This window comes from Acinetobacter sp. TGL-Y2 (genome assembly GCF_001612555.1).
Lineage (GTDB): Bacteria > Pseudomonadota > Gammaproteobacteria > Pseudomonadales > Moraxellaceae > Acinetobacter.
This window is the reverse complement of record NZ_CP015110.1, coordinates 519,045-576,715: the sequence shown is the minus strand read 5'-3', so window position 1 is coordinate 576,715 and position 57,671 is coordinate 519,045. Positions and strand designations below refer to the sequence as shown.

The following is a 57,671-nucleotide window of genomic DNA, read 5'->3' as shown; positions in this document are numbered from 1 at the left end:
GGCCAGTGGATGCGGACGCCTTGAAGCGCTAAAACGTGCAATCAACTCTTGGTCTTTGGTGCTCAAATAAATAACATCGACCGAACCATGCTTTTCCAGTTGTTGGTAAACCTGATCAAACTCTTGTAAATCTGCCCGCGTGCTTCGAACATCTACCCCAAGCGCTAATTGCTCTAAATTGTTTTCTTGATCGAGTTTACCTACAATCTCAGGCAATAATGCCAAAGGCAAATTATCGATACAGTAATAACCTAAATCTTCAAGCACCTGCAATGCAGATGACTTTCCTGAACCCGATTGACCTGTAACAATAAGAATGCGCTTCATGGCATTAGCACCTTATATTTTAAATGATGAACTAAAATTGACCTGTAAATTATCAATTAAACGAGTTTTACCCAGTTTGGCAGCCACAAACAGTACAATGTCTTGATCGAACTGTTCTACTGTTTGTAGCATGGGACTACGTGCTTCCACATAATCCACTTCAAAACCATGCTGAGTGAGCTCATTTTTAATCTGCAGCAACACATCAGAGAGTAACGCACCTTGCTTTAAGTTGGATGCAGCTGTTTTTAAACTTTGATAAATCACTGGTGCTGTTTGACGATGTTCTGCTGATAAATAACCGTTACGCGAACTTAAGGCCAAACCATCTTCGGCACGTGCAATCGGTACACCCATAATTTCAATCGGCATATTCAAGTCTTGAACAAACTGTTTAATCACCGCCAGTTGTTGATAATCTTTTTGGCCAAAAAATGCAAAATGTGGCTGAACAATATTAAACAATTTGGTGACGACCACAGCCACACCATCAAAATGACCTAGGCGCTGTGCACCGCATAAATCATCGGTAATTTGACCTACGCTAATATTGGTCAAGCGCGGATACTTGCCATACATTTGTTCAACCGAAGGTGCAAAAATAATATCGCAACCGACATCTGCCAACAACTGACTGTCTTGATCTAATGTTCTTGGATAGCTATCAAAGTCTTCATTAGGACCAAATTGAATTGGATTGACGAAAATACTGACCACCACGACATCACAGAGTTTGCGTGCTTCACGAACTAAGTTTAAATGTCCTTGATGTAAGTTCCCCATGGTCGGAACGAAACCAATGGTTTTACGAGATTGGCGCGCGCTACTTAACGATGCCGTTAAACCTTGAATACTAATTTCAGTTTTCATTCTTCAACTCAATTATTTATAGTTCAACTGATATTTAAAGTTCAACTGATATTTAAAGTTCAACTTGGAACATATGTTCTTTCGCAGGAAAAGACTGGTCTTGCACAGCGAGGTGATAAGCCTTGAATGCATCTACAATGGCGGTTTCACCCGACTGCTCTTTCATAAAATTACGTACAAAACGTGCCACACGACCAAAAGTTAAGCCCAGCATATCTTGGCTGACCAAGACCTGACCGTCTGTATCCACGCCCGCGCCAATGCCAATCACCGGCGTGTGCGGGAACAATTCGGTAATTTCTTGACCCAACTGTGCAGGAACACATTCGAGTAATAATGCCGCAGCACCTGAATCTACCACAGCCTGACAATCTGCAATCAGCTGATCTGCTGCAGCACGGGTTTTGGCTTGTAGCTTATAACCCCCAAAAACATGCACTGACTGCGGGGTCAAACCCAAATGTACACAAACAGGAATACCATTACGGGTTAGCACTTGCACAGTTTCTGCAAGCCATGCACCACCTTCAAGCTTGACCATTTGAGCGCCTGCTTGCATGACTTTTTTAGAATTTTGTAAGGCATCATTCAACGTCGCATAACTCATAAAGGGTAAATCAGACATGATGAGTGCATGCTGATTGCCTCGACGCACTGCTGCCGTGTGATACACCATATCTTCAACGGATACAGGTAAGGTTGAGTCATGTCCCTGAATGGTCATACCCAATGAATCACCAATCAAAATCGTGTCAACTTCAGCAATTTCCATCGCCTTGGCCATGCTTGCGTCATAACACGTCAGGCAAGAGAATTTACGTCCTTGTTGTTTGAATTGTCTTAAATCACTTAGACTTATCATAAAGATGTCCTCTAACTCAGTTCCTTAGAACATGCTAAAATTAAATATTGACCCAAGACTCATCTACCAGCACAGTCAAATTACTCTGTTTGACCACATTAGTATCTTGTAAGTTCAGTCCATTGATTTGCAAATGTGGATCCAAATCCAACAACGGCAACAACACAAAATCTCGCTCTAGTACGCCTACATGTGGCACAGTCAGGCGTTCATTTTGAATCTGCTCTTGTGCATACAGCAGTAAATCTAAATCCAGTGTACGTTCACCCCAGTGCCGTAGGCGAACGCGTCCTGATTCTTGTTCAAAATTCTGTAACTGATCTAGCAAATCCAAAGGCGCTAAATCTGTCACCAGCTGCACCACTGCATTGTGATAATGCGGTTGATCTTGAGGACCCATGGGCGGGCTATGATATAACTTAGAGGCTTTGACTGCCCCTAAGCTGGCTAACTTATAAAATGCCTCAGCCATAATAGACTGAGAATCCCCTAAATTACTGCCCAGTCCGATATAGGTCACCTGACTCATTGCGTTGGACCAAAGACCACACTGTTTAAATCACGCTTTACCCGTTTGCGTTTTAAAATCGGATGATCTGCATGGATCGTTCCTGACTCAACACGTGCATGTGCAGGATTTGAACGCTTATTTTCATAGGGTTGGCTTGGCGCAGGTTTACGCGGACGTCGGCTGCGTGATTCTGACTCTTTGACCAAAGGTTCAATCATTGAACTGACTTTGCTTTCAGTCACATCCTCAACCACAGCATTTGACTTACGACGACTCTTATTGCGTTGACGGTTATATTGACCAATCACACGCTCTTTTTCGTCCATCGACATATTTTGATAGTTATCCCACCAACTGCCCATGCCTTGTGTACTTTCATCGCCTGACTTTTCGCGCAGCAACATAAAGTCAAAGCCCGCACGGAAACGCGCATGGTTTGAAAGCAACTCAATTTGCTGTGGTTTAGGATTTAAAAGTCGAGTTTGCATTTCCCAAACTTCGCGAATAAAGGTTTCGGCAAAACGTGGAATAATGGTGCGTGTTGCTTGACGTTTTAATACATCTAAGCCCGCTTGCGCGCGTGCTTCGGCGGCAACCACCCCTTTAGCTGCATAAATATCACAACGGGCTAAGAATTGTTCCCATAACAAAACAGCATAGAAAAATGCAGGATTAATGGTTTTACCAACCTGAATCCGTTGATCGGTATTTCGGGCCGCACGCTCGATAAATTGATTAATTTCAGCCGGCACTTCTGCAAACAATTGCTGCCAAATGCCAAATTCAATCAGCATAGGTAACACGCGGTTCAGATGCCCCATAGTGAACAGCTTTTGCGATTCATCATATAAACGATGCGGTGATACATCGCGCAGTAACAGGGTCGCTTCAGGCGTAAAGACCTTTAAAATTTCTGGATCAATACTGAAGTTAAGTTTTGCGGCAAAGCGCAAGGTACGTAACATCCGTACAGGATCTTCTTCAAAGCGTAATTTTGGATCACCCAACAGACGTAAGGTTTTGGTTTGAATATCGTCTATGGCATTACAAAAATCGAGGACCACACCTTTACGGGGTTGATAGTACATCGCATTAATCGAAAAATCGCGACGTACAAAGTCTTGTTCTATTGTGCCCCAGTTATTGTCACGCAGAATCATGCCGGCAGCCGATGTGACTGATTTTTTTGGTGGGGCTCTAAATGTCGCAACTTCAATCAGTTCACGACCTGAGTAGACATGAGCCAACTCAAAACGACGGCCAATAATTCGGCAACGACGGCCAAAGACTTCTTTAATTTGAGCAGGTGTTGCATTGGTGACTGCATCAAAATCCTTTGGGGTTAACCCAAGCATCAAGTCACGTACACCACCACCGACAATATAAGCTTCATAGCCAGCTTTGGTTAAAGAATCAATAACATCTAAAATGTAAGAAGGTAATTGAGTAGTGGATAAGCCACACTTAGACGCGTGCAAAGTTTGCAAAAGACGCTGTCTCCTACGTCAGGACGTAAAAATCATAATTATGCTAATCATAGCTCTATCACAATCAAAGGGCAATTTGAATCTCTTGATCTTGGATGCTTTCTTTTAATTTTTTCGTATCCTGTGAGGGGGTTATTTCGATCAAAATGATCCTCGCAAACTCAGTGCTCATAGATCATAAACTGAGTTTAGCCTTGTTTTTTTCGAGCAATTTAGGACCAATCCCTTTTACATTTTGCAACTCATCAATCGATTTAAATTTTCCATTTTGCTGACGATACTGCACAATCGCCTGTGCTTTTCTCTCACCTACGCCATTTAATTGCTGTAACTCTGTAAGGCTCGCGTTATTTAAACTGATTTTCATGCCTGCATTTGCAGTATTTTGCGCGGATGAATTCGAGGCTTTGTTCTTAGAGGCATTGTTCTTCGATGATGAATGGGCAACAGAAGGTCTGGATAAATAATAGCGATCATCAACTTTTTTCAATTTGGCATCTTGCGCTTCTTGTTCGGCCTTCCATTTCAAATAGGATTGGTCAAATTGTTGAGCGCTGACAGAACTGCCCATACTGAACAAAATCATCAGCGCGCTCATATATAAAACATCAAATATAAGACTGAGTCTATTTTTGACTATTTTTCTTATTGTGGTGCTGTTCATCATGATTCAACTCGATTTATTTTAGTTGATGTTTAGCTTGCTCCCAGAAATAATCCATGTCTTGCAAACTCATCTCTTCGATATTAAGCCGTTGTTTTACAGCTTGATCTTCAATATACGTAAAGCGTGTTCTAAATTTATGGATCGTGCCCAGCAGTGCCCTTTCACTCGACACACCCAGTTTACGTCCAAGATTGATTAATGAAAATAAACAATCACCCAATTCATCCTGAATTTCATCGGAATTATTATGAAGTACAGCTTCATTTAACTCTGCCAATTCTTCTTCTAATTTCACGTAAGCATCTTGTGCAGTTTCAAAATCAAAACCAATTTTAGCTGCATTTTTTTGAATCTCCTGCGCTTGAATGAGTGCGGGTGCATGCTTAACCTTATCTAAACGTGATGACTTTTGAGCTTTCTTTTCCTCTTTTTTAATCTTCTGCCAAAGTGTAGCAACATCCTCTTGAGTCAATTGGTCAAATTGCTTCGCCTGAAAGACATGCGGATGCCTACGAATCAGTTTTTCTGAAATTGTATTGACCACATCCTGAAAATCAAATGCACCGCGCTCACTGTACATTTGTGCTTGGAACACCACTTGTAACAGTAAGTCTCCCAGTTCTTCTTTGACGTGCTCAGGATCGCCCTGACGTACCGCATCCTCAACCTCATAGGCTTCTTCAATGGCATATTGGGTCAAACTTTCTGGGGTTTGCGCCTGATCCCACGGACATTGATCTCTAAGTTGTTGCATGATGTCCAGTAATTTTTGCATGGCAATACCTGCGCCTTAAAACGAGTGAAATATAAAAAGGAATTACTTGAATAATCTGTATATTTTGTGCTCAACTGCGTTATATCAGGATCATTCAAGAATGATATAACAAGGAATCATACATGTCGCAGAGTATTTTTATTAGTGGTGCAGCACAAGGAATTGGTGCAGCCATTGCAGAGCTGTTTTATCACAAAGGCTATAAAGTCGGTATTTATGATATTAATACTGAGCAAGCAGACCACTTAGCACAGCGACTGGGCGAGCGCGCCCAAGCAGGCAAGCTCGATGTCGCAAATTATGCCGATTGGCAACAGGCACTTCAAGATTTCAATACTTGGGCAGGTGAAATTAACATTGTGGTTAATAATGCCGGTATTTTGTACTCGGGCGCTTTTGAAAACACCAATATCGAAGCACATCATCGCACCATCAATATTAATGTCAATGGGGTCTTGAACGGTTGCCATGCCGCATTTCCTTATCTCAAAAATGCTTCATTTTCCCGTATTATTAATCTCTCTTCTGCCTCTGCTATTTATGGTCAAGCAGATTTAGTGTCTTACTCCGCCAGTAAGTTTGCTGTGCGCGGGATCACTGAAGGCCTAGATGTAGAGTGGCAAAAATATGGGATTCGTGTTTTAGATATCATGCCACTTTTTGTACAAACTGCGATGGTGACAGATATGGATGCAGGCAGCATTCAGAATATGGGCGTCAATTTGAGTCCACAAGATGTGGCCAAGCAAATCTTTAAAACGGTTCAAGCCAAAGACACTTTTCTCACCGCTACACACCATACCGTGGGCATGAAAGCTGAAATGATGTACCACCTCTCTAGAATGAGTCCGCAGTGGATGAATCGGGTCAGTAATTTATTTTTAAGCAAAAGGAAATGATTTGATTTGATTTGCAAAACTTTGCTTGACTCACTTGTATTAAACCCTTGTATTAAAACCCAATTTAATCAGAATGCTGTTACAACAAATCAAGACGGCGGATTAAGCAAACATGAACCACATTGCCATCAAGTAAAGCGCTTAGCAATGTAAGATCTGACAGATCCAAGAAATTTAAAATCTAAGTGTTTTTTCTGAGCCATAAAAAAGCCTGCTTATGCAGGCTTTTTTATTTGAGACAATGCTTTAAAGTTAGTTTCCTTGCACCAAGCGTCTTGCGCTAATGATTCCCGGTTGCTGCTCTAAGCGCGCCAATAAACGAGACAATTGCGACAAACCTTTGACTTCAATCAATAGCTTCATATTGGCAATACCATCCATTTCCGAAATGGTATTCACTTGACGAATATTGATCTGATCTGAAAAAATCACTTGGGTTAAGTCTTTGAGTAGACCACGGCGGTCATAGGCTTCAACCACAATTTGCACACTTTGACCACGCGTTGGCTGCATTTCCCAATCGGCTTCAACCGCACGTTCAGGCTCTTGGCTGATCATCCGCACATAGTCAGGACAAGCCACCTTATGAATACTGACCCCACGGTTTAGCGTAATATAACCCGCGATCGATTCACCATGAACAGGCTGACAGCACTGCGCAATATGCAATTCAACATTGTCTAAGCCATCAATCAAAATACCATGTGCAGATAAAGTATGACTGGCACGTGGATTCAAGGTCGGTTTCAACACCAGTTCAGGTTCATCCTGATCCAGATGCATGTGACGATTAACTTGATTCATCAAGGCATGCAAACTAATGTCGCCACTGACCAAGGAGACCAAGATATCTTCACCCGTTTTGACATTGAAATGCGTGCAGTAGTCATTCAAATCAATACTTTTTGGGTGAATCGCCAAACGTGATAATTCTTTGGTGAGTAACTCACGTCCCACTTCTAGGTTTTTACTGCGGTCTTGCTGTCTAAACCAATGGCGAAGCTTATCGCGTGCACGCGCAGTTTTAATATAACCCAGCGAGTGTACCAACCAATCACGATTGGGCTCACGGTCTTTTTTGGTTAAAATCTCAACCTGCTCACCGGTTTTCAGCGTATAGGTCAGCGGCACATAGCGCTGATTAACCCGCGCGGCATAACACTTATTGCCCACTTCGGTATGCACGTGATAAGCAAAATCGAGTACGGTTGAATTGCGCGGTAATTCTTTAATATCACCATCACGACTAAAGACATAAATCTTTTCAAAGTCTTCAAAATCTTGAAGTTGTTCAAAGTTTTCTGCTTCATCTTCATTGGGATGCGCGCTACTCTCATTGCGCTCTTGATAATGTTCAAGCACAGAACGTAGCGAATGCAGACGATGATTAAATGAATAATCGGTATTCTTCGAGCCTTCTTTATAGTTGAAGTGCGAGCATACACCCAGCTCCGCTTCTTGATGCATTTCATGGGTACGAATCTGAATTTCTAAAGATTTGTTTTCAGCAATGACCGCGGTATGTAAGGAGCGATATCCATTGGCTTTCGGATTGGTAATGTAATCATCAAACTGATGCGGAATATGGCGCCAAATCTGATGCACAATGCCCAAAGTGTGATAACACTCAGGTACTTCCTTCACCAAGACACGTAAAGCACGAATGTCATATAGCTGATCAAAGCTCAAATTTTTGCTTTTCATTTTTCGATAAATCGAATAAATGTGCTTTACTCGTCCTGAAATTTCCGCCTCAATATCATATTCAGCCAGCTCAGTTTTGAGCTTATCGACCACAAACTGGATATAATGTTCACGCTCTAAACGCTTTTCATTCAGCAACGAAGCAATTTCTTTGTAGCGCTCTGGGGCCAAATAGCGAAAGGCTAAATCTTCGAGTTCCCACTTCAATTGAGCAATGCCCAACCGATGAGCCAGTGGTGAGTAAATGGTTAAAATCTCGCGTGCGACACGTTCCTGACGCTCACGTGAGGCGTGTGCAAGTTCACGTAACGAATAAGTACGTTCTGCAAGCTTGATCAATACAACACGTACATCTTCAGTGACTGAGATCAGCATTTTATAAATGCCAGTCAAATGTTCACGTTGATTGTTATTAAAGTGGTCTTCTAAACGTTTGTTTTTTTCAATCAGCTCTGAGAGTTTACCCATCGCCAAAGTGCCTTTGACGAGGTTATAAACATTCCCACCAAAGGATTTTTTAATGTCTTCAAGGGTGGTAATGCCTTCACGAACACTTCGGTAGAGCATGGCTGCAGATAAGGTGTCTTCATCTACATGCAAATGCGCCAAAATATCTGCCATCCCAAGCCCTGTTGCAAAGGTATGGGTTTTAAGATGAATGGTTGAAGCTAACTCTTTATTCAGTACCGTTTGAGCCACTTGTTCTAATTGTTTCAGTTCTGCACCGTCTAAAATTGCACGCGCACGGTCTAGCCAAGTTGCTAGTCCCAGTTGCGCTTCTGCGGCATGCTCTACAGTCGTTTCCTCAGACAATTCGTTGAATCGTCCAGGTAACTGCTCACGTACTGTGACCATACCCTTCTCCTTTCAATCTACTCTTCATTATATTCAATCAACACTTAGCATTCGCTTTTTTCAAATAAAGCAATCGACTCGACATGTCCTGTATGGGTAAACATATCCATGACGCCTGCTTTTTTGAGTTGGTATCCATGTTGGACTAAAATTCCAGCATCACGGGCTAATGTAGCAGGGTTACATGACACATAAACGATTTTTTTGGCATTAAAATTAGTCACATAGTGCATGATTTCTTCAGCTCCTGCGCGTGGCGGATCAATTAATAGTGCATCAAAACCTTGCTTTGCCCATACATGTTGCGAAAAATCCTGAGTTAAATCTTGCGCGTAAAATTTAACATTGGATATGCTATTTTTCAGTGCATTTTCTGTACCACGTCGTACCATCCCCTCGCTTCCTTCTACCGCGACGACTTCACCGTCCAAGCCTACTTTACGCGCCAAAGGCAAAGAAAAATTACCTAACCCACAGAACAGATCTAACACTCGTTCTCCACCTTGCAAACCTAGCAATTCACATGCCAGTTTCACCATCTGTGGATTGACACTCGGATTGACCTGAGTAAAGTCTGTGGGTTTAAAACCAAATTCAATTTGAAAATCATCTAAACGATAATGCAAACGCATCGCTGCATTTTCATCATCTACACGGTGCACACTGTCCGAACCTTGAGGTTGCAAATACAACTGCCAGTTCTTCTGTAACGCAAATTGCTTTAATAAGTTGACATCATTTTTATTCAATTTATTGATATGGCGGATCAATAAAGCAATCTCACGATCGCCTTTTGCCAATTCTACATGACCTAGGTCTGCTTTGCCTTTTAGACTTTCGAGTAATGCCTTGAGTTCAGGCAAAGCCTCATCTAAATCTTGCGCTAAAATTTTACAGGTGTGAATGTCGGTTAAACGATTGCTTTGCGCTTCACGAAAACCCATGATTAATTTGTCTTTATTGGGAATGTAACGCACCCCAATCCGAGCTTTATGTCGATAATCCACACGGGTCGAACGTAAGGGCTCAAGCCAGACCTCAGGCTGAATCCGAGCGAAATGCTCTAAATGTGACTGAAGCACGTCTTGTTTTAAGCGGATTTGCTCATCGGGTTGAATATGCTGCATATTACAGCCACCGCAGACGCCAAAGTGCGGACAAATCGGCTCAATACGATGCGGACTTGGCTCACCCACCAAACGCACACTGTCTGCTTCTTCGAGTTTTTTGGCTTGATGGGTAATCTGAGCTTCAACCGTTTCACCCGGTAAAGCATAACGAATGAAGACTTTTTTGCCATGCTTATCGCTGGGATGATCAGATCCTTCGGCATAGTGTGCGATCCCTCGCCCTTCATGTGAAAGTCTCTCAACTTTAAAAATATAACGGGGAAGCTGAGATGGGCGAGGAGATGCTCTATGTTTCAAAGAAATAACCTAATGTTGGGGTACAGGGAAATCTGATGCTGTAAAATCAGTTTGAATCGAACTTTCTTGCCAAACGCGCAAAAAATCTTTCTGCTGCGGCTGACCTTGTAAATAATGAATCGTGGCTTGAATCCATAAACGATGGTCTTCAGGCAAAATTTGCCCTTTGAGCAATAGGAAGCGCAAGTAAACCAACCACGTATTAAGCACATCACCTTCACAATAGCTGGTGAGTTCTAACCACTGCTGAGTGCGAACATATTCAGGAATATAATAGCCAGTCTTACCCCGTTTACCTGGATAACCCAGTAAGTAAGCAATGTCATCCAATTTTTGAAAATTACGCCCATTAAACATGGCCATTAAATCCATTAAATCGACATGACGATGGTGATAACGGTTCTGATAATTATTATAACGCTTTTGCGAATCAATTTCGCCTTGATCAAATAAACTCGGTGCAGAGAGTCCATGATACATGGCACGAAATAAAATCACAGGCAAATCAAATTGCGAACCATTCCAACTGATTAAAGTCGGATTGCGTTTATCAAAAATCGACAAAAATTTCTGTAAAATTTCAGCTTCAGACCACTGTTCTTGGCTAAATGAAAATAAGGTCATTACTCCTTTTTCATCAATCCACAGCCCTGAGATACAGACAATTTCATGTAAAGGTAAACGCTGAAACTCCGAACCAGATTCCTGACGGCGCAGCTTAGTTAAGGCACTGTCCAAACTCTCCTGAGGCAAATCTAAGCCGTATAAATGCGCTCCTGATTTGAGGTCGGTCAATGTTTCAATATCAAACACCAAAACAGGTAAGCGCATAATTTATTCTCTTTTCATTATTCTTCATCTTCAACAGAAAAAAGTCCTGTCGATAAATAGCGATCACCGCGATCACACACAATGCAGACAATCACAGCATCTGGATGCTGTTCAGCAATTTTCACTGAGGCCCACACTGCACCGCCAGAAGAAGTTCCGGCACTAATGCCTTCTTTTCGTGCCAGACTACGTGCGGTTTTCTCCGCTTCAATTTGCGGGATATCCATAATTTGATCAACACGCTTCGCATCAAAAATGGTCGGTAAATATTCTTGAGGCCAACGGCGAATACCGGCAATATTTGAACCTTCTGAAGGCTGTAAACCAATAATTTGAATATCAGGATTTTGTTCTTTCAAATATTTTGAAATCCCCATGATCGTGCCCGTGGTTCCCATGGAACTCACGAAATGGGTAATTTTACCTCCAGTTTGCTGCCAAATTTCAGGACCTGTGGTGAGATAATGCGCCTCAACATTGTCAGGATTTCCAAACTGGTTCAGTACCAAGCCTAATCCGTCTTTTTCCATCTGAAGCGCCATATCCCGCGCTTGTTCCATATTTTCAGCATCAATCAACTCTGCGCCATATGCCCGCATCGCGTCTTTACGCTCTTGGCTAGAACTTGCAGGCATGATCAGCTTCATTTGATAACCACGCATTGCTGCCACCATTGCCAGTGCAATGCCGGTATTTCCGCTGGTTGCCTCAATCAGTGTATCACCCAGTTTAATCTGTCCACGCTTTTCAGCTTGCATAATCATGTTATAGGCAGGACGATCTTTCACAGAACCTGCTGGATTATTCCCTTCCAGTTTTGCAAGTAGAGTCGCTTGAGTATGACTCGCCAGACGCTGCAGCCTGACCAATGGCGTTTTCCCGACATAATGGTCTAACAAAAATTCGTCTGCTAAGAAATCAGGTTGTGTGTTACTCATTATTTGCACCTAGATCGAGGTAGCGCTATTGTATGAAAAAAAGCACCCTTCTGCATTAACTTCACAGGCTTTTTATTGGATGTGATTAAAGCGCCGCCATTTTTATAAAGCATGCTAATATCCCCCAAATGGGGAATGGGTCACTCTACACATGTCGAATTTTAATAAAAAACTCTTCAATCGCTTAAAACTCAATCATGCGTATGGGCAACTTATTGCGCTCATTTTTGTGCCTATTGCGGTACTGGCAAGTGTGGGTTCTGCGCTGGTTTTAAGCGAAACATCCAATTCAGCAAAATCAGAACAAAAATTTGCAGCCAATGCGATTTTGAGTCGACATAAATACAGCACCGAACAAATTGTATTGATGCTGAATGCGTCCGAAGACCCGAAACAGCACACTTATGCGCAAAGCATTTTACAAAGAATGTTTAATGAAAAGTATTTAATCAGCGCTGCCATTTTAGATCAAAATCAAAAGAATTATTTAAGCTTTGGTTACCAGAGTGATCAGACTTGGCCTAAATTCCCCACTAAAAAAACATTTTTTGGTCCGATCCATGGTCGAAAAAATAATGTCTTTGGCATCAAGCTAGACACCCCCAATCAAAGCCCACGCTGGCTGGTGATTGAACTGGACAATCAGCCCTTGGCCATTTCACAATATCGTGTGTTTATCGTGCTGATTACCACCGGTTTACTGACGCTTTTACTGTTACTTTTGTGTTTAAATTTTTATTCAAGACGTTGGATTGCGCCGATGTACGAAATTCGTATGCAATTACAGCGTTTAAATGTCGACACGCTCGATCAGCATATGGTGATTAACAGTACTGGTGAGCTGAGACTGTTACAGCGTGACATTGCCAATGTGGTGAAACGATTACACTTTAGCTTTTTAGAACTCAAAGAACATACCGAACAAACTGAAGATGATTTACGTCGCACTTTAGATACGCTTGAAGTCCAAAACATTACCTATAAACAAGCCCGTGACCAAGCGATTTCATCCAACCAAGCCAAGTCTGTATTTCTGGCGAATATCAGTCATGAACTCAGAACACCACTGAACAGTATTGATGGTTTTATTCATTTACTGTTACGCCAAGACAATCTCAGCAATGATCAAAGTCTGTATTTGCAAACCATTCGAAAATCCTCTGCACATCTCTTGGCACTCATTAACGATGTATTAGACTTCTCTAAAATTGATGCAGGCAAACTTGAACTTGAAACGGCGCCATTCGATTTGGAAGAAGCCATTTTCGATGTCATGGACATGCTTTCTCCGCTGGCTGCACAAAAGCAAATTGATATGGCATTTTATTATGCTGACACTGTACCCAAACATGTCGTTGGTGATGCGCTACGCTTTAAGCAAGTGCTGACCAATCTGATTTCAAATGGGATTAAGTTCACCCCCGATGGTGAAATCATTGTGCGTGCGCGGATGGAACATGACGATATTGGACAATGTGTCCTGCATTTTAGTGTGCAAGACAGTGGTATTGGCTTAAGTGGAACAGACCGAAAACGTTTGTTTGAATCCTTTTCTCAAGGTGATGCATCCGTTACGCGTCAGTTTGGTGGAACAGGTTTGGGACTCGCAATTTCCAAACAATTGGTCAGCTTAATGCAGGGTCAAATTGGCTTTGAAGACAATCAAGAACGCGCACCCACTGAAAAAGGCTCCACTTTTTGGTTTACCGCTAAATTTAGCGTTGATGAAGAAGAAATTCTGCATCCAGTCTTTAAAGATATACACGTTGTCTCATATTTGGCACACCCTGCAACAGCCAATGTACTGCGTCATTATTTAGAAAACTATCAAGTACAACATACTGAATCGCCTTCTATTTTAGATTTATTCAGTCGCCTTAATTCGCAGAAACTTGATGCTGAAAACACATGGCTGATTGTGGATCACAGTGGCGATTCGGAAGCCTTACTCAAAGAAATTCGTGGGCGTTATCACGGTCATTTGGCGGTGTATGGCTATCAAATGGTATTAGATCTCAACATGCTCAATGAATACAAAGCGCGTCCATTGTATCAACCCTTAAGTCGCACTTCACTGATTCAACTGTTAGAAAATAAACCAGTCTTTGAGCTTGAACCCCATGATGATTTCAAAGCACTCGATCTCCACATTTTGGCGGTGGATGATCATTTACCGAACTTGATCGTCCTCGAAGCTTTACTCGGTGAAATTAATGTCCACACCACCAAAGCGCAAAGTGGGCAAGAGGCTTTACAGATCTTGCAAAAAGGAATTCAAAACAAAGAAAAACCGTTTGATTTAATTTTTATGGACATTCAAATGCCAGTGATGTCTGGAATTGATACCACCCGAGCCATTCGCTCACTAGAATCAACCATTGAAGGCATGCGTATTCCCATTATTGCGCTGACTGCACATGCTTTGGCTGATGAAAAACAAAAATTACTTAAAGTTGGCATGGATGACTATGTCACCAAGCCGATTCAAATGGATCAAATTATTCATATCTTGACGCAGTGGACCAGTGATAAATTTATCAGTCCACTGAAAACCCAAGACAAAGTGTTACGAATTGAAAGCTTAGACAGCAGTATTTTGGATTGGAATCAATCGATTCAATTGGCGGCCAATAAAGAAGATTTAGCCCAAGATTTATTGAAAATGCTAGTCGATAGCTTTCCGACCGAACTGCATGAAATTGAACAACTCATTGAAATGGAAGATTTCCCACAGCTCGAGCATGTTTTACATCGACTGTATGGCGCCACACGTTATGTGGGCACGCCGCAGCTGCAACAGATCACGGGTGAATTTGAACAATACCTATCAATTTTGCGTAAAGAAAGACGTAAAGCGGATGAGCATTTTATTCAAGGCACTTTCGATCGCTTGACTCAGCTACAACATGCGATTGAACAGGTTGAAAATGCAGCCAAGCATATCTTTAACGCATAAACCCGAATGTTCAATGTAGAAATGAATGCCTTGCCAAGCGGGCATTTTTGCGTGACTGCCCTGTCATGTCAGTCAGAAATACACATGCTATGCTTGACCCCCTGGAACAATAATCAAGAGTAGGAATCATGGCTTTACTGCGCATCGAAAAAAAGAATGGCATTGCAACGGTCTATTTGAACCGTCCTGATAAACGCAATGCGATGAGTTTTGCCCTATTACAAGAACTGGTGACCACCGCAAAAAAGATTCAAAAAGATCGAAGTATTCGCTGTGTGATTTTAACTGGTGAAGCATCTGTGTTTAGTGCGGGGATTGACCTTGCAGATTTAAACAATCCTAAGAATAGAGCCTATGCCGCTTGGGAGCTGATTAAACCCGGTCAGAGCTTATTTCAAAAAGCCTTTCTGATCTGGCAAGAACTTCCTGTTCCAGTCATTGCCGCAATTGAAGGTTACTGTTTTGGCGCAGGCATGCAGTTGGCACTGGCCGCAGATATTCGTATTGCCCACCCTCAAACGCAAATGTCGATTATGGAAACGCGCTGGGGCTTGGTGCCCGATATGGGCTTAACCCGTTCAATTAAAGGCATTATTGGGGTGGATTTAGCCAAAGAACTGTCACTCACGGCACGTATTTTTAATGCTGAATATGCCAAAGACATCGGTTTAGTCACGCATTTAGCCGAAACACCACTTGAGAAAGCTGAGCTTCTTGCCGAAGAAATGATGCAGCGCTCGCCAGATGCGCTTGCAGCGGTAAAACAGGTGCTCGATGCCATGGAGCACAGTCCGCAAAAATCTTTACGTTTAGAGAAAATTTGGCAGTTAAAACTTCTTTTGGGAAAAAACAGTCAAATTGCCCGCAAAAAAGACAAAAATCCAGACATCGAATTTTTACCTCGCCAATATAAATAACATAGGTGCAGCATGAGTTTGAGTGTGAAGAGCAAGATTGCTTTTTTAGGTATGGGTTTAATGGGTAGCCGTATGGCGACGCGTTTGATTCAAGCAGGTTATGAGGTTGCGGTATGGAACAGAACCGCCAGTGCCTGCGAGCCTTTAATCGATAACGGAGCTGAGGCGCTTCAACTGAATAACATTGCATCCTATCCCGTGATTTTACTGTGTCTGTCTGATGATCACGCTGTGCAAAGCGTTTTCGATCAAATCAAAAACTATTTACAGCCCGATCAAATTCTTGTGGATTTCTCCAGTCTGTCTGTGGGTAAAACCCAGGTTTTGGCAGAACAGGCTGATCAATACGGCGTAACATGGATTGACTCTCCTGTATCAGGTGGCACAGCAGGTGCGGAAAATGGCAGTTTGGTCGTTTTCGCAGGCGGTGATTCAGCCAAAATTGAACAATTAAGCTCAATTTATACTGTGCTCTCACAACGTGTGACACGCATGGGGGAAACAGGCACGGGGCAAGCCACCAAAATATGCAATCAGTTGATTGTTGCAGCAAATAGCACGCTCATTGCAGAGGCGGTAGCGCTGGCGCAGCAAGCAGGTGTAGATACCACCTTACTTGCCCCTGCACTAGCAGATGGTTTTGCAGACTCGAAACCCTTTCAAATTTTAGCGCCGCGTATGGCAGCGCATCAGTTTGAACCCGTGCAATGGAAAGTCAAAACGCTGTCTAAAGACTTGAACAATGCCGTTCAACTGGCGAAACAGTATGATTTAAATATTCCCGTTGCCAAGCAAGCTTTAGCACAGCTCGATGCGCATCAACAGCACGGGTTTGCTGAAACAGATTTAGCAACCATGATTCAACACGTCGAAAAATAACATTGACAACGCTTTTGCATGAGGCACTCACATGATTCAACTCGCGGTTAACTTATCCATGATTTTTACTGAAGTGCCACTGATCGAGCGCTTTGCGTTGGCGGCTAAACATGGATTTTCCACAGTTGAAATTCAGTTTCCTTATGAGCTCAGCATTGCTGATATTCGTACACAACTCGATCTGCACCATTTAACACTTTGTCTGATCAACGTCCCTGCTGGGGATTTGATGCAGGGAGGTAATGGCATAGCAGGGGTCCCTGGGGCCGAAGTTCAATTTAGCCAAGCGCTTGAGCTTGCCATTGAGTATGCAACGGCACTTGCTGTACCACAAGTGAATATTTTAGCAGGTAAACAACCTATTGATGCAGACCTGTTACCCTGTCTGAATACCCTCGCAAACAACTTAAAATATGCCTGTTTGAAACTGGCTCAATATCGCATTCAACCTGTGTTTGAAATGATCAATGGTATCGATATGCCTCGCTTCTTGATACAAAACATCGCACAAGCACAAGAAATGTTAGAAGCGGTACAACACCCTGCCTTGAAAATGCAGTTTGATTGCTACCATATGGCGATGATGCAAGAAAATGTACTGGACGCACTCAAAGAAAATATTGCACAGATTGGTCATATCCAGTTTGCAGACTGCCCGGGACGCCATCAACCCGACACAGCAGACATCCATTTTCAGGAAATTTTTGAGTATTTAAAGACAAGTTCATACTTAGGATATGTCGCCGCTGAATATAAACCCATATCAGATTCAGCTGCATCTTTTGCTTGGAAAAATAATTACTTTGCAAAATAAGCGCTTAATCAATTATTCAACGCTAAATTTGAATTTTTTACATAAAAGCGCTATAGTTATAGATTGAGTTATAGTCAGGAAAAAACACTTCTCATGAATTTAGAACCATCGCCCGGCGCTTCTAATTCTCACGAACTCTCAATGAATTCTCAATCTAAAGACGTACAAACTTGTTTGAAAGTTGTACAAGAGGCATTGCTAGACGTAAAAGCTAAAGATATCACGGTTATGGATATCAGTGCGATTAGTAATGTTGCGGATGCTATCGTGATTGCATCTGGCACATCTACCCGTCATGTGAAAGCATTGGCTAACAACGTTGCTGAAGAAGCACGTAAAGCTGGTTTTCGCCCGATTGGTGTCGAAGGTGAAAGCGATGCAGAATGGATCCTTGTTGATCTAGGTTTCGTTGTAGTTCATTTAATGCTTCCTACTGCACGTAAATTCTATGATCTAGAAAGCTTATGGCGCAATACAGCAGAATCTGTAGCGTAAAAAATTTTAAAAGCGACTTGAAGTCGCTTTTTTAATGTCTGCTCTAAAGACATTAAAAAATGTGAAATGCGAATACTGAAAATAAAAAACCACCCGAAGGTGGTTTTTTATTTTCTCTATAACTATTTACTGTAGATATTTTTAAGTTTCATCTTTGAAGAAAGACGAAGAGATACATCAGCCTTTCAGCGAAAAGTTAACCGATTAACATGCAAGTCTTAGTGACCATTCCCATTAATGGCTTTGGTCATATCTTCGACCACTTTCTTCGCATCACCAAAGATCATCATGGTCTTGTCGTTATAGAACAAGTCATTGTCTAAACCTGCATAACCTGTCGCCATAGAACGCTTGATCACCATAATGGTACGTGCTTTATGCGCCTCCAAAATTGGCATGCCATAGATCGGTGACGTTGGATCATCTTTTGCTGCAGGGTTAACCACATCATTCGCACCAATCACAAGCACAACATCCGTTGCTGGGAAGTCTGAGTTAATCTCATCCATTTCCAAGATGTCTTCATACGCGACATCCGCTTCAGCCAAAAGTACATTCATATGACCCGGCATACGACCTGCAACAGGGTGAATGGCAAAACGAACAGTCACCCCTTGTTCTTTCAACAAGTTTGCAAGCTCTTTCACGGCATTTTGTGCACGGCCTTGCGCCATACCATAACCTGGCACAATCACCACACTGTCCGCATTTGACATAAGGAAGCCAGCATCATCTGCAGAACCAGAGCGATGATTACGTTGAACTTTATCACCTGTATCCGCAACGACCGCTGTTCCACCCATTGCCCCCCCAAACAGTACATTGATGATTGAACGGTTCATAGCTTTACACATAATATAAGACAAAATTGCACCTGATGAACCCACCAGCGAACCTGCCACAATCAGCATATTGTTTTCTAAAGTAAAACCAATCCCTGCCGCAGCCCAACCTGAGAATGAGTTGAGGAGTGACACCACCACTGGCATATCACCACCACCCACCGGTGCAATCCACACCCAACCAAATGCAAGTGCAAGCCCCGTCATTACCCAGAAAGAATTTAGATTACCGGTCAAGAAGAAGTGAATACCAAAACCCAGCATCGCAAGGAAGATAACAGCTTGTACAGGTTTAACCCATGTTCCCGAAATGGTTTTTGCCCATTTTTTAGCAGCCAATTTACCATAGGCAAAAACTGAAGCCGTAAAGGTAATTGCACCAACAAAACAACCCACAAACAGTTCAAATAAATGAACGCGACTCATTTCATGAAAATCCACACCATTTGCAGAGAGCAAATCTGGACCCAATTCAATCAATTTATTGTTGTGAATAATCGCCGCAATTGCAATGAGTACCGCAGCCAAACCCACCAGTGAATGCATCAATGCCACGGTTTCAGGCATCTGCGTCATTGGAACAGTCCGTGCACGTGCAATACCCACAACAGCACCAAGCACCATTGCACCAACGATCATCCAAACCACAGGATTATCTGCGACAAAGAATGTGGTCAGTACTGCAATCGCCATAGCGATCATGCCGTAGCGGTTACCTTGAATGGCTGTTTTAGGACCAGATAAACCACGAAGCGTTAGAATGAAAAGAACAGCGCCAATAAGGTAAAACCAGTCTGCATAATCTCGAATAAATTCCATGGTTTAACCCTCTTTTTTCTTTTGCTTAGGTTTAAACATTTCGAGCATACGTGCAGTTACTGCAAAGCCACCAAAAATATTAATACTTGCCAAAAATACCGCAATTGCACCCAATACACTCACCACGTTAATGGTTTGAAAATCCACACTGCCCTCTACACCCATCACAGGTAAGCCCACAGTTTGAATCATCGCACCCACGATAATGATTGAAGAAAGTGCATTGGTCACTGCCATCAGTGGCGTATGTAATGCAGGCGTCACACCCCAAACCACGTAATAACCTACGAAGATTGCAAGGACAAAAATTGTAATTGTTTCAACCATGATTAGTCTCCTTAACCACGTTTTAACAGGACTTGACCGCTATGCGTGACAAGCAGTGCTTTCTGAATTTCATCTTCTTGATTGATCTTAAAATTCTTATCTTGATCAAAAAGCGTTTCTACAAAATTAAATACGTTACGTGCATACAAAGCTGAAGCTTCGGTCGACACGGTGGCTGGAATATTCGGAATACCCAAAATTTTCACGCCATTGGCAGTCACGACGTTTTCACCGCAAACAGAACCTTCAACGTTACCGCCAGATTCAACCGCCATATCTAAAATGACTGAACCCGGTTTCATTTTCGCAACAGTTTCCGCACGAATTAGACGCGGTGCATCACGACCCGGCAACAATGCCGTGGTAATCACAATATCTGCATTCGATACGGCTTTATCCACAATTGCAGCTTGATCCTTGATGTATTGCTCACCCGGCATCCAGCCATAACCATTTTTTGCCGCATCAGCTGCTTTTTGTTTTTCTTCATCAGACATGGGAACGTCAAGCCACTTACCACCGAGCGATTCCACTTGGTCACGTGCAGTTGGACGCAAATCTGTTGCTTCAACAATCGCACCTAAACGCTTCGCCGTTGCAATGGCTTGTAGACCTGCAACACCCACACCCATGATCACGACACGTGCGGGTTTAACTGTGCCTGCAGCAGTCATGAGCATAGGGAACATACGTTGGTATTCTGCTGCTGCCAACAGTACAGATTTATAGCCTGCCAAGTTGGCTTGAGAAGACAACACATCCATGTTTTGTGCACGAGAAAGTGTTCGAGGCAAAAGCTCAAGTGCAAATGCAGAGACATTTTGAGTCGCGAACTGTTCCAGTTCCGTATTTCGATAGGGATCAAACATCGCAACCACAGCAGTATTGGCTGCAAGCTTTTGAATTTCACTGCCTTGTGGTGCGCGAACTTTCAAAATCAATTGGCTACCGCTGTAGGCATCATCCACTAAGGTGGCGCCAACTTGTTCATACGCGCTATCAATATAGGCAGCTTTCACACCTGCACCACGTTGTATAAGCACTGTATGACCCGCACTAACGAGCTTCTTTACTGTTTCTGGCGTAGCGGCGATACGACTTTCACCGACGGCAGTTTCGGTAGGGATTCCGATCTGCATGAGCATTCCTCAAGCTAATTATTCTTAAAGTAAATGTTGCAAAACCGCAACATTCCCCCAGACGTTATTCATGTGAATTTTTGGATTCTAATTGAACTTTTTTAAAATACCACCCAATATTTATTTAATAAATACCATCATTTTGAACTGACAGGTTCATAAACATCATGAAAATATATATTCTATATCGTCTATTTTTTATCAACACTGACTATTCATAACACAAATTAAAGACCAAGAAATTGTTTAATTCTTATTCTGAGTCGATTTTTTGAGTGTAGGCAAATCGAATTGAAAAAGCGTTGATCTTTGTGACATTTTTTGACCTCAATTGGGCAAAGCTGTCAATCTCAATAACACCCCCTTAAACCCACTCATACCCAATGTTTCAGATAAGTTATATCCAAGCATTTGCTTTTGTGACAATTTCAACCAGTTTTAAATATTTTTATTGATCCAAATTTATTCAAATCTCTGTCAGATCGGTCAATTCATTGTTTTTGGCTATTCCACGCTACAAATATTTTTTCAGTGGCGAGTTGCACAGCCGTTGCTTTGAAAATTTGCTTTACAAAGCTCATGAAAAAGATTCAAAAAAGCTACTTTTGTATTTTTTAGATTGATATTCAAACGCATAGATGATTGTTTGCACCAAATAAGTGCAGCAAGTTAACAATTCAACGTACTAGGACATTAACCTACGTGCAAAAACAATTTAGATCATAATTTGAACCATCCATTCCTACAAGTTATGCAGTCGATCAATTTTTTGAATTTTTTATCTGGGTTCAATGCCCCTATACTGAAATTATCCGCTCAGTGGCTTAAGCTGAACTCGTCTAACTGATCTGGTTTACAGCAATGAACATCTCATTAAGCAAAACACAGTTAGGCTCTTTGTTCGCGATTGCCGCTGCATTCTTATTTAGCACCAAAGCCATATTTATTAAGCAAGCCTATGCACTGTCCCCTTTGGTTGATGGAACCACACTTTTAGCCTTACGCATGGCAAGCGCTTTGCCATTTTTTTTACTGCTGTGTTGGTTTAACCGTCAGCATAATCGCGGTATTCAACGTGCAGATTGGTTACTGTTAATTCTTGCGGGTCTTATCGGATATTACCTATCGAGCTGGTTAGATTTCATTGGTCTGATGTACATCAGTGCCTCGCTTGAACGCATTATTTTATTTTTATATCCCACATTAACTGTCATTGCATCGAGCATCATTTATAAGCAAGGGCTACGCTTAAAAAGCATCTTTGCCATTGCACTGAGCTATGGCGGTACGGTCATTGTGATGTTGCAAGAACAAAGCAATGTATCTCATGAGCGTCATTTTTGGCTGGGGGTGAGTTTTGTATTCGCCAGTGCAGTCAGCTTTGCTTGTTATTTATTGCTTACTCCTCGCCTCATTCAAAAGTTTGGTTCGTGGAACTTTACAGGTCTTGCCTTGACCGTTGCGTGTATAGGGACCCTCACCCATTACCTAATCGCAACACCCGACCCTATTGGACTGCTCGCTCAGCTCCCCTCGAGCGTGATCTGGTATGGCATCGCTTTAGGTTTGGCAGTGACAGTGTTACCGACTATTTTTGTGGCACAAAGTATCGCGCGCTTGGGTGCATCTCAAACTGCCATGATTGCATCTATTGGTCCTATTCTCACCATCATTTTAGCCACTTTGTTTCTAGGTGAAACGATGAATCATGTCCAATGGTTTGGCTGTGCCTTGAACATTATCGGGGTGATGATGATCACGCTATCCAAAAAGAAATTAGTTCATTAGTCCCGATATTTTTTGCTTTTAAGATTCACTTGGGATCATGCTTCGATTTATTAAGCGCTTTGTCTTGATCCAAACTTCCCACTTTAAGTAAAATCTCTCTAAAATGTACTCCTGCCGATTCGCGCCCCAGTTGATCTTCCGGATTACGTAAAGGACATTCGTCTTGAGATAAACACCCGCAGCCGATACACCAATCTAATTGGTTTCGCAGTTGTAAAAGATAAATGATTTTTGCGTCCAAGTCGTTTCGCCATTGCTTGGACATATTATGCCAATCTGTTTTACTCGCAATTTTATCTTTGGGTAATGCGCTAAAAGCCTTCTCCACTTCAGCCAAAGTCATACCGACCTGTTGAGCAATTTTGACAATTGCAATACGGCGTAACATTGCACGTTGATAGCGCCTCTGGTTACCTTCTGTTCTTAAACTCCAAATCAATTTTTTTTCTTCATAAAATCTAAGGTTAGGTACACTCACTCCACTACGTTGAGCCAACTCCCCAATGGTCATCCATTGTTTTAACTTTTCTTCCATATAAGGCTTGACCTCAGGTTAGCTTGAGCTTTGATACTAGCAAATACTTAAATCTCATTGATGGTTTTTTGTATGAACAATCCAAAGCAACAAAATAGCGCATTTAAGATCATTAACCCAGAAACGCTTTATGATCCTAAAGTTTATGGTTATAGCCATATTGCAGAAATCACCCATTTTTCAAGAATTATCCATATTTCGGGTCAAAGTGGAGAAGATACTCAAGGAAACTTATCTACTGTATTTCAAGATCAAGTACAACAAACATTTCTCAATATCAAACTTGTACTCAGCGCTGTAAACTGTATTTTTTCTGATGTGGCCGTATTAAAAATATTAGTGGTAAATCATAATAGTGAAAAACATGAAACCCTCATCAATCATGTTCGCGAAATATGGTCAGGTCTGGATTTTCCGACTTGTACACTTATTCCAGTTCCCTGTTTAGCTAAACCAGAGATGTTGATTGAAATTGATGCTACAGCGTATGCGAATTAAATCAGAGAAATAGCGGTTCAAATATAGGAAGTAATCTCGTTCGATGGAAAATCCTTTAGATATTCATGAAGATAAAGCGCTGTTGTGGCTCATGGCGATTGCCTGTGGAATTTGTGCAGGGGCAAACTATTATTCTCAGCCACTGATTCATTCGATTCAACTCTATTTTCAAGCATCCGAGTCTAGTGTTGCACTCACGGTGACCTTCGCGCAAATTTCCTACGCCATTGGCTTACTGCTTATTGTTCCGATGGGCGATATTCTCAATAAAACCAAATTTATTCCATTACTGATGTTTTGCGCCTCAATTGGATTATTCATTTGCGCATTTTCAGTGAATTTACCCATGCTCTGGATTGGCACGATTATTACTGGTTTATTTTCAGTGGCCGCACAAATTCTTATCCCCTTTGCCACGATGGCGGTAAAACATGAAAGAACAGGTGAAGTCGTTGGGTTGCTGATGAGCGGACTATTGGTCGGTATTTTACTCTCGACCAGTTTGGCTGGATTACTGTCCAATCTATTTCATTGGAAATTGATTTACATTGTCAGTGGCATTTTGATGCTTATTGTCGCAGTGGTCTTAAGTGCGCGACTGCCTTTTATTGCCAGCTCAAAAATGAGTTACCTTAGTATTTTTCGCTCCATGTGTGTATTGTTGGTTGAAGAACGTCGTTTGGTCTATCGCTCCCTCATTGGAGCATTCGCTTTTGCTACCATGAGTATTTTGTTTTCGACCATCGCGATTTTGATGACTACCTCATTTCAACTTCCAGATGTCATGGTCGGCTTCATTGCTTTAGCAGGTGTATTTGGGGCACTGTCCACCAAAAAAATTGGACAAATCGCAGATCGCGGTTATAGCAAGGTCATTACGTGGGCGGGCATTTTAATATTGTCCTGTGCATGGATATTTCTCTACATGGGTGCAAGTTATTTGTGGAGCTATATTTTTGGTTTTGCCATGATGAATTTAGGTCTAGCCACCATTCATTCAAGTAATCAAAATATTATTTTTCGTTTACGCCCCGATGCCAAATCTCGAATTAACTCCATCTATATGACCAGCTACTTTATTGGCGGTGCGTGCGGTTCTGCGCTGGGCATTTATGCATGGCATCATGGCGGTTGGAATATGGCATGTGTTGTGGGTATCTGCCTAGTCATGGGTACGGCACTGTTTGCCTATCTCGATATGCGCCATCAAAACCGAGTTTTATCTCACCCAGCGACGTCTTAAATCTCTAAATATCTTCGTTATAAACCCATATACTTAAATTCAAAAAAGCCTCTTTCGAGGCTTTTTTTATGAAAGTTTTAGCATGGGATACAATGATTTTAGTGAAATCACCGCTGTGCTTGTCGATCTGAAATGGAATTTGCTCGAGTAAATCATCAAGTACTGATGAATCACTGATCTTGTTCGTCGTTAACTGGATAGCATGTATTTGGAGAGTTTTGGCGCCGATACCAACATGTAATTTATGCCATAGTCGACGATAGTCAGGCTGCTATTCCTTACGCTTTCCTTCACCCACCTAAAAACTTCAACCCAGTAGAGTGAATGATGAGCAGTGTAATGCGCAAGGAAGCCCATCCCGAGGTTTTTGATCACTAATCACAATATCAATATACTTTTGTCATCTGCCAAGTATGGAATACGAATATCACTAATATTCAGTGCTGCCCAATTCAAACCACAGAGCTGAATAAGGCGCTGAATAAAGCCTATAAGCATGTGTAAAGAGAGTCGAAATAGAGTTTTAATCATGAGGCAGCTGAATCGCTGTATTGGAATACGTTTGATTTCTCTCTTGTTTGCCTTTGGCCTCAATATACTATTCGGTAGCTGGATCAAACCAAATCGAGATGTGCCCTCAATGAATTAATGCTTGATTATAAGAAGAGCAATGTGTTGTATGACAAGTTTGAGATGTAGGCTTATTCATTTGAGAATGATATTACTGAATAAGCCCTTAAAGGTAGGTTTGTGCAGCAAAGCTACTGATGAAAGTAGATCTATGATGTACGTTTAGCAAAAGCTAGATAAACCTTTTTATTGCCTTCATCTAGCAACTGTAACGAACTTAAACCACTTTATAAAATCGGTAAAATAGAAGGAACCATATCCTGAATAGTTTTACCGTTACATGTTTCACCCAGTGCTGACATTTTCCACGCACCATTATGGCGATAAACTTTCGCAATAATTAAAGCGGTATAATTCCCTTGCGCTGAAAGATTGTACTTTGCAATTTCAATATTGGTGGTGGTATCAACCACACGGCAGTACGCATTTTCGACTTTTTCAAAAGTCTGACCACGGAAACTGCTGATGGTAAATACAATTGATTTGACTTGGCTCGGAACTTGCGTCAGGTCTACGTGAATGACCTCATCATCACCATCACCGTCCCCAGTACGATTGTCACCAGAGTGTTTGATACTGCCATCACGACTCTGTAATTGACCAAACCAAATACTGTCTAAAGGTTTGTTGTTCTCATCAAACATAATGGCTGAGCTATCAAGATCGATCGAATCTCCCCCACTAAACATGCCAAAAAGGCCGCCTTTTTTTGCGACATCCCAACCTGCGCCAATAAATATTTTCGTTAAAGATGAACCATCACTTTTCTCTAAAGAAATTTTTTGACCTTTTACTAAGCTAATGCCCATTATTAATTTCCCTCAGTTTGAATTTGAATTTCCACGACCTAAAGCTGTCGCTAACCACTGTAAATAACTCGCGCGATTGCGTGAACAGACAATAACTTTACCCTGCCCACGAAACTTAATGACTAATCCTTCGCCACTGGTCAAGCTGTTCATAATATTGCCTACAAAGCCGCTGCCTGAACTTGGCATGCCAATATTGTAATTTAAGGATGCATCCCATGCCGCAACATGTCCGTTATCAATGGTGACTTCGCCTTGCTCTGGTGTAATCTCGAGTTCAAGTAATGTGCCACTGCCTGAAATACACACTTGGCCCTGTCCACTGGTTTCCATGACCACAAAACCTCCCGTACCCCCAAACAATGCACCGCCAATGTTGCTTTGGACTTTGGCTTTAATCATGGTGTGTTCTGTGGCAGCGACGAAAGAGCCATCAGATAAAATATACTGTCGTTGACCCACCTCAAGAATCTGCATATCACCATCCAAATTGGGTGATAATAGACACTCTCCCGCCCCCTTGACTGCTTTAATTTGCTGTTGGAATAAAGATTCCCCCGAGGTAAATTTACGCATGAAGGCTTGAAAAATTCTGCCACGTAATTTACCACCGACTTCAAGATTCTGTTCAGACATGACCATCGCATTCGATTCACAATAAATTGCTTCACCTTGCTGCATGCTGACATGTAAAAAAGGTTCTGGACTACCGACCAGTGTAAAATCAGCCATATTTACAATTTATCCTCTTAAGATATTTTTATCTTTAGCGGCACTTAGCCACTGTGGAAATTCTTGCAGTAACAGGTCATATAATTCAGCTTCGGATAGACTATCAATCTGATCGACTGCAAAAAAATTACAGTTATCGACCACCCTGCCGTCCATATGATCTAACTTTTCAAGTACACCGTAATTCTTTCCACCCACACCGACAAATTGCCAAAATAACGGGTGTACCGATGCTTCTTGCAAAATCTTTTTAATCTTTCGTGCTTCGGAGACACCACCGTCTGAAATAAACACCACATAGACAGGTAAATCTGAACAACTTTCTTGAGTAAAATAGGTCAGTACACGCTCTAGAACAGCAGGCTCATTGTTAACACGTGCACCCGCTTTCCAATATTTATGCCCGCCACTTTCAGTCTCAATATAATGATTTAAATTTTTTAAGCTCACATCGCTCAGTCTGAGCGCCTTTTCAGCAAAAGCCCAACACTCAAAACAACCGTCATCATCGAAATTGACTGCAAGTGGCATAATCCGATCCAAAATGCGTTGTACATCGCCATTCTGGTATTGTTTATTCATGGAGCCTGAATAATCTAAAATCAAAGCCACTCTTGCTTTAACGTTAAGCAGATTATTTTTTTCTAAACTCAGCAAAGATTTTTTAGTCAGCTCAATCAGATGCGGTGCTGATTGTTGAATTTTATCCAGTACTATTTTTTTCTTTAAATCGACGCCTGACGTGCCTGCTGCTGAAACAGAAGGGATTGTCTTGGCTGCTTGAATGGGCGGTATCACAGATGAAGGTGGAGCAGGTTCTGCGACATCTCCACCAAAATGTTCAACCAGCGCTTGCAATCCACCGTTAAAACCTTGACCAATCGCTGCCATACGCCAAGCATGATTCTTAAAATAAATCTCGACCAGCATCAATGCTTTTTCTTGCAGCAAACTTGAGGTATTCAATGCATACGTTGCAAATACCTGAGCTGATGACTGCAAATCAATTTGGCAACTTTGCAGGTCGCGCATAGTCGAATGTGCATCTGCAGCTGTTGCGCAGATGACAAATCTTGGCGTTTGATTGGGATCAATTTGACTTAAGTCGAAATGAAAAATAGCACGATTTGAAGATGAATGTTTTTGCTCGAAGCTGAGTTGTATTTCACCTTGAGGGGTCTGAGGTTGATTATAAAAAGTCATATAATCATCGTGATAAAGCCGCTCATGTTGACCCAAGCCAAAGCTTGAAATGTCGACCTCAAAATCAGCACACCACTGAACAACCAGTTCAAATTTTGTATCATTTTGAATGAGTTGATTGAGTGCTATTTTTTGTCCAGAAACAAGCTGCATGATTATGCTCAATGAGAGTACTTGAAAACAATCGGATGAAGAGTCATTTGATTCTGATTGCTTTCAAGTACTAAAAGACGCATCTTTTAGTACTTTTATGATTTAGACCACTATGATTAAACAGCAACACCATAACTTGCGGCTAAAGCACCTAATCCGCCATTGAAACCTTGACCGACCGCTTTGAATTTCCATTCGCCATTGTGACGATACAACTCACCAAAAATCATTGCGACTTCAGTACTACCATCTTCAGACAAATCAAAACGCGCCAATTCTTCAGCATTGGCATCTTGGTTAATCACACGGATATACGCTCGATCGACCATACCAAAGTTTTGACCATTTTGCTGACCTTCATGAATGGTCACAGCAAATACAATTTTAGCCACTTCTTGAGGAACTTTAGACAAATCTACTGAAATGGTTTCATCATCGCCATCGCCATCGCCAGTACGGTTATCACCATTATGAGTCACTGAACCACAAGGTGAAACTTTCTGGTTAAAGAAAATAAACTCACCATCTAAACGCACTTTGCCATCTTCACCCGTTAAAAATGCAACGGCATCCAAATCGAATGCTTTACCATCCGTAGCCCGTGGATTCCACCCTAAACCTAAATCGACTTTGTTCATGGTTGGGGCTGTTTTAGACAGGTTAATGTTTCCGCCTTTTGATAAATTAATCGCCATTTCTTTGTTTCCTTATACACTTTGATTTATAAAAATTAAAAATTATTGCTTATTGCTGTAAAAATTAAATCTATGAGCATTCGCAGCGCTATCATCAAACTGACATGATCGTGAGGCATTGCATATGAAATCCAAGCGATCAGTCATCCACATGCCAAACTGTACTTGTCTTTATCTATATCTATATAAGATCGAAATTGGCTTTTTCAACTGTATGTTGCGCGATTTGTTCGCTTCTTCATCAGTTTTGGGTCGTGATTGATTCAGCTTTTCGACCTTACGCAGCACAAGTTCACCTGCTGTTATGATTAAATTATGCTTTAAATATTGATGCCGTATTGCTGACACATCGCACTTAATCCACCGTTATAGCCTTGACCCACAGCTCTAAATTTCCATTCATTGTTATGACGATACAATTCGCCAAAAATCATGGCTGTTTCAGTTGAATAATCTTCATTTAAGTCAAAACGTACCAATTCAACCTGTGTCTGATTATTAACAACACGGATGAAAGCATTTTGGACTTGACCAAAATTTTGTTTACGACTGATAGCATCGTGAATCGTCACTGTAATCGCAATTTTTTGAATTTCAGCAGGTACTTTTGCCAGATCAATTTTAACTGTTTCATCATCACCATCCCCTTCACCCGTACGGTTATCACCCATATGTTCTACTGAACCTTCTGGGGAACGAGTTTGGTTATAAAAAATAAAATCCGTTTCTCCGCGAACTTTATCATTTGCGCCCAATAGAAATGCAGAGGCATCTAAGTCAAAGTCTGCGCCATCGGTTGCACGAGTGTCCCAACCTAAACCAATCAAGACCTGATTCAGGGATGGGTCAGTTTTGCTCAAAGATAAATTACCACCTTTACTTAATGAAATTGCCATGGTTTTTCCTCTGTTGAATAAAATAGCTTGGTTTACACTGTGGAGCCTTTTGACTGTTTAGCCTTTAAATACTTAGCCTTTAAAGGCTAGCCTGTTAAACTCAGTTTTTTTAAATACATGGTTGTTAATATCATTTAGGTTTGAATCATTTAGATTCAAATCATCAATTTTTTGAACCTTTGGTCCAGCGAAAACCAAAACCATAAAAATCATCTAAGTTTTTCTGACCTTCAAAATAGCGTACTTCGCGATTGGCTTGAATCGTACCATTTATATTTTTGAGCTCGATAATGGCACAGGTATTGAGATGATTGCCTTCCGTGAGACGCACTTCGATTTCAGGTTGATCAGGAATTCGAATCGTCACTACACCATCTGTCGCAGCCCACTCTGCTGCACCTTCATAAATATAGGTATAAATTACAATACGATCAATTTGCTCCCAGTGACGGCCATTGATATGTAAGTTTTCTCCGTTCACTGATGCACCTGTACGGTCATCTGCATCTAATTTCATATAAGGTGGTCGTTCAAAATCTCCGAATCTGTTGCCCAAAGGTTGAATCAAATCAATCCGCCCATCTTTGAGTTGAACCATTGCTCCCAAATCGAGATCGATTGAATTGGAACGGGTGAGTTTTTGAAAAAATGACTGTGATTTAGGTGCCGATTTATTCCAGTTTAGATTGACTGAAATCTTGCCGAAAGCTGTGCCTTTCTTACTTAGATTAATAGTCGAATTATTCTTATCTAATTTGATTTTGGATAAATTGATATTTGACTGTTTCGGTGTTGGTGTTGGTGTTGGTGTTGGTGTTGGTGTTGGTGTTGGTGTTGGTGTTGGTGTTGGTGTTGGTGTTGGTGTTGGTGTTGGTGAAGTATTCGATGTATTTTGCTCAATGACCACCCCAAAATTCTCTGCTAAAGGTTTGAGTCCACCATTAAAGCCTTGATCGATAAATCTAAACTTCCATTTGTCATTATGCTTATACACTTCTGCCAAAATTAATGCTTTTTCTGTTTTAGACTGCGTCTGAATCAATGCGTTCGCAATGCTTTGATTACCCGATATAAGCTCAATCTGAAGAGGAGAAATGCGACTAAAATTATGCGGTTCACTGATGGTTGCACACAACATGACTTTTTGAATTTGTGGATCTATACGCGCCGTATTGATCTTAAATTTAGTCAAATAGGGATCATTTGAATCAGACTGTGTGAGCACTACACTTTGATTGTGGGTATGAGTTTGCCCATAGAAAATCATGTCCTGATCGCCGCGCACTTTTTGCGTACTTTCTGCCAGAAGATAGGCAGTGCAATCAACTTCTATCTGATGAGGAATGCTGGTTTTTATGAAGATTTCCACCTCTTCAGACGCCAAAGCAATGTTCCCACCTGCAATCAGTTCCATACGATCCTCTTAAAATTTTATAATATCCAAAGAAAACTAAACACGTGAATATATAAATACTTAAACGATTAAAATGACTTGTTTAATGCTCGCCTGTTTTAAGCTCGTTCCTTAAGCTACACAGCGATCACCCGTGTTTTATTAAACGCTTTGAATATGCTGTTTTTTAAAAATTATCTAATTTATAACATAAAAATTAACGCTTGGTGTGTAGAATGGTTGTATAAATTCATCACTTTTAATAAAGAAATTAGAGATTAAATTCACTGTGAAATCGAACTACAATATTTGGATTGCTGAAAGTTATTCTTGTCAAAACGATATTATTCAATTACTAAAAAACTCAAATTTATCTCCATGTCTGACCATTTTTTGCTCTCACAGCCAACAGCGCCCTGAACTGAAAATATGCGCTGACCATTTTTTTGAACAACCTCGAGTTGAAGATAGTGCACAATGGTTATTAGAGCAGTGCCAAGCACATTCTATTGACCTTCTTTTCTGTGGTAAGCACAGTCACTTTATTGAACAATGCCGTGAAGACTTTAGGCGTCATCACATTCAGATCGTGACTGGTGCGATGAATGCAGACTCACATGACAATATAAATAATAAATTTTTATTTGGACAGATTTGTGAATCCTTAAATTTACCCAACATTCCCGCGTTAAAAGTCACTCAGGTTAATGAATTAAAACAAAGCATTCATCAATACCAGAATCAATATAGTGCGATCTGCGCAAAACCTGTTTACGGCGTATACGGTGAGGGTTTTGTACAATTGCGCGATGACGTTTCATATTTTCAAAAGTTTCAAACCGCTACTGTATGTAATACCCAACAGTTTATAGACGCGTATGCGCAATTAGAGCCGCCTATTGAGTATCTGATTATGCCTTTTCTACAAGGGCAAGAGTGTTCTGTAGATATTGCGTGTAGTAAGGGTAAAATTTTAGCATTGGTGACTCGAATTAAATTTCAGTTTTATCAAGAATGCTATCTCGAGCATCCTTGTCATCCCATCTGTGAAATTTTAGTCGAACATTTCCAATGTGATGGACTGATCAATATTCAATTCAAGCAAGATGATCAAGGGGTTTGGCACATTTTAGAAATTAATCCACGCCCCGCAGGTGGTTTTGCTTATACACAGCACACGGGCATTAATCTGATTGCCGAATTGATTGCTGAAAAATTATCATTGAATTTAGAACAACCCAACCCGACGAATATTATTCAAGTACTGACCACTATACAAAGCATAAAAATGGATTCTTCACATTGATTAAACATACTGATTTAAGTCGTGGCCGTATTAGCGTCACTGTAAATCGTCACCATCCAGAGTGGACATTGGATGACTTACTCAGCTTTGCTGAGAGAATTAATCCTAAACGCGCTTTTTTATTTGTTTCTAAAGTCTTAGGTAAACATATTCCTGTTGCACCTTCAGTCATGCAAAAAAGCTATCAAGACCTTACTGCACTTATTCCCAAGGATCTTCCCTATCCGATCAGTGTGATGGGTATGGCCGAAACTGCAGTTGGTTTAGGTGCTGGGGTATATCGCGAACTGAAAAAAGATTTTCAGGAAAATGCCATTTTTTTAACCACGACGCGGCATCCCGTTGAAGATTTACCGGTATTGGGCTTGTTCTTAGAAGAACATAGTCACGCACAAGATCAATTTATCTTATCCAGTCATGATGCAAGCAAACATCAACATTTGCTTAATTCAAAAACACTTATTTTAGTGGATGATGAAATTTCGACAGGAAAAACCTTTAGAAATTTAATTCTCAGCCTTAAAAAATCAGGGCTGGAACAGGTTGAACGGATTATTTTAGTCAGCTTGGTGGACTGGTCTGAACAGCATTTGGTCACTGATGATTTAGGTATACCTGTTGAAGTCGTTTCATTGTTGCAAGGTCACTGGCAATGGCAAGAAAACAATAAAAATATTTCGGTTCACATGCCAGATGTCAGCTCCACTTTGCAACAAAGCCAAAAAATTATTGCACCGAATGACTGGGGGCGCGAACCCACTTTTCTAAACTGCTTGCCTTGGTCGCTGATTGATCCGATTCAAGCCCATGAAAAAGTTTTAGTCTTAGGTTCAGGTGAGTTCAGTTGGATTCCTTTTCTGATAGCGGAACAATTAGAGCAACAAGGGGTTGACGTCTATTTTAGCTCGACCACCCGCTCTCCGATTATGCAAGGGCATGCCATTGAAAGTATTTGTTTATTTAAAGACAATTATGGCCTCAATATTAACAACTATGCATATAACGTAAATCATCAACAATTTGATCGTGTCTTTTTAGTGATAGAAACAGCAAAAGATAGCGTTGACCCTCTCCTTTTTGAACAAATAAAAAACTTGGAAATTATTAGTTATGAATGCTAAGCCGTTAATTTTTGTTGACTTAGATGACACACTTTTTCAAACGAATCGTAAAAGTAAACCTACACCATTACATAAAATTGCGACCACAGATAAAGCGGGCGAACCCCTCTCTTATATGCTACCAAAACAGCAAATATTCGTGAATTGGTTGCTCGAATCAGCTGAAGTGATTCCAGTGACAGCTCGCTCAGTGGAAGCCTTAGAACGTGTACATATTCCTTTTCAGCATGGTGCAGTCTGCTCACATGGTGGAACCATTTTAGGGGCCAATAAAGAAGTTGATCAAGACTGGCTGGTTCTACAGCAACAAGCCACAGCAGACTTAGAGAGCCTACTCCATGATCTGCCTAATGCCCTACTCGATTATGCAAAACCTTTTGGATCGATCCGTACTTGGACAGTCGAAGAAAATGGCGGGAAAATTTATACTGTTGCCAAACAGAACGACCCCGAACCGTTATTTTTATCTAAAATTGTCGATAACTTACCCGCTGAAGTGCTTGAACATTGTTACGTCCACATCAATGGAAATAATTTGGCGATTATTCCAAAATTTGTGTCTAAACAAAAAGCCGTCGAATTTTTTATCAACAAATATGATCCCAAACGTGAACGTGCCATCTTAGGTTGGGGAGACAGCTTGTCTGATGCAGGTTTCTTGGCGTGTTGCGATTGGTTTGGGATGCCGAAAAATAGCCAATTAGATAAATTTTTAGCGCAAAGTTTAATCCAAGATCATCAATCAAAAGGATATTTAGGTCATGGATAAACATGCTTCGGCTGCATCCCACCTTGACTCCTTAGGTATTCATGGTTCATATCGACCACAAGATGTGACTTTTTTACTGAATGTGAATGAAATTGAGCCGACATCATTGGTAGAAAAAGAATATTTGATTCAATCTGGAAAAAAACATTACTCCCAAATGATTAGTGTCGAGCATCCGCCTTCAAAAGAGCAGATGCAATACTTTGATTATGCCTTTGATCAAGGTGCTGAGCGCTTAGCCCGCGATGTTCAGAAAATTGGCAATTCGCTGCTTAGCCGATTTGGTAATCAGCCTATCGTACTGGTCAGTTTGGTGCGTGCAGGTGTGCCTTTAGGTGTATTACTGAAACACTATATTGGAAAGAATCATCGTTGTTTCCATTATGGAATTAGTATCATTCGTGATCGCGGGATCGACTTTGCTGCCTTACATGCGATTATTGATCAACATGGGGCGGAAAATATTGTTTTTGTGGATGGCTGGACGGGTAAAGGGGCGATTTGCAGAGAACTCACCCAAAACTTAAGCGATTATCTAGCATTGTTCGATCCCGGTTGGGATATTCCTCGTCTTGTGACTTTAGCGGATTTAGGGGGTTATTCTTGGTTAAGTGCCAGCTGCGAGGACTGGCTTATTCCTTTTGGTATTTTAGGCTCTGTCATCTCAGGCTTAACTTCTCGTACGATTTTAAAAGATGACATTGATCATGATTTAGCCATAAAAAATTGCGATGACCCTCAAAATTGGCACAGCTGTTTGGTATACCAACATTTACGTCCACATGATATTTCGGTGGTTTTTATAGAGAAAATTTTAAAGATTATTGATTTGAACCCATGTACAGATGTGGCCGATTGGAATAATCAAATTCGTCTTGTGCAACAAAAAAACTGTCTAGATACAATTGCTTGGATTTCGAACACTTATAGAATTCAAAATATTAATCTCATTAAACCCAGTATCGCAGAAGCTACGCGCGCAGTGCTTAGACGCGTGCCGGAAAAGATCTTGATTGGTGATTCAGCCAATCCTCATGTGCAATTACTGTTACATTTTGCCCAAGAACAGAATATTCCTGTAGATATTTTAGGTGCGAAATTAGGTCCCTATCATGCAGTGACGCTAATAAAAAAAGTAGAGAAGAATTAAATGAAGCAACTGCAACATGCAATTGAACTTGGTGCCACCATGTACATTCCTGCAACCCATGAGCATTTATGGGAAGTTACTGAAGGAATTAAGTTTCCAATACTTAAATCTATTGCTGTTTGTTTAGAGGATGCTGTACACGAAAGAGATGTACAAACCGCAATGGTCAATCTAAAAATTTTATTACAAAAACGTTTAGAACAACCTAACTTTAAAGCGCCTGCGATGTTTATACGCCCCCGAAATATTGAAATGGCAAAACACATTGTCGATTGGGATTTAAATCACAGCTATACCGGTATGATTTTACCTAAGTTTACCTTACACGACTTAAAGCCTTGGATGGACGTTTTACCCGCCAATATCAATCTGATGCCTACACTTGAAACCAAAGAAATTTTTGATATGGGGCATAACAGTGAATTGAATCAAGCACTCAAGTATGACTTCCATAAAACATTGTGTCTGAGAATTGGTGGCAACGATCTTTTATCGTGTTTACATCTACGTCGTCCAAAAAACACAACAATCTATCAAACCCCTGTCGGTATATTGATTTCACAGTTGGCAGGACTGTTTATCCCTGCTGGCTTTCAACTCAGTTCACCTGTATGCGAACATATTGATCACACCCAATTGCTTATGAATGAGTTGGAACAAGATATGAATAACGGGATTTACACCAAAACGGCTATTCATCCATCACAAGTTGAATATATTCATAACGCTTTTAAGATTAATGCAGAAGAGTTTCAAGACGCTCAGCAAATTTTATCGCAAGATGCTAAAAGTGTATTTAAAAGCCACGGTTCAATGTTAGAACCTGCTACACATCGCAATTGGGCAGAAATGATTTTATTACGCTACAAAACTTTTGGTTTATGTAAGTCGCAACCGTCTACCCAAGATAAATTCATGCTCAATACATTTTAATTTTAACTAGGGTCTTTTGACATTTCACAAGGGCAGCCAAATAAAAATACAGGATAAAGCAACTGAGTTTTCGTAGTTCTGCTTTAGCTTATCGTAACGTGTTGCAATACCTCTGAAATGTTTCAACCTTGCAAATGTATTTTATACTCAGTATCTGATTTATATATATCAATCCACATGTTTATTGCTGGATTTAGAACTACACTTCTTAGGAATATTTGCTTTGGTTTGGGTGTTTTCGATTTTATCTCTTAACAATTTTAAATCGTAATCCTTATCAGCACATATCAATCTTTATAAAAATTTTCTTATCTTTAAACTAATTCCACCTTGATCTAATTAATTTACGTATTGCTTATAACCAGCAAATCTAAAATTGCTTTGCTAAGCATATTGATATAAATTTGCACCCTCTCCCAAACATAGTCTCAAGGTGCAAATATGGTGCACCAAATGCGAGAATATGTGTCAATAAGATCAAATAATCACCAATTTCAAGGTATTACAAATAATGAGTGCTTCTGAAAATCTTTTTTTAAATCAAAAAGATAAATTAAATAAACCAGTTAAAAGGATTTCTGTCGCACCCATGATGGATTGGACCACGCGCGACTATCGTTTTTTTGCTCGTCTGTTTAATCCGAATGTGATGATGTATACCGAAATGGTGACGACTGGAGCTATTATTCACGGTGGTGCAGAACGTCATTTAGATTACAACAATGAAGAACATCCGATTGTGCTTCAACTGGGCGGTTCAAACCCAAAAGACCTCGCGACCTGTACCAAAATGGCTCAAGACTGGGGCTATGATGAAGTCAATCTCAATGTCGGTTGTCCAAGTGACCGAGTACAGAATAATAAAATTGGCGCATGCCTCATGGCAGAGCCTGATTTAGTCGCAGAATGTATTGCAGAGATGCGTAATGCGGTTGATATTCCAGTGACTGTGAAGCATCGCATTGGGATTGATGACATGCAGTCTTATGAAGAGATGCTGCACTTTGTCGACACCGTTGCCAAAACCAGTTGTAATCACTTTATCGTTCATGCTCGTATTGCCTTACTTCAAGGGTTATCTCCTAAAGAAAACCGTGATGTGCCACCCTTACGTTATGAAGATGTGTATCGTCTAAAACAAGACCGTCCGAATCTATTGATTGAGATTAATGGTGGCATTAAAACCTTTGCTGAAACCCAAGTACATTTAAAGCATGTTGATGGCGTAATGATTGGTCGTGAGGCATATCACAACCCTTACCTATTGGCTGAGTTGGGACAACTTTGGAATTTAGAAATGCCCAATCGTTTTGATATTATGGATCAAATGATGCCGTATATTGCGAAACGTATGCAAGAAGGTGCGCCTCTCTCCATTATCACGCGTCATATTTTAGGTTTATTTCAAAACTTACCTGGTGCACGTAAATGGCGTCAGGCACTGAGTGGTGGTAATGCTAAAACTTTTGCTGATGTTGAAAATGCAATTGCTAATATTAAAGATGCGATGCAACGGACTGAAGACTATTTGAAAGCAAATGAACTCACAGAAAATGAGCTTAAAGTACATCAAACTGAAATTTAAATTTTAAAACCAATAGAAAAAAGCCCCCAATAATGGGGTTTTTTTTCGAATTGCATTTTTATGCAGACTTGGCTTTTTTCATATCCAATTTTTTTAAAACCTCAGATACTGCCACCATCGCAAAACTAGAAGTCACCACAACCGCTGAACCATAGCCGCCACAGCGCAGTCCTGCACTTGGACAAACATCGCTACTGGAAAATGGATTATCAATCGAATACACACAGGTAATCCCAAACTTTTCTTTGGGCTTTTTACAAATGCCTTTGCTACGTAATTGTGTACGAAGTTTTGCCAGCATTGGGTCTTGTTCAGTTTTAGACAAATCCGCGACACGGATTTTAAGCGGGTCGAGTTTACCGCCCGCCCCACCTGAGACAATCAAAGGAATCTTGTTAAATCGGCAATGCAGCATGAGCGCAAGTTTAGCTTTAACATCATCAATGCAGTCTAGAATCAGATCAGGTGTATTTTCCAACAGCTCTTGTATATTTTCAGGCGTGAGATAATCGTCAATTAAATTGATTTTGATACGCGGATTGATCGAACGGCAACGCTCTGCCATCACTTCGATTTTCTCAAATCCGAGTGTGGAGGTCATCGCAGGCAATTGACGATTAATATTCGATGCTGCAACCACATCCATATCAACAAGCGTTAATTCGCCGATTCCCGAACGTGCCAACGCTTCAACTGCCCATGATCCGACACCACCAATCCCAATCACCATCACATGGCTTTTTTCATAGTGATTAAACGAATCTTCCCCATAAATTTTAGCTACACCTGCAAAACGGCGGTCATATTCATCATCTTGGAGAAGTTCGGTCATTGCTTAAATCAAATATCAAAAAAATTAGCGCTATTTTATCAAATTCGATCGGTAAATGATGATTAATCTGCGCTCCAAGATTTTGGAATCTGAATCATCTCCTGTTTGCCTTTTTTCAATATAAAATTCTTACGGACATCCATAGCTTGCTGATCTGAAGCTGGAGATAAAACGCTAGAATAGTGATATTGCATTTGCCAAGTATAAGGTTTGAGATAACCAATATTCAGCACTAAATTTTCTTCATCGTGACAACGCTCATCACCACTCTTTTGATAATCTTGTTCAGAAAAACATGCTCGAATCATCCGATACACCGAAAATGGAATATTTTGAAACATCAATTTAGGTTTTTGCTGTGGAATCAATTCAAAAAAATCTGCGACTTCTTCATTCATTCCACCCCCAGAATAGCTTTCATGAAAGCTCTGGATGAATGCAATAGCATAGGTTTTTTCTGACATTTTGAATAATGCAGGATATAAAAACTTTTGCTCTGAAGGTGTATTTATATATTCAGTCGTCCAATTCGTGCTGACTTTCTGTGGCGTATATTGAGAAAAATCCCATTGATTTAAAATTTTATAGCTTTGCTTGTTTTGTTCAAGTTGATAAAGTTTTAGATTGGACATTAAATAGTATTGATTTGCCTGTTGGGCTGTTTTATACAAAGTCCAAGTCGGTTTATTACGACATTGTTCTGGAATTAAATCACATAAAACCGTTGTCTTTTGTTTCGTCATTTCCTGTTTTTGAAAGCTGATCGTTTGCGCTGATGCCAAAGCTGGTATACATAAAGATGACCACAGCAACATCTGAGAGATTTTCATTCTAATTTCTGCATGTTTTAGATTTTATTCAATTGATTCTATCTGATCATGCTATCTGAAAAAAAGCCCCACAGAGTATGCAGGGCTTGGAGAACTGAGAATTTTTTAAGATGCGATGAGATTTCGCAATACAAAGTGCAAAATACCACCTGCTCTAAAGTATTCGACTTCGTTCAAAGTATCAATACGGCATAACACTTTGAAACGATCTATTACACCATCTGCTCGTTTCACCTCCACATCTAGTGTCTGATGCGGTCGAATATCATCCGATAAGCCATGAATAGATAAAATTTCATGACCATCGAGCTTCAAGGTTTCACGTGTTTGAGCATCTACAAATTGCAACGGCAATACCCCCATCCCCACCAAATTGGAACGATGAATCCGCTCAAAGCTTTCCGCAATGACTGCTTTAATGCCCAAAAGATTGGTTCCTTTCGCCGCCCAATCTCGTGACGAACCCGTTCCATATTCCTTACCTGCAATGATTATCAAAGGCGTATGTTCATATTGATAACGCATCGAAGCATCATAAATCGACATCTTTTCACCGCTTGGAATATGGAGGGTTTCCCCACCTTCTTCACCATTGAGCATTTCATTTTTAATGCGGATATTGGCGAATGTTCCTCGCATCATCACCTCATGATTGCCACGACGTGAACCATAAGAATTAAAATCGACCGGTTGCACACCCTGTTCTTGAAGATAACGTCCTGCTGGGCTATTGGCTTTAATATTCCCTGCTGGTGAAATATGGTCTGTTGTCACCGAATCGCCTAAAATCGCTAAAATACGTGCATCTTCGATATCACGAATCGGCTTTTCAGGTTGATCGATATTCTCAAAAAATGGTGGATGACGAATATAAGTTGAATCAGGCGCCCATTCATAAGTTTGGCTTTGCGGAATCTGAATAGACTGCCATTTTTCATCACCATCAAAGACTGCGGCATATTCATGTTCAAACATTTCTGTTTTAACATTCTGCAACGCATTTTTGATTTCATCAGGTGTTGGCCAAATGTCACTTAAATACACAGGATGACCATTCGGATCTGTTCCCAGTGGTTCAGAACTAATATCGACCCGAATTGACCCAACCAAACCAAAGGCAATGACCAAAGGCGGTGAAGCCAACCAATTGGTTTTGACCAATGGATGAACACGTCCTTCAAAATTACGATTGCCCGATAAAACTGAAGCAACATTTAAATCATAACATTGAATCGCATCTTCGACAGGCTGTGGCAAAGGCCCTGAATTCCCGATACACGTCGTACAGCCATAACCCACCAAGTTATAGCCCAACTGATCTAAATACGGCGTTAGTCCCGCTGCATTTAAATAATCCGTGACCACTTTTGAACCCGGTGCTAATGAACTTTTCACCCAAGGTTTACGTTGTAAGCCTTTTTCCACTGCTTTTTTAGCCAGTAGACCTGCGGTGAGCATCACCGTTGGATTAGAGGTATTGGTACATGAAGTAATCGCTGAAATCACCACATCACCATGCACCAATGGATAACGCTTTCCATCAATCACACAATGTGGCTCATTGTTTTGAATCGCGGCTTGTTTTGCATCGACTGCAGAACCTGCACCCCCCTCATTAATCAATCGCTCTTGATCTGATTTTGCAGGTTTTAAATTTAGATCCATCAACGCTTGAAAGGTTTTGGCTACATCAGGCAATGCGACTCGATCTTGTGGACGTTTTGGTCCTGCCACACTGGCTCTGACTGTACCCATATCTAAACTTAAGGTATCTGTAAAAACAGGTTCATCACCTGCATAACGCCATAAACCTTGTTCTTTACAATAGGCTTCAACCAATTCGATACGTTCTGGATCACGTCCAGTCAATCTTAAATATCCTAAAGTGATTTCATCGATGGGGAAAAAGCCACAGGTTGCGCCATATTCAGGTGCCATATTGGCTATGGTTGCCCGATCTGCTAGTGGTAGCGATGCCAAACCATCTCCATAAAATTCCACGAATTTACCCACCACGCCTTTTTGTCTGAGCATTTGCGTGATATTTAAAACCAAGTCAGTTGCCGTAATGCCTTGTTGTAATTGTCCAGTCAGTTTAAAACCAATCACTTCTGGAATGAGCATCGAAATGGGTTGCCCTAGCATCGCTGCTTCTGCTTCAATCCCACCGACACCCCAACCGAGAACACCTAAGCCATTGATCATGGTGGTATGGGAATCAGTTCCAACTAAGGTATCTGGAAAGGCAAAGGTCTCACCCCCACTTTCTCCCAGCCAAACGCCTTGCGCCAAATATTCTAAATTGACCTGATGACAAATCCCTGTACCGGGTGGTACAACCCGAAAGTTATCAAAGGCGGATTGCCCCCAACGTAGAAATTGATAGCGCTCTCCATTACGTTGCATTTCAATTTCAACATTTTCTGCAAAGGCGTGATTTGTCGCAAAATGATCGACCATCACTGAATGGTCAATGACCAAATCGACTGGTGATAAAGGATTAATTCGTTCAGGATCACCGCCTGCTTTTTCAACGGCTGCTCGCATTGCTGCTAAATCAACAACGGCTGGCACACCTGTAAAATCCTGCATCAACACGCGAGCGGGTCGATATTGAATTTCCTGATCTGAAGTTCGGGTCTTTTGCCAATCCACCAACGCCTGAATATGATCGGTCTTGACGGTCAGGTCATCCTCAAAACGCAGTAAATTTTCTAATAACACTTTCAGTGATTTTGGAAGTTTAGAAAGATCACCGAGTTGATTTTGGGCTTCTTTTAAGCTGTAAATCTGATAGTGATGGATGGATGTTTTGAGGGTCTTTAACGTATTAAAGCCATTCAACTGACTGTACTTTGCCATAGGTAAATCCTCCGGCTGGGTATAATTTATTATTAAGCGAATGAATGAGTACTACTTTAATGTATGCTTATTTAATGATTTGAATGTTATGGATTGGTTAAATTTTGACAGGCCATTTTTATAATTTTTAAATTGTAATTTTTAGATTATTATTCAATTTTAAATGTCATTCAGATCAAGCATTTTTAAGATGTAATGCTGATAATGAGTTTTGCCAAAGCTGATCTGCTAATTTTATTTTATCGATATTCAAACTCTCAGCCAGACCATCAAGCACATAAGGCAGATTTACAGGCGTATTTCGAGTTCGATGCTCCGTTGAACTTTGACAGCAAAGCGGTGTCATATCTGGACAATCCGTTTCTAAAACCAAATGCTCAAGACCGATAGCCTGCACCACTTGGTGCAGTCTTTTGGCATTCGGGTTGGTAATCTGTCCCGTAATACCAATTTTAAAGCCCAATTTTACAAAGGCTTTCGCTTCTTCCACACCCCCACTAAAGGCATGTGCGATGCCCCCTTGTTTAAACTGATGCTGTTTGAGTAAAGCCAAAACCTCAGCATGAGATTTTCGAATATGCAATAAAATAGGTAAATTAAATTGCTGCGCCAATTCAATTTGCGCTGAAAAAAAATCTTTTTGCTTTTGAAAAATCGCATACTCTTTGTGGGCTTTTATGAAAGTATCGAGTCCAATTTCACCGATTGCCACACACTCTTCGGTCTTCAAAATCTCCTCTAAATCAAGCAGATCTAAGGACTGATGCTGCTCAATATAAAAAGGATGCAGTCCCGGTGCCAAATAGCTTTTGGGTGCAACGCTTAATCCATTAATAAAATGATGTGTTGCAAGCAAAGTCTTAAAGCGCTGTTGCAAAAAGCCAATCAGCACCAACGCTTCGACACCGACCTGCTTGGCATGATAGGCCAATTGTTCACGATCATGATCAAAGTCAGACACATCAAAATGCGTATGAGTATCAAATAATGCGGGAACTGGCATGCTACTTAGACTTTTGGCTGAACTGAGGTTTCAGATGCTGATGCAGCATCCTTCACTGTTTCAGGTAAATATTCAGGTTTCAGAATTGAAGCCAACTGATCATAAGGAATGGTTAAACGCGGTAAGCCCACGATATAAGGACCAATTTCATATTCAGCATATTGTAAAATAAGACCTTGTTTACCTAGGTAAAAATTTTGAGTTAAATTAAATTTCCAAGCTTGCTCATATTCTTCGACACTTTCTGCAAGCTTAGATTCAAGTACCCATGCTTTAAAGGCCTGATGCGCAAGCGTATTAAGCTGTGCTTTTTGCTTGGGCAATAAAATATGGTCAAGCTCAACCTGTTTTTGAGACTTCAAATCAAAGTTAAAATAGGTCTGAGATGAAGCACCATGTGCGCCGCCCAAATAACTACTGGTGTTGAGTACCACTGTTGCAAGCGCACCTTCAGAATTTAAAATTTTAGGGCTAATACTCAGACTAATTTGATGCCCTGCACCTAAATTTTTTAGCTCAGTATCTAAAGCCAAAAAGCGATTTACATAAGGCTGTACTTGATCACTCAACAACTGCGCTGCTGTTTTCACTTCAGCCACATCGCTAGCAGATGCTTCTGTATCGACTTTGGCTGTGTTTGCTGTGGTATCACTTTGGTTTTGCTTTTGCGCTTGATTTGACGTTTGGTTTGGCGTTTGATCGGTATTTTCAAGTAGCGATTTTAAATGCTTCAAAATGGCTTGATCAATCAGTCCATCTAAAACAAATTGATTGGTTTGTAAGCGGTCAATGGATATTTCAGGACAGCTATTACCCTCACATTCAGCCAAAACAACAGGCACCTTTTCAGTCTTGCCTTCTAAACGAAGAATGGCAGGTTGAACCTCAGATGTACTCGTTTGATCGACTACAGGCTCTTCTTTCTTTTCAACTTTTGGCTGACATGCACTCAGTGTCAGTGCAGAAGCAAGTAAGGTTAAAGCCCAGATATTTTGTTTTTTTGACATTACACAAACCTTTCACAGCATGTTGCAGTTATTGGTGAATTGAGCCTAACGCTTTGAGTTTCAATGCTCAACTTTCATTTGTATCGGTTTCGCAGGCATTTCAAGATGTCTGCAATCACTCAATTTTGCTTTAAAACATTTTTTGGAATATTTCGGGTTTGAGCATCATTTGGGTCTGTGCTTTGGTTAAATACAGATCCAGTTGTTTGCCATCTTTGACAATTTCACTGGCACGGTAATGAATCCCAATGCCTTCCCCATCAAAGAACCAATCATTTTGCCCCCAATACAGCTTTTTCGGTGCAGTCTTTTTCACTTCAGCGGTTTGTTCTTTTAACCACGCTGTATATTGGGTCTGTACAATCTCATTCATTGCATTTTGTTGACTGGGTTGCAAGATATCCAATATGCCCAGTTTTTTCTGCGCTTGACGATCTGCCACAAAGAAGTAACCACGATCTTTCACCGTTACTTCCGCTTGTTTTGAATTCACAATGACTTGTAATAATACAAACTGGTTACGCTGTGCGGCAATACGCGTACTCAAATGTAGCTCGTAGGCTTTGTTTTTAATAAATTCCTGTTGCCACTGATCTGACTGTTTAACATAAGCATCAACGGCTTGTTGCAAAGTCATGGCTTGTTTGAGACCAATTTGATCTTGAATGACTTGCGACTGATTTTCCCCAATCCATTGATTCATCCATGCGTCTTGCGTTTGAATGGTCTGAATATCCATCTCGATACAGTTTTTCTTTTCACAAAAGGGTACGGCGTATTTGGCTTTACCTTCCTGTATGTTTAAAAATGGCAATACATCCGGGTTTTCTACCTTTATCACCTTTTCTACTTTTTCAGGCTCTTTGTTTTTTTCTGTTTTTGTGTCACACGCCATCAGGCTCAATGCACATGTTCCCACAATGAGCATTTTCAGGGTATAGCGCTGCATGACCAAAGTTCCTCTTACCAATACATTGAATGTTCTGAGTAAATATTAACACTTATCTTGGACTGAGATGGATACAAAAACAGCCTCATCAAGAAGCTGTTTTTGTTATGCCTATAGGTTAAGGCTTAAATTAATGTTCACGCGTCGCACGGAAGTTAATGTCTGGGTAGCGCTCTTGCATGAGCTGTAAATTAACACGGCTCGGTGCAAGATAAGTCAAATGCCCACCGCCATCTAAAGACAGCTGATCATGTGCCTTTTTCTTAAATTCATTGAACTTTTTCTCATCATCACAAGAAACCCAACGAACCGTATTGATACTGATAGGCTCATAAACACAATCTACTTTGTATTCTTCTTTTAAACGGTATGCCACCACTTCAAACTGTAGCACACCCACAGCGCCCACAATCAGGTCGTTGCTATTTTGTGGCATAAAGACCTGTGTTGCGCCTTCTTCAGAAAGTTCTTTCAGACCTTTTTGGAGCTGTTTTGATTTCAATGGATCTTTTAAGCGAACGCGACGGAACATTTCAGGTGCAAAGTGCGGAATACCGGTAAATTGAAGTTTTTCACCTGAAGTAAAGGTATCGCCAATCTGAATGGTCCCGTGGTTATGCAAACCAATGATATCGCCCGGCCATGCTTCTTCTAAATGCTGACGGTCGCCTGCCAAAAACGTTAAAGCATCACTGATACGTACATCTTTATCTAGACGTACATGCTTCATTTTCAAGCCTTTTTCATAGCGACCTGAACAAATGCGCATGAACGCAATACGGTCACGGTGTTTCGGATCCATATTGGCTTGAATCTTAAAGACAAAACCTGTGAAACCTTCTTCAGCCGCTTCCACGATACGCGCTGCGGTTGGATGTGCTTTAGGGGCCGGCGCATAAGTGCTAAATGCATTTAGCACATGGTCTACACCAAAGTTACCAAGTGCTGTACCAAACAACACAGGTGTTTGACGACCTGCCAAGAATGCTTCACGGTCAAGTGGCTCATTCGCCATTTGTACCAATTCAAGCGATTCTTCAAATGCTTTCCAAGCCAAGTCACCGACTTTTTCACGCAAATCTGGATAGTCATAACCATCACGAACTTCAATGTCTGTAATGGTTGACCCAAAACCGGCTTTGTACACGTAAAATTTTTCTTCTATTAAATTGTACACACCAGCGAAATCACGCCCTGTCCCTAAAGGCCACGTTAAGGGTACACAGCTGATTTTAAGAACGTTTTCAATTTCATTCAAAAGCTCTAAAGGCTCACGAATTTCACGGTCCATTTTGTTGACAAAAGAAATGATTGGGGTGTCACGCATACGACACACTTCCATCAATTTAATGGTGCGGTCCTCGACCCCTTTTGCACCATCAATCACCATGAGCGCTGAGTCGACTGCGGTCAAAGTACGATACGTATCTTCGGAAAAGTCTTCATGCCCAGGGGTGTCGAGCAGGTTAATCATGTGATTTTTATAGGGGAACTGCATCACAGAGGTGGTAATCGAAATCCCACGCTCTTTTTCCATTTCCATCCAATCCGAGGTGGCAGCACGGTCTGACTTACGGCTTTTGACCATCCCAGCAATCTGAATCGCTTGACCCCACAACAGCAATTTTTCTGTCATGGTGGTTTTACCCGCATCGGGGTGGGAAATAATTGCGAACGTACGTCGCTGTGCGACCTGCGCCGCCAATTCTTCTTTAAAGCTCATTCAAAAATACCTACTGCAGACACGCAGCGCAAATGATCAGATTCGATCAAGACATAAAATTTGCGATATTGTAGCAGATCAATGACCAATGTGAATGTCATCCTCACAAAGCCATAAAATTGAATGTCGATTTAAAAGGTCGATTCGAGACGATCAACAGGCAGTGGCATCGCCAACAAATAGCCTTGGAATTGCTGACAACCTAAACGTTTTAAGATGTTTGCTTGTTGCTGGGTTTCCACTCCCTCAGCAGTGACAATTAGACCTAATCGATTGGCCAGTTGAATAATACTTTCTAAAATAATTTCTTCTTTTGAACCGTCAGACAAATTACGGATAAATTCGCGGTCTATTTTCAACTCATCTACAGGTAAATCTTTTAAATATAAGAAACTCGAATGTCCTGTACCAAAATCATCAATAGCGAGGTTTATACCCAAATTACGTAGTTTTTCAAAAGTGCGAATACTGACATCAATATGATGCATGGCCGTAGATTCTGTAATTTCAATAATCAAATGACCAGGATCAATTTGGTACTTTTCAATCAGACGGCGTAATGTCTCAATTAAAGGCTTATGCTCAAACTGCACCGCGGATAAATTCACAGCAATGGGGCAAAAAGGTCTTTGATCCGCTGTCCATGTTTGAATTTGCATACAGGCTTGTTCAAGTGCCCAGTAGCCCATTTTAATAATTAAACCGGTTTGTTCCGCACCTTCAATAAACATATTCGGCGCAAGCAAACCCAAACTTGGATGTTTCCAGCGAATTAAAGCTTCTACCCCACAGATTTTAAAATCTGAAGTAAATTTTGGCTGATAAAACAGCACAAACTGTTGCTCTTCTACTGCTTTATACAGATCATTAATCAGTTTGGACTGACTGCGTGCCACTTCTTGTTGATCTAAAGAATAATTAAATACGCTGTAAGTATTACGCCCCTGCTGTTTTGACATCAACATAGCTGCATCAGCATTGATCAGTAGATCATGCAAATTATTGCCATGATCTGGGTAATACACCACACCCAAACTGGCCGAAATATTGATTTCTTTACTCGATACCGTAAAACTTTCCTGAATTCTTTGTAAAACAGCATCTGCCACTTTGTCGATACGATCTGCAGAAAACTCCTCTATGACCAATAAAAACTCATCTCCACCAATGCGAATCAGTTTTTGATTGGATTCAAGCAGTGCATGTAAACGATGCGCCAGTTTAACCAAAAGCTCATCCCCAATATGATGTCCAAACGCATCATTGACTGCTTTGAAGCGATCTATATCGATATAAATAAAGGCAATTTTGCTACGCGAATATTTTTGTAATGCGAATAACGAATTTGTATATTCGATTAAAAATAAACGATTTGGAAGTTTGGTTAAATTATCTTGTAGCGCTAGACCTTTCAACTCCTTGTTCATGCTTAATAATTCTTGATTTCTTTGTTCCAATCGAAGCTCTAACACGGCCACAGCAAAGGTTGCTATCAGTACCAGACAGGTCAAAAAAATCACTACAAACAGCATTAAGCCTTGTTCGCCTGGAATATTGTTGAGTGATTTAAGTGTTTCAGGAACAAAGTGAAATGAAGCCGCTGCCATACCGGTATAGTGCATACCGACAATACTAAGAGCAATCATGGTCGCTGTAGAGAGCTTATAGAGAAACTTATTGGTCAGCGTCTGTTTGTATTTAAACATCAGCCAAAAAGCCAAACCTGAACCACAAATGGCAATCAAGACTGAAAAAATGACCAAAAGCAAATTGTAGTGAAGTACATAGTTCGGTACGATTAACCCCATCATGCCGATATAGTGCATGCCTGAGATCCCCATTCCCATCAGGAAAGAACCAAGCACCAAGCGTGCAAGGGGTAGAGTATCTCTTGTGATGAGCCAAACGGCAAAGGTTGATGCCATCATGGCAATAATATAAGAAAAGAAGGTCAATCCAGATGAGAAGCTATAACCTTCTGGCAAATGACAGGCCAGCATGCCCACAAAATGCATCAGCCAAATGGCAAAGCCAAAAATCATCCCGCTCATAACAAAAAGTGCCTTCTGACCGAAGGCACTTTTATTAGAATAAATCAGTTGTTCATATGAAATAGCAATATAACAGGTAATCACTGCCGCTAGAGCAGAACCCGCCACAATTGCATAATCATAACTCATATGAATCATATAAAGACTATTCCATTCCTAAACCTAGTTATTCTTTTATTTAAGCCCCAAAATACAGCATAAAAATGTAAGAAGGTTCAACTTTTTAATGAGTATTTGTCGCCTACAACGATATCACCATCTCATTGAAGGTCAAGTTATTTTTGAGCAAACTAAGTCAAAATGGCATAGATAAATATGCCATTTTTAACTTTATTTGATAAGTGACTTAATTATTTTTGCAAAGCGTTTAGGTCCAGTAAAACATTTGCCGCTTCAATCACAAAAGTTTCTTCTTCAGGTAAGGCAGGACGTTTGTTTGCTTTCATTTTGGCTCTAGACTCAGCCAAAGCATCGAGTGAGGCTTGGTAACTTTCCCAGTTTGAATAAGGCTTTTTCCCTGTTTCCAAGCGGCGCTTATTTTCTGCTTGCAAGGTTTTTTGCTCCAAAGCCGATAATTCCGCCTTCCGCTGCGTCAAATCAAGTACGACTTTCTTCTGATCTTTCACAGATTCTGTAATACTTTTACGCATTTCTAAATACTGGAACTGTGAATCTGCTGCGACACGTTGCTTAGATTTCGCGCTCAGCTGCGGCACATAAGATTGAATTTCACCTTCACGCTTAAATGGCGCGGTTGGAATGGTATCCCAAACCAAGGCATTTTTGGCTTTACGCTCGCCAAACTCTTCATCATAGATATCCACCAGTTTCACATCTGGAATTACCCCTTTATTTTGGGTACTTCCGCCCGTAATACGGTAAAATTTACGCTGAGTTAAGGTCGCTTGACCATAGGCCAAACTGTCCAGTTGAACCTGCGCTGTTCCTTTACCTGTCGTGGTGCTACCAATCACGATACCACGACCATAATCTTGAATGGCAGCTGAATAAATCTCACTTGCAGATGCTGAGGCCAAGTTAATCATGACCGCCAGTGGTCCTGTATAGGTTTGAGCACCACCATCGCTATCTTCAAAAACGCTAACATTGCCGTTACCATCTCGGATTTGGACCACTGGGCCAGACTTCACCACTTGACCAATCATTTTAGCCACTTCTTCAAGTGAGCCACCTGGGTTATTACGTAAATCAATAATAATCCCGGCAACATTTTTGGCAGCCAATGACTTTAAAGCATTATTGGTGTCTTCTGAAACAGAGCGATAACTATCCCCTGCACGGCGGGCACGATAATTCAAATAAAATGATGGAATTTCAATCACACCCAGTACTTGTTTTTTACCATCATGGGTAATTTCCACAGTACGGGTACGTACGCCAGCATCGTCTTCTTGAATCACATCACGAACAATCGTCACTGTACGTGCTTGACTCATGGACGCACCCGTACCGAGCAATTTAACGCTGACTTTCGTGCCACGTTTACCGCGAATCAAACCGACAATTTCAGAACTCGGCCAGCCAATGACATCCACCATTTTGTCGCCATCTTGAGCAACCCCAATGATACGATCTCCCGACTTCACCTGACCTGTTTTGCTGGCAGGTCCACCATCTACAATGGTTTCAATTTTGGTGTAGTCTTCATTGCTACGTTCAGGTCGAATTGATACCCCAATGCCTTCAAGCTGCAATGTGGTTTGACGGTTCAGCTCCATTGCATCCACAGGTGGGAAATAATTACTGTGGGGATCGTAGGTTGCCAACATCGCATTTAATGTTTTGTCCAAAACATCGTCACTTTTAATTCGTGACATACGTTCTAACTGACGGGTATATCGCTTGGTTAGCGTTTGTACTGGTGTCAAATCTTCCGCAGCGGTTAAATCTTGTCCATCTGCCAATGTTGGATCATCTTTTAACGCTTTTTGCTTGGCTAAATCTTCTTCTTTAGAAATGGTCAGGTTGATTAATTGCGACACCAACATCTTTTTCCACTGTGCTTCTTGTTCAGCTTTGGTTTTAAAGAACGGCGCTTTTTCACGATCCGTTTCTATAAAGACATTGGGCTGATTCAAGTCTTGTGGTTTTTTCAGCTCTGCCAACATAAAGGTGTAAAACGCTTTAAGTCGGGTACGATATTGCTCATGAATGCTGTATGGCCCTTCCAAGCTGCCGGCTTTTAAAGCTGCACCAAAAGTGGGTCCATATTTTTTCTTATAATTATTGACTTCATCTGCCAAAAATAGACTGTGATCTGGATCTAAACTGTCCAAATACATATCTAAAATACGATTTGAGGTCGCGGCATCTAAACGCATGTTTAAATAATGTTGACGGTCGACCAAAGTTGCCAGTTGGCGAGAAACCAATGCCTGTTCTTGCGTCGGTACAATCTGTTGTGCAACGACCGCAGCAGGTTCAGTTGCTGCAATTGCGGCATTCATGGCATGACTAAAAAATAAACCACCTGTTGCGAGTGCGACTGCGCAAGCTATTGTTTGAAGTTTCATAAATACTTTGTCGTTCCTTGGATTAACCAAATTCTATCGTGTTTAATGAAGTGAATTCTTTAGATTCAAAATCTTAAACAACTTTATATGTATATGCCGTGTAGTTTTATCATAATCTGTACGGAGAAAATGTAGCAAATCATTACTAAATTCGGTTATTGTTTTCTCTTTAAAAAATACAACCACGGATTCCACTATGATTGGCGCATTGATGCTTGATATTGCGGACACAAAACTTAATCAAGAAGATATTCAACTATTGCAAACTCCGCAAGTCGGTGGCGTCATTTTATTTACGCGAAATATCGAATCGCCACAACAAGTGCGTGCATTGACCGATCATATGCGTCAAATCCGTCCTGATCTTTTAATTGCGGTTGACCAAGAAGGTGGACGCGTTCAACGTCTAAAACAAGGTTTTACTCTACTTCCTGCTATGGGAGAGTTTGGCAAACTTTATTTAACTGAACCAGAACGCGCCGTGACATTGGCTGAACAATGTGGCTGGCTCATGGCTACTGAAGTTTTGGCAGTCGGCATCGATTTTAGCTTTGCGCCAGTACTCGATCTCAATGCGATAAGTGACGTCATTGGAGATCGTGCTTTTGCACAAAATATGCAAGACATCGTGCCGCTTGCAGGTGCGTTCATGCAAGGTATGAAACGCGCAGGCATGGCCAATACTGGTAAACATTTCCCAGGACATGGTTCAGTCAAGGCCGACTCGCATATTGCAGCGGCAGTAGACTTACGCAGTTATGACGAAATTCATCAAAATGACATGCAAAGCTTCATTCAATTACAAGATCAGCTTGATGCGCTCATGCCTGCCCATGTGATTTATGAAAATATTGATCCACATCCTGCGGGCTTTTCTGAGTTTTGGATTCAAAAGGTGCTTCGCGAAGAACTTAAGTTTGATGGTGTACTCTTTTCTGATGATTTAACCATGCAGGCTGCTTGTGTTGCAGGCGGTGCAGATGCGCGTATTCTTGCAGCACTAAAAGCCGGCTGTGATATGGGATTGGTGTGTAATCAGCGTGATGCGGCTTGCTTGGCCTTAGACGCGATCAGCGATTTACCGCTACCGAATCAAGAGCGCCTTGAACGTATGCGCGGTCAAATTCCGAATATTCAGATTGGGGAACAGCTCGATTTAGGTGAAGAATGGCAATCTGTCAAAACCGTCATTGAATGTTTCAAACAATCACTTTAATAATAAAAGGAACACGATCTGTGTTCCTTTTTTCTACACTGTAGCTCAAGCTTGAAAATTTAGTCTGAAAATCGCAAAAACAACAACCATTGGCATTTTTATAATAATCAAAGCAGGATTGTGATGTCTAAATCAAAATTATCTAAGCACCGACATATTTCTTTTACAGCACATTATACGGGCTATATTTGGTATCAAATGGGGATCTCGCATTCTGCATTTGCCACGCCTCAAGGCAAAGCTTTAGCACTGTTAGCCCATCCAGTCGAAAAACTCGCGGAAAAATATATCGGTGGCAGTATGCGCACCACGCTTAAAACGCGCCATACTTTACTCGATGAGCATTTAACCCAGCTGATTGAACAACATCCAAATTTACAGGTACTCGAAATTGCAGCGGGGCTTTCTCCGCGCGGTTGGTGGTTTAGAACCCATTATCCCAGCATTGATTATCGTGAACTAGATTTGCCTGCCATGGCAGAAACCAAGCAGGCTTCATTGACAATGATTAATCTAAATAGCCCTGAAGTACTGTCTGCTGACTTGTTCACTCAAGATTTTAAAAATGCTTTTGCTGTGTTTGATCCAAAGCGTCCTTTGGTCATCATCAGTGAAGGACTGATTAATTATTTTGACAAAGCACTGTTAATGCAGCTGTTAAAGTCGATTGTGCTGTATGGACAAGATTTTAAAGCACTGCATTATCTGACCGACCTTTATCCTGAGCCGGTTCAAAACAAATTGGCCAAGGTGATTTGGTCGAGCAGTAAATTATTAAAATTGTTGTCTCGTAGTGCTTTTAGCTTTCACTTTGTTACACCAAATGAGGTAAAGCAGTTCTTTACTGCTGCTGGTTTTGATCAAGTGGATGTGGTGCAGCCGAAGGTCTATTTTGCAGAACCAAACTCTCAGCGACTAAACCTTCACACCGATCATCCTGATCACCAGCAGCACCAAAATGAACATTTAGGCGATCTGGTCTGGATGATTCATGCCCAACTGAATGAGCCAAAAGCTTAGAAAGCCTCATCTCGAATAAAAAACCTCATTAATCAAGAAGTGGTGACTTAAACCACTTCTTGATTACTCAGCTCAACAATATTTGCGGATTGGTTTTGAATAAACTTAAGTAAGCGATCTGCGACCTCAAAACAACCATGTTTGAACAGTGCTCTTAATCGATGCTCTGAGGTTTCAAAAATCAAGCACTCCACCTGAAAATCACCGTCTTTATCTTGAAGATGCAAAGACAAATCACGCACATTGTGTTCAATCCAAGTCATCTGTTCTGCTTGATGAATCTCAACCAGTACACCAAAATAATTGATATCGACAACGCTTACATTGGCAATTTCGGCTTGATGACGATGCGATAAAAACGTTTCTGGCTGATCGACTTTGATTCGCTTCTCACCGCGACGCTCCATCGTCTGCATTTGTTCACGACTGAGGGTAATGATGCCTTCCACTTCGGCAATATCTTGCTCTTTTAAGAAAGTGGTAAACAAATTCATGGTTTCTTTACGGCGCTGCAGCTGAGGCACATGATCTGCATTGGCAATCATGGCAAATTCCACATCTGGACATTGCAAAGCAAAATTGGCATTTTCATGTGGCAAGGTAAAGCTATCAAACTGTCCACATGCCACTAAGGTTTTGCACTGCGGTATCGGGACGTTATCCAGACGCAATAAGCGCTGACAGTTGATTTCATAGCGCTCTTGCTCAGTCGAGCTAAACTGCGCCATTTGTTTAAAGAAGAGACGCTTAGCTGTGGGTGACATGCGGGTTTTATCGAGCTGTGCATGATTGACCAAATACAAAATGACCGCCTGACCAAACTCGTCCATACGTTGTTCTTGCATGAGCATGAGTGATTCTTCTAACAACATTCGCCAGCTCTTACGGGTCTTTTGCATGACCCCCATCAGGATCATACGATCCATCAGCTCTGGACGCTGTGCGGCAAAACAGGAGGCCACCACAGAACCCAGCGACATGCCCATTACAGAGACTTTCGATATTTCTACAGTATCTAACCATTCGCCTAACATTTTAGAGAGTTCTTCAATCTCCAGCGTTCCCGCAGATGCCCCAGTGTCTTGGTTATAAATTTGTTGGTTTGAACCCAAAGAAGGCAAATCAATTAAAATAACGGGCCCTTTCTCAAACAGCTGTTCAACGCAATACTTATAAGAATTAAAATTCTGAAACGCCCCACCCACAATCACAATCGGGGTATTGTGCATGGTCTTTGGATCAGCAATTGCCATATATTCAATTTTCCAACCCTGCATCCATGTGATACGAGCAGGCTGTTTAAAACTGTTTTTATGATAAATATCGAAAAAATCTAAGCCCGCACTGTTCGTGTACATTTCCGAGTCCATTTGAATCATGGAATTCATATCCTTATCTCCATTTTGGCTTTATAGTTTTTTTGTGCAAGCCACTTATTTTGATGACGCTCTCAAATAATTCTAATTGTGCAACGCAATCAACATTCAGATCTATTCTATACAAATCATGCTTTTCTACGCAATCGCTGTGCTGACCATTTATCTTGTTTTCACAGTCAAGCGCATATAAAAATATGACTCGTTTTATCGGCTTCGCTTTTTTATAGAATAAGCATAGATTGTTCTAACACTGACTGCTACTATTTAAGCGAGATGTTTAAGTAATCAAGATCGCTATGCAAGAGTCCATCGAACAGTATATGCAAGTGCTAGGTCAACATGCCCGTGAAGCGTCACGTTTCTTGGCAGGTGCCTCTACATTTGAAAAAAATCACGCTTTATCTGCGATTTATACCGCATTGCAAAATAATGAAGCACATATTTTAGCTGCCAATCAAATCGACATGAGCAAAGGTCGTGACCATCAATTGGACAGTGCATTACTGGATCGTTTGGAACTCACCCCCATACGTTTTAAGGGCATGCTTGAGGGCTTAAAAGATGTCATTGGCCTGATTGACCCGATTGGTGAAATCACAGATTTGGCATATCGCCCATCGGGTATTCAACTGGGTAAAATGCGCGTACCTTTAGGGGTTGTCGGCATGATCTATGAGTCACGTCCAAACGTAACCTTAGAAGCGGCATCTTTAGCAATCAAATCAGGTAACGCCATTATTTTGCGCGGTGGCTCTGAAGCATTAGAGTCCAATCAAGCGATTGCTACAGCGATTCAGTATGGTTTGCAGGCTGCAGGCGTACCTGAACATGCAGTTCAAGTGGTCAATACTTCGGATCGCGCTGCGGTCGGTCAACTGATTACCATGTCTGAATATGTCGATGTGATTATTCCGCGTGGTGGAAAAAGCTTGATTGAGCGCATCACCAATGAAGCCACCATTCCTGTGATTAAGCATTTAGATGGCAACTGTCATGTTTTTGTGGAAGCGCAAGCAGATTTACAAAAGGCACTGCCGATTGCATTGAATGCAAAAACACATCGTTACGGCGTGTGTAATGCCATGGAATCTTTATTGGTCGACGAAAAAGTGGCTGATGAATTTTTACCGCTGATTGCTGAACTGTACGCAGAAAAACAAGTTGAACTGCGTGGTTGCTTACAGGTTCAGAAAATTTTAGGTGATGCGGTCAAGCCTGCCAGTGAAGAAGATTGGTATGAAGAATACTTAGGTCCAATTCTTGCGGTAAAAGTGGTATCAGGTTTGGAGGAAGCGATTTTACATATTAATAAATATGGTTCGCACCATACCGACTCAATCATCACTGAAAACTTTAGTACGGCGCGTAAGTTTTTAACTCGAGTTGACTCAAGCTCTGTGATGGTGAATGCTTCAACGCGTTTTGCCGATGGCTTTGAATATGGCTTAGGTGCTGAAATTGGAATTTCAACCGACAAAATTCATG

49 protein-coding genes and 2 pseudogenes (2 of these 51 cut by a window edge) are annotated in these 57,671 nt (G+C 41.1%); 18 read left to right on the top strand and 33 right to left on the bottom strand.

The features are described from left to right. The 7 genes from rapZ to mazG all read right to left on the bottom strand — a co-directional run. Positions 1 to 327, bottom strand: the start of a protein-coding gene (gene rapZ / locus AMD27_RS02670) for an RNase adapter RapZ (protein WP_067655999.1). The gene continues 525 nt to the left of window position 1, outside the view; only the first 327 of its 852 coding nucleotides appear in the window; its start codon is at positions 325 to 327; the stop codon falls past the left edge of the window. 12 nt (positions 328 to 339) lie between these two features. Then, positions 340 to 1,197, bottom strand: a complete 858-nt coding sequence (gene panC, locus AMD27_RS02665; RefSeq protein WP_067655996.1) for a pantoate--beta-alanine ligase — start codon at positions 1,195 to 1,197, stop codon at positions 340 to 342. 52 nt (positions 1,198 to 1,249) lie between these two features. Continuing rightward, a complete protein-coding gene (gene panB, locus AMD27_RS02660) occupies positions 1,250 to 2,059 on the bottom strand; it encodes a 3-methyl-2-oxobutanoate hydroxymethyltransferase (RefSeq protein ID WP_067655993.1) in 810 nt (269 codons plus the stop codon). A gap of 40 nt (positions 2,060 to 2,099) precedes the next feature. Continuing rightward, complete coding sequence (gene folK / locus AMD27_RS02655; RefSeq protein WP_067655990.1) at positions 2,100 to 2,588, bottom strand: 2-amino-4-hydroxy-6-hydroxymethyldihydropteridine diphosphokinase; 489 nt, start codon at positions 2,586 to 2,588, stop codon at positions 2,100 to 2,102. Then, entirely contained in the window at positions 2,585 to 4,057 is a 1,473-nt protein-coding gene (gene pcnB, locus AMD27_RS02650; protein WP_067655987.1) for a polynucleotide adenylyltransferase PcnB, read from the bottom strand. Before pcnB ends, folK begins: the two co-directional genes overlap by 4 nt. Before the next feature lie 175 nt (positions 4,058 to 4,232). Beyond that, the gene (locus tag AMD27_RS02645) at positions 4,233 to 4,655 is read right to left on the bottom strand and encodes a ComEA family DNA-binding protein (RefSeq protein ID WP_067655984.1); all 423 of its coding nucleotides are present in this window, start codon (positions 4,653 to 4,655) and stop codon (positions 4,233 to 4,235) included. An 82-nt stretch (positions 4,656 to 4,737) separates the two neighbouring features. After that, entirely contained in the window at positions 4,738 to 5,499 is a 762-nt protein-coding gene (gene mazG, locus AMD27_RS02640) for a nucleoside triphosphate pyrophosphohydrolase (RefSeq protein WP_067655981.1), read from the bottom strand. 122 nt (positions 5,500 to 5,621) lie between these two features. On the opposite strand from mazG, the gene AMD27_RS02635 reads away from it, so the two are divergent. Further along, entirely contained in the window at positions 5,622 to 6,398 is a 777-nt protein-coding gene (locus tag AMD27_RS02635) for an SDR family oxidoreductase (protein WP_067655978.1), read from the top strand. Between the two features lie 252 nt (positions 6,399 to 6,650). Here AMD27_RS02635 and AMD27_RS02630 read toward each other — a convergent pair whose 3' ends face one another. The 4 genes from AMD27_RS02630 to cysM are packed head-to-tail and all read right to left on the bottom strand — an operon-like array spanning position 6,651 to position 12,153. Further along, on the bottom strand, positions 6,651 to 8,957 hold the full coding sequence (locus AMD27_RS02630) for a RelA/SpoT family protein (protein WP_067655975.1): 2,307 nt from the start codon (positions 8,955 to 8,957) through the stop codon (positions 6,651 to 6,653). Positions 8,958 to 9,001: 44 nt separating this feature from the next. Next, the gene (gene rlmD, locus AMD27_RS02625) at positions 9,002 to 10,384 is read right to left on the bottom strand and encodes a 23S rRNA (uracil(1939)-C(5))-methyltransferase RlmD (protein WP_067655972.1); all 1,383 of its coding nucleotides are present in this window, start codon (positions 10,382 to 10,384) and stop codon (positions 9,002 to 9,004) included. Positions 10,385 to 10,393: 9 nt separating this feature from the next. Continuing rightward, a complete protein-coding gene (locus tag AMD27_RS02620) occupies positions 10,394 to 11,215 on the bottom strand; it encodes a 3'-5' exonuclease (RefSeq protein ID WP_067655969.1) in 822 nt (273 codons plus the stop codon). Between the two features lie 17 nt (positions 11,216 to 11,232). Continuing rightward, on the bottom strand, positions 11,233 to 12,153 hold the full coding sequence (gene cysM / locus AMD27_RS02615) for a cysteine synthase CysM (RefSeq protein WP_067655965.1): 921 nt from the start codon (positions 12,151 to 12,153) through the stop codon (positions 11,233 to 11,235). A gap of 151 nt (positions 12,154 to 12,304) precedes the next feature. Between cysM and AMD27_RS02610 the strand changes: the two genes are divergently transcribed. The 5 genes from AMD27_RS02610 to rsfS all read left to right on the top strand — a co-directional run bounded on the left by AMD27_RS02610 (position 12,305) and on the right by rsfS (position 18,214). Further along, positions 12,305 to 15,109, top strand: a complete 2,805-nt coding sequence (locus AMD27_RS02610; protein WP_067655963.1) for a response regulator — start codon at positions 12,305 to 12,307, stop codon at positions 15,107 to 15,109. 128 nt (positions 15,110 to 15,237) lie between these two features. After that, positions 15,238 to 16,026, top strand: a complete 789-nt coding sequence (locus tag AMD27_RS02605; RefSeq protein ID WP_067655960.1) for a crotonase/enoyl-CoA hydratase family protein — start codon at positions 15,238 to 15,240, stop codon at positions 16,024 to 16,026. A gap of 12 nt (positions 16,027 to 16,038) precedes the next feature. Further along, complete coding sequence (locus tag AMD27_RS02600; protein ID WP_067655956.1) at positions 16,039 to 16,905, top strand: NAD(P)-dependent oxidoreductase; 867 nt, start codon at positions 16,039 to 16,041, stop codon at positions 16,903 to 16,905. A gap of 31 nt (positions 16,906 to 16,936) precedes the next feature. Beyond that, positions 16,937 to 17,719: a hydroxypyruvate isomerase family protein gene (locus AMD27_RS02595; protein ID WP_067655953.1), complete on the top strand. Its 783-nt coding sequence runs from the start codon at positions 16,937 to 16,939 to the stop codon at positions 17,717 to 17,719. Between the two features lie 93 nt (positions 17,720 to 17,812). Beyond that, the gene (gene rsfS, locus AMD27_RS02590; RefSeq protein ID WP_067655950.1) at positions 17,813 to 18,214 is read left to right on the top strand and encodes a ribosome silencing factor; all 402 of its coding nucleotides are present in this window, start codon (positions 17,813 to 17,815) and stop codon (positions 18,212 to 18,214) included. A gap of 218 nt (positions 18,215 to 18,432) precedes the next feature. On the opposite strand, the gene AMD27_RS02585 is transcribed toward rsfS, so the two are convergent. Genes AMD27_RS02585 through AMD27_RS02575 form a run of 3 tightly spaced genes read right to left on the bottom strand, consistent with a single transcriptional unit; the run spans position 18,433 to position 21,341 of the window. Then, complete coding sequence (locus AMD27_RS02585; protein ID WP_067655947.1) at positions 18,433 to 19,875, bottom strand: NAD(P)(+) transhydrogenase (Re/Si-specific) subunit beta; 1,443 nt, start codon at positions 19,873 to 19,875, stop codon at positions 18,433 to 18,435. A gap of 3 nt (positions 19,876 to 19,878) precedes the next feature. Beyond that, entirely contained in the window at positions 19,879 to 20,202 is a 324-nt protein-coding gene (locus AMD27_RS02580; RefSeq protein WP_067655944.1) for a proton-translocating transhydrogenase family protein, read from the bottom strand. Between the two features lie 11 nt (positions 20,203 to 20,213). Next, positions 20,214 to 21,341, bottom strand: coding sequence for a Re/Si-specific NAD(P)(+) transhydrogenase subunit alpha (locus AMD27_RS02575; protein ID WP_067655941.1), 1,128 nt, complete (start codon positions 21,339 to 21,341; stop codon positions 20,214 to 20,216). Between the two features lie 861 nt (positions 21,342 to 22,202). On the opposite strand from AMD27_RS02575, the gene AMD27_RS02570 reads away from it, so the two are divergent. Beyond that, positions 22,203 to 23,129, top strand: a complete 927-nt coding sequence (locus tag AMD27_RS02570; protein ID WP_067655938.1) for a DMT family transporter — start codon at positions 22,203 to 22,205, stop codon at positions 23,127 to 23,129. A gap of 25 nt (positions 23,130 to 23,154) precedes the next feature. Here the strand turns inward: AMD27_RS02570 and soxR are convergent, their stop codons facing one another. After that, complete coding sequence (soxR, locus tag AMD27_RS02565; RefSeq protein WP_067655935.1) at positions 23,155 to 23,664, bottom strand: redox-sensitive transcriptional activator SoxR; 510 nt, start codon at positions 23,662 to 23,664, stop codon at positions 23,155 to 23,157. 72 nt (positions 23,665 to 23,736) lie between these two features. Here soxR and AMD27_RS02560 point away from each other — a divergent pair, with 72 nt between their 5' ends. Beyond that, positions 23,737 to 24,162 (top strand): RidA family protein, encoded by a 426-nt coding sequence (locus AMD27_RS02560; protein WP_067655932.1) that lies wholly within the window; start codon positions 23,737 to 23,739, stop codon positions 24,160 to 24,162. Between the two features lie 43 nt (positions 24,163 to 24,205). Further along, a complete protein-coding gene (locus AMD27_RS02555; RefSeq protein WP_067655929.1) occupies positions 24,206 to 25,405 on the top strand; it encodes an MFS transporter in 1,200 nt (399 codons plus the stop codon). Positions 25,406 to 25,526: 121 nt separating this feature from the next. Here AMD27_RS02555 and AMD27_RS18990 read toward each other — a convergent pair. The 7 genes and pseudogenes from AMD27_RS18990 to AMD27_RS02525 all read right to left on the bottom strand — a co-directional run. Further along, positions 25,527 to 26,114, bottom strand: a pseudogene (locus AMD27_RS18990) (transposase); the annotation flags it as partial. A gap of 148 nt (positions 26,115 to 26,262) precedes the next feature. Beyond that, complete coding sequence (locus tag AMD27_RS02550; protein ID WP_067655926.1) at positions 26,263 to 26,844, bottom strand: TerD family protein; 582 nt, start codon at positions 26,842 to 26,844, stop codon at positions 26,263 to 26,265. Positions 26,845 to 26,856: 12 nt separating this feature from the next. Beyond that, positions 26,857 to 27,576, bottom strand: a complete 720-nt coding sequence (locus AMD27_RS02545; protein ID WP_067655923.1) for a TIGR00266 family protein — start codon at positions 27,574 to 27,576, stop codon at positions 26,857 to 26,859. A 9-nt stretch (positions 27,577 to 27,585) separates the two neighbouring features. After that, a complete protein-coding gene (locus AMD27_RS02540) occupies positions 27,586 to 28,932 on the bottom strand; it encodes a vWA domain-containing protein (RefSeq protein WP_067655920.1) in 1,347 nt (448 codons plus the stop codon). 116 nt (positions 28,933 to 29,048) lie between these two features. Next, on the bottom strand, positions 29,049 to 29,627 hold the full coding sequence (locus AMD27_RS02535) for a TerD family protein (RefSeq protein ID WP_067655917.1): 579 nt from the start codon (positions 29,625 to 29,627) through the stop codon (positions 29,049 to 29,051). A 320-nt stretch (positions 29,628 to 29,947) separates the two neighbouring features. After that, positions 29,948 to 30,523: a TerD family protein gene (locus AMD27_RS02530; protein WP_067655914.1), complete on the bottom strand. Its 576-nt coding sequence runs from the start codon at positions 30,521 to 30,523 to the stop codon at positions 29,948 to 29,950. 163 nt (positions 30,524 to 30,686) lie between these two features. After that, positions 30,687 to 31,937, bottom strand: coding sequence for a TerD family protein (locus AMD27_RS02525; protein WP_067655912.1), 1,251 nt, complete (start codon positions 31,935 to 31,937; stop codon positions 30,687 to 30,689). Positions 31,938 to 32,205: 268 nt separating this feature from the next. Here AMD27_RS02525 and AMD27_RS02520 point away from each other — a divergent pair, with 268 nt between their 5' ends. From AMD27_RS02520 to AMD27_RS02500, 5 genes are read left to right on the top strand one after another with little or no spacing between them, the layout of a single operon-like run. After that, positions 32,206 to 33,222, top strand: coding sequence for an ATP-grasp domain-containing protein (locus AMD27_RS02520; RefSeq protein WP_067655909.1), 1,017 nt, complete (start codon positions 32,206 to 32,208; stop codon positions 33,220 to 33,222). Beyond that, positions 33,219 to 34,343, top strand: coding sequence for a phosphoribosyltransferase domain-containing protein (locus AMD27_RS02515; RefSeq protein WP_228140693.1), 1,125 nt, complete (start codon positions 33,219 to 33,221; stop codon positions 34,341 to 34,343). The genes AMD27_RS02520 and AMD27_RS02515 overlap by 4 nt, the downstream gene beginning before the upstream one ends. Then, the gene (locus AMD27_RS02510) at positions 34,333 to 35,112 is read left to right on the top strand and encodes a hypothetical protein (protein WP_067655906.1); all 780 of its coding nucleotides are present in this window, start codon (positions 34,333 to 34,335) and stop codon (positions 35,110 to 35,112) included. Before AMD27_RS02515 ends, AMD27_RS02510 begins: the two co-directional genes overlap by 11 nt. Continuing rightward, positions 35,105 to 36,262: a cysteine protease StiP domain-containing protein gene (locus tag AMD27_RS02505; RefSeq protein ID WP_067655903.1), complete on the top strand. Its 1,158-nt coding sequence runs from the start codon at positions 35,105 to 35,107 to the stop codon at positions 36,260 to 36,262. Before AMD27_RS02510 ends, AMD27_RS02505 begins: the two co-directional genes overlap by 8 nt. Further along, entirely contained in the window at positions 36,263 to 37,195 is a 933-nt protein-coding gene (locus AMD27_RS02500) for an HpcH/HpaI aldolase/citrate lyase family protein (protein WP_067655900.1), read from the top strand. Between the two features lie 24 nt (positions 37,196 to 37,219). Here the strand turns inward: AMD27_RS02500 and AMD27_RS18985 are convergent. Continuing rightward, positions 37,220 to 37,489 (bottom strand): annotated as a pseudogene (locus AMD27_RS18985) (IS5/IS1182 family transposase); the annotation flags it as partial. Between the two features lie 217 nt (positions 37,490 to 37,706). Here AMD27_RS18985 and dusA point away from each other — a divergent pair. After that, positions 37,707 to 38,780 carry a tRNA dihydrouridine(20/20a) synthase DusA gene (gene dusA / locus AMD27_RS02495; RefSeq protein WP_067655896.1) on the top strand — a complete coding sequence of 358 codons (1,074 nt, stop codon included), beginning with the start codon at positions 37,707 to 37,709 and terminating at the stop codon, positions 38,778 to 38,780. Between the two features lie 58 nt (positions 38,781 to 38,838). Here the strand turns inward: dusA and AMD27_RS02490 are convergent, their stop codons facing one another. The 9 genes from AMD27_RS02490 to AMD27_RS02450 form a co-directional block, all read right to left on the bottom strand. Then, complete coding sequence (locus AMD27_RS02490; RefSeq protein ID WP_067655893.1) at positions 38,839 to 39,612, bottom strand: ThiF family adenylyltransferase; 774 nt, start codon at positions 39,610 to 39,612, stop codon at positions 38,839 to 38,841. A gap of 62 nt (positions 39,613 to 39,674) precedes the next feature. After that, a complete protein-coding gene (locus tag AMD27_RS02485) occupies positions 39,675 to 40,442 on the bottom strand; it encodes a hypothetical protein (RefSeq protein ID WP_067655890.1) in 768 nt (255 codons plus the stop codon). 105 nt (positions 40,443 to 40,547) lie between these two features. Further along, a complete protein-coding gene (gene acnA, locus AMD27_RS02480; protein ID WP_067655887.1) occupies positions 40,548 to 43,304 on the bottom strand; it encodes an aconitate hydratase AcnA in 2,757 nt (918 codons plus the stop codon). A 175-nt stretch (positions 43,305 to 43,479) separates the two neighbouring features. Further along, a complete protein-coding gene (locus AMD27_RS02475) occupies positions 43,480 to 44,307 on the bottom strand; it encodes a TatD family hydrolase (RefSeq protein WP_067655884.1) in 828 nt (275 codons plus the stop codon). A gap of 5 nt (positions 44,308 to 44,312) precedes the next feature. Continuing rightward, on the bottom strand, positions 44,313 to 45,314 hold the full coding sequence (locus AMD27_RS02470) for an RsiV family protein (RefSeq protein WP_067655881.1): 1,002 nt from the start codon (positions 45,312 to 45,314) through the stop codon (positions 44,313 to 44,315). Positions 45,315 to 45,444: 130 nt separating this feature from the next. Next, on the bottom strand, positions 45,445 to 46,263 hold the full coding sequence (locus tag AMD27_RS02465) for a hypothetical protein (RefSeq protein ID WP_067655879.1): 819 nt from the start codon (positions 46,261 to 46,263) through the stop codon (positions 45,445 to 45,447). Positions 46,264 to 46,393: 130 nt separating this feature from the next. Beyond that, on the bottom strand, positions 46,394 to 47,986 hold the full coding sequence (locus tag AMD27_RS02460) for a peptide chain release factor 3 (protein WP_067655876.1): 1,593 nt from the start codon (positions 47,984 to 47,986) through the stop codon (positions 46,394 to 46,396). A 131-nt stretch (positions 47,987 to 48,117) separates the two neighbouring features. Further along, the gene (locus tag AMD27_RS02455) at positions 48,118 to 50,175 is read right to left on the bottom strand and encodes an EAL domain-containing protein (protein ID WP_067655873.1); all 2,058 of its coding nucleotides are present in this window, start codon (positions 50,173 to 50,175) and stop codon (positions 48,118 to 48,120) included. A gap of 212 nt (positions 50,176 to 50,387) precedes the next feature. Next, on the bottom strand, positions 50,388 to 52,571 hold the full coding sequence (locus tag AMD27_RS02450) for a carboxy terminal-processing peptidase (RefSeq protein WP_067655870.1): 2,184 nt from the start codon (positions 52,569 to 52,571) through the stop codon (positions 50,388 to 50,390). Positions 52,572 to 52,767: 196 nt separating this feature from the next. Here AMD27_RS02450 and nagZ point away from each other — a divergent pair, with 196 nt between their 5' ends. Together nagZ and AMD27_RS02440 are read left to right on the top strand one after the other, a co-directional pair. Next, complete coding sequence (nagZ, locus tag AMD27_RS02445) at positions 52,768 to 53,787, top strand: beta-N-acetylhexosaminidase (protein WP_067655867.1); 1,020 nt, start codon at positions 52,768 to 52,770, stop codon at positions 53,785 to 53,787. A gap of 123 nt (positions 53,788 to 53,910) precedes the next feature. After that, positions 53,911 to 54,807 carry a class I SAM-dependent methyltransferase gene (locus AMD27_RS02440; protein ID WP_067655864.1) on the top strand — a complete coding sequence of 299 codons (897 nt, stop codon included), beginning with the start codon at positions 53,911 to 53,913 and terminating at the stop codon, positions 54,805 to 54,807. A 47-nt stretch (positions 54,808 to 54,854) separates the two neighbouring features. Here the strand turns inward: AMD27_RS02440 and AMD27_RS02435 are convergent, their stop codons facing one another. Next, complete coding sequence (locus AMD27_RS02435) at positions 54,855 to 56,195, bottom strand: alpha/beta fold hydrolase (protein ID WP_067655861.1); 1,341 nt, start codon at positions 56,193 to 56,195, stop codon at positions 54,855 to 54,857. Between the two features lie 287 nt (positions 56,196 to 56,482). Here AMD27_RS02435 and AMD27_RS02430 point away from each other — a divergent pair, with 287 nt between their 5' ends. Continuing rightward, on the top strand, positions 56,483 to 57,671 hold the 5' portion of the coding sequence (locus AMD27_RS02430) for a glutamate-5-semialdehyde dehydrogenase (RefSeq protein ID WP_067655858.1). It continues 77 nt past the right edge of the window; only the first 1,189 of its 1,266 coding nucleotides appear in the window; its start codon is at positions 56,483 to 56,485; its stop codon lies beyond the right edge, outside the window.

What these genes read in the sequence shown, in the direction of transcription:
- panC (WP_067655996.1), bottom strand. Translation starts at nt 1,197, where the DNA reads ATGAAAACTGAAATTAGTATTCAAGGTTTAACGGCATCGTTAAGTAGC.
- panB (WP_067655993.1), bottom strand. Translation starts at nt 2,059, where the DNA reads ATGATAAGTCTAAGTGATTTAAGACAATTCAAACAACAAGGACGTAAA.
- folK (WP_067655990.1), bottom strand. Translation starts at nt 2,588, where the DNA reads ATGAGTCAGGTGACCTATATCGGACTGGGCAGTAATTTAGGGGATTCT.
- AMD27_RS02645 (WP_067655984.1), bottom strand. Translation starts at nt 4,655, where the DNA reads ATGAGCGCGCTGATGATTTTGTTCAGTATGGGCAGTTCTGTCAGCGCT.
- mazG (WP_067655981.1), bottom strand. Translation starts at nt 5,499, where the DNA reads ATGCAAAAATTACTGGACATCATGCAACAACTTAGAGATCAATGTCCG.
- AMD27_RS02635 (WP_067655978.1), top strand. Translation starts at nt 5,622, where the DNA reads ATGTCGCAGAGTATTTTTATTAGTGGTGCAGCACAAGGAATTGGTGCA.
- AMD27_RS02630 (WP_067655975.1), bottom strand. Translation starts at nt 8,957, where the DNA reads ATGGTCACAGTACGTGAGCAGTTACCTGGACGATTCAACGAATTGTCT.
- AMD27_RS02620 (WP_067655969.1), bottom strand. Translation starts at nt 11,215, where the DNA reads ATGCGCTTACCTGTTTTGGTGTTTGATATTGAAACATTGACCGACCTC.
- cysM (WP_067655965.1), bottom strand. Translation starts at nt 12,153, where the DNA reads ATGAGTAACACACAACCTGATTTCTTAGCAGACGAATTTTTGTTAGAC.
- AMD27_RS02610 (WP_067655963.1), top strand. Translation starts at nt 12,305, where the DNA reads ATGTCGAATTTTAATAAAAAACTCTTCAATCGCTTAAAACTCAATCAT.
- AMD27_RS02605 (WP_067655960.1), top strand. Translation starts at nt 15,238, where the DNA reads ATGGCTTTACTGCGCATCGAAAAAAAGAATGGCATTGCAACGGTCTAT.
- AMD27_RS02600 (WP_067655956.1), top strand. Translation starts at nt 16,039, where the DNA reads ATGAGTTTGAGTGTGAAGAGCAAGATTGCTTTTTTAGGTATGGGTTTA.
- AMD27_RS02595 (WP_067655953.1), top strand. Translation starts at nt 16,937, where the DNA reads ATGATTCAACTCGCGGTTAACTTATCCATGATTTTTACTGAAGTGCCA.
- rsfS (WP_067655950.1), top strand. Translation starts at nt 17,813, where the DNA reads ATGAATTTAGAACCATCGCCCGGCGCTTCTAATTCTCACGAACTCTCA.
- AMD27_RS02585 (WP_067655947.1), bottom strand. Translation starts at nt 19,875, where the DNA reads ATGGAATTTATTCGAGATTATGCAGACTGGTTTTACCTTATTGGCGCT.
- AMD27_RS02580 (WP_067655944.1), bottom strand. Translation starts at nt 20,202, where the DNA reads ATGGTTGAAACAATTACAATTTTTGTCCTTGCAATCTTCGTAGGTTAT.
- AMD27_RS02575 (WP_067655941.1), bottom strand. Translation starts at nt 21,341, where the DNA reads ATGCAGATCGGAATCCCTACCGAAACTGCCGTCGGTGAAAGTCGTATC.
- AMD27_RS02570 (WP_067655938.1), top strand. Translation starts at nt 22,203, where the DNA reads ATGAACATCTCATTAAGCAAAACACAGTTAGGCTCTTTGTTCGCGATT.
- soxR (WP_067655935.1), bottom strand. Translation starts at nt 23,664, where the DNA reads ATGGAAGAAAAGTTAAAACAATGGATGACCATTGGGGAGTTGGCTCAA.
- AMD27_RS02560 (WP_067655932.1), top strand. Translation starts at nt 23,737, where the DNA reads ATGAACAATCCAAAGCAACAAAATAGCGCATTTAAGATCATTAACCCA.
- AMD27_RS02555 (WP_067655929.1), top strand. Translation starts at nt 24,206, where the DNA reads ATGGAAAATCCTTTAGATATTCATGAAGATAAAGCGCTGTTGTGGCTC.
- AMD27_RS02550 (WP_067655926.1), bottom strand. Translation starts at nt 26,844, where the DNA reads ATGGGCATTAGCTTAGTAAAAGGTCAAAAAATTTCTTTAGAGAAAAGT.
- AMD27_RS02545 (WP_067655923.1), bottom strand. Translation starts at nt 27,576, where the DNA reads ATGGCTGATTTTACACTGGTCGGTAGTCCAGAACCTTTTTTACATGTC.
- AMD27_RS02540 (WP_067655920.1), bottom strand. Translation starts at nt 28,932, where the DNA reads ATGCAGCTTGTTTCTGGACAAAAAATAGCACTCAATCAACTCATTCAA.
- AMD27_RS02535 (WP_067655917.1), bottom strand. Translation starts at nt 29,627, where the DNA reads ATGGCGATTAATTTATCAAAAGGCGGAAACATTAACCTGTCTAAAACA.
- AMD27_RS02530 (WP_067655914.1), bottom strand. Translation starts at nt 30,523, where the DNA reads ATGGCAATTTCATTAAGTAAAGGTGGTAATTTATCTTTGAGCAAAACT.
- AMD27_RS02525 (WP_067655912.1), bottom strand. Translation starts at nt 31,937, where the DNA reads ATGGAACTGATTGCAGGTGGGAACATTGCTTTGGCGTCTGAAGAGGTG.
- AMD27_RS02510 (WP_067655906.1), top strand. Translation starts at nt 34,333, where the DNA reads ATGAATGCTAAGCCGTTAATTTTTGTTGACTTAGATGACACACTTTTT.
- AMD27_RS02505 (WP_067655903.1), top strand. Translation starts at nt 35,105, where the DNA reads ATGGATAAACATGCTTCGGCTGCATCCCACCTTGACTCCTTAGGTATT.
- AMD27_RS02500 (WP_067655900.1), top strand. Translation starts at nt 36,263, where the DNA reads ATGAAGCAACTGCAACATGCAATTGAACTTGGTGCCACCATGTACATT.
- dusA (WP_067655896.1), top strand. Translation starts at nt 37,707, where the DNA reads ATGAGTGCTTCTGAAAATCTTTTTTTAAATCAAAAAGATAAATTAAAT.
- AMD27_RS02490 (WP_067655893.1), bottom strand. Translation starts at nt 39,612, where the DNA reads ATGACCGAACTTCTCCAAGATGATGAATATGACCGCCGTTTTGCAGGT.
- AMD27_RS02485 (WP_067655890.1), bottom strand. Translation starts at nt 40,442, where the DNA reads ATGAAAATCTCTCAGATGTTGCTGTGGTCATCTTTATGTATACCAGCT.
- acnA (WP_067655887.1), bottom strand. Translation starts at nt 43,304, where the DNA reads ATGGCAAAGTACAGTCAGTTGAATGGCTTTAATACGTTAAAGACCCTC.
- AMD27_RS02475 (WP_067655884.1), bottom strand. Translation starts at nt 44,307, where the DNA reads ATGCCAGTTCCCGCATTATTTGATACTCATACGCATTTTGATGTGTCT.
- AMD27_RS02470 (WP_067655881.1), bottom strand. Translation starts at nt 45,314, where the DNA reads ATGTCAAAAAAACAAAATATCTGGGCTTTAACCTTACTTGCTTCTGCA.
- AMD27_RS02465 (WP_067655879.1), bottom strand. Translation starts at nt 46,263, where the DNA reads ATGCAGCGCTATACCCTGAAAATGCTCATTGTGGGAACATGTGCATTG.
- AMD27_RS02460 (WP_067655876.1), bottom strand. Translation starts at nt 47,986, where the DNA reads ATGAGCTTTAAAGAAGAATTGGCGGCGCAGGTCGCACAGCGACGTACG.
- AMD27_RS02455 (WP_067655873.1), bottom strand. Translation starts at nt 50,175, where the DNA reads ATGATTCATATGAGTTATGATTATGCAATTGTGGCGGGTTCTGCTCTA.
- AMD27_RS02450 (WP_067655870.1), bottom strand. Translation starts at nt 52,571, where the DNA reads ATGAAACTTCAAACAATAGCTTGCGCAGTCGCACTCGCAACAGGTGGT.
- nagZ (WP_067655867.1), top strand. Translation starts at nt 52,768, where the DNA reads ATGATTGGCGCATTGATGCTTGATATTGCGGACACAAAACTTAATCAA.
- AMD27_RS02440 (WP_067655864.1), top strand. Translation starts at nt 53,911, where the DNA reads ATGTCTAAATCAAAATTATCTAAGCACCGACATATTTCTTTTACAGCA.
- AMD27_RS02435 (WP_067655861.1), bottom strand. Translation starts at nt 56,195, where the DNA reads ATGAATTCCATGATTCAAATGGACTCGGAAATGTACACGAACAGTGCG.